Origin of the sequence: Streptomyces iranensis, assembly GCF_017874715.1 — a bacterium.
GTDB classification, from domain to species: domain Bacteria; phylum Actinomycetota; class Actinomycetes; order Streptomycetales; family Streptomycetaceae; genus Streptomyces; species Streptomyces iranensis.
On the sequence record NZ_JAGGLR010000018.1, the window covers coordinates 1 to 57,151 of the forward strand.

General features: G+C 71.6%; 50 protein-coding genes and 1 pseudogene (1 of these 51 cut by a window edge). 18 read left to right on the plus strand and 33 right to left on the minus strand.

Annotation, left to right across the window (positions count from 1 at the left end; genetic code table 11):
* Positions 1-144: 144 nt before the first annotated feature.
* Together J2Z30_RS30240 and J2Z30_RS30245 are read right to left on the minus strand one after the other, a co-directional pair.
* On the minus strand, positions 145-801 hold the full coding sequence (locus J2Z30_RS30240; protein ID WP_044575513.1) for a hypothetical protein: 657 nt from the start codon (positions 799-801) through the stop codon (positions 145-147).
* Positions 802-1,013: 212 nt separating this feature from the next.
* The gene (locus J2Z30_RS30245; protein WP_078957376.1) at positions 1,014-2,420 is read right to left on the minus strand and encodes an MDR family MFS transporter; all 1,407 of its coding nucleotides are present in this window, start codon (positions 2,418-2,420) and stop codon (positions 1,014-1,016) included.
* Between the two features lie 200 nt (positions 2,421-2,620).
* On the opposite strand from J2Z30_RS30245, the gene J2Z30_RS30250 reads away from it, so the two are divergent.
* Positions 2,621-3,190 carry a TetR/AcrR family transcriptional regulator gene (locus J2Z30_RS30250; RefSeq protein WP_044575508.1) on the plus strand — a complete coding sequence of 190 codons (570 nt, stop codon included), beginning with the start codon at positions 2,621-2,623 and terminating at the stop codon, positions 3,188-3,190.
* Positions 3,191-3,217: 27 nt separating this feature from the next.
* Here J2Z30_RS30250 and J2Z30_RS30255 read toward each other — a convergent pair whose 3' ends face one another.
* Positions 3,218-3,565 (minus strand): nuclear transport factor 2 family protein, encoded by a 348-nt coding sequence (locus tag J2Z30_RS30255; RefSeq protein WP_044575506.1) that lies wholly within the window; start codon positions 3,563-3,565, stop codon positions 3,218-3,220.
* Positions 3,566-3,656: 91 nt separating this feature from the next.
* Entirely contained in the window at positions 3,657-4,358 is a 702-nt protein-coding gene (locus J2Z30_RS30260) for a haloacid dehalogenase type II (RefSeq protein ID WP_044575504.1), read from the minus strand.
* 178 nt (positions 4,359-4,536) lie between these two features.
* Here J2Z30_RS30260 and J2Z30_RS30265 point away from each other — a divergent pair, with 178 nt between their 5' ends.
* The 4 genes from J2Z30_RS30265 (at position 4,537) to J2Z30_RS30280 (ending at position 7,450) form a co-directional block, all read left to right on the plus strand.
* Positions 4,537-5,163 carry a CGNR zinc finger domain-containing protein gene (locus J2Z30_RS30265; RefSeq protein WP_209468905.1) on the plus strand — a complete coding sequence of 209 codons (627 nt, stop codon included), beginning with the start codon at positions 4,537-4,539 and terminating at the stop codon, positions 5,161-5,163.
* Positions 5,164-6,303: 1,140 nt separating this feature from the next.
* Complete coding sequence (locus J2Z30_RS30270) at positions 6,304-6,453, plus strand: hypothetical protein (RefSeq protein WP_209468906.1); 150 nt, start codon at positions 6,304-6,306, stop codon at positions 6,451-6,453.
* A 167-nt stretch (positions 6,454-6,620) separates the two neighbouring features.
* Complete coding sequence (locus J2Z30_RS30275; RefSeq protein ID WP_044575501.1) at positions 6,621-7,094, plus strand: carboxymuconolactone decarboxylase family protein; 474 nt, start codon at positions 6,621-6,623, stop codon at positions 7,092-7,094.
* Positions 7,095-7,255: 161 nt separating this feature from the next.
* Entirely contained in the window at positions 7,256-7,450 is a 195-nt protein-coding gene (locus J2Z30_RS30280; protein WP_044575496.1) for a type 1 glutamine amidotransferase family protein, read from the plus strand.
* Between the two features lie 61 nt (positions 7,451-7,511).
* Here the strand turns inward: J2Z30_RS30280 and J2Z30_RS30285 are convergent, their stop codons facing one another.
* Entirely contained in the window at positions 7,512-10,634 is a 3,123-nt protein-coding gene (locus J2Z30_RS30285; protein WP_052701591.1) for an NACHT domain-containing protein, read from the minus strand.
* 280 nt (positions 10,635-10,914) lie between these two features.
* Between J2Z30_RS30285 and J2Z30_RS30290 the strand changes: the two genes are divergently transcribed.
* The gene (locus J2Z30_RS30290) at positions 10,915-12,264 is read left to right on the plus strand and encodes a S8 family peptidase (protein WP_052701590.1); all 1,350 of its coding nucleotides are present in this window, start codon (positions 10,915-10,917) and stop codon (positions 12,262-12,264) included.
* A gap of 11 nt (positions 12,265-12,275) precedes the next feature.
* The gene (locus J2Z30_RS30295; RefSeq protein WP_044575492.1) at positions 12,276-12,521 is read left to right on the plus strand and encodes a hypothetical protein; all 246 of its coding nucleotides are present in this window, start codon (positions 12,276-12,278) and stop codon (positions 12,519-12,521) included.
* A gap of 18 nt (positions 12,522-12,539) precedes the next feature.
* On the opposite strand, the gene J2Z30_RS30300 is transcribed toward J2Z30_RS30295, so the two are convergent.
* Positions 12,540-13,088 (minus strand): GNAT family N-acetyltransferase, encoded by a 549-nt coding sequence (locus J2Z30_RS30300; protein WP_044575488.1) that lies wholly within the window; start codon positions 13,086-13,088, stop codon positions 12,540-12,542.
* A gap of 124 nt (positions 13,089-13,212) precedes the next feature.
* On the opposite strand from J2Z30_RS30300, the gene J2Z30_RS30305 reads away from it, so the two are divergent.
* Positions 13,213-13,857, plus strand: a complete 645-nt coding sequence (locus J2Z30_RS30305; RefSeq protein ID WP_209468907.1) for a GNAT family N-acetyltransferase — start codon at positions 13,213-13,215, stop codon at positions 13,855-13,857.
* A gap of 292 nt (positions 13,858-14,149) precedes the next feature.
* Entirely contained in the window at positions 14,150-14,344 is a 195-nt protein-coding gene (locus J2Z30_RS30310; RefSeq protein ID WP_044581945.1) for a YegP family protein, read from the plus strand.
* On the opposite strand, the gene J2Z30_RS30315 is transcribed toward J2Z30_RS30310, so the two are convergent.
* From J2Z30_RS30315 to leuA, 5 genes are all read right to left on the minus strand, one after another.
* Positions 14,313-15,020: a response regulator transcription factor gene (locus J2Z30_RS30315; RefSeq protein WP_020871404.1), complete on the minus strand. Its 708-nt coding sequence runs from the start codon at positions 15,018-15,020 to the stop codon at positions 14,313-14,315. The genes J2Z30_RS30310 and J2Z30_RS30315 overlap by 32 nt on opposite strands.
* Positions 15,017-16,513 (minus strand): sensor histidine kinase, encoded by a 1,497-nt coding sequence (locus J2Z30_RS30320; RefSeq protein WP_078956892.1) that lies wholly within the window; start codon positions 16,511-16,513, stop codon positions 15,017-15,019. The genes J2Z30_RS30315 and J2Z30_RS30320 overlap by 4 nt, the downstream gene beginning before the upstream one ends.
* Positions 16,514-16,716: 203 nt before the next feature.
* The gene (locus J2Z30_RS30325) at positions 16,717-18,924 is read right to left on the minus strand and encodes an MMPL family transporter (protein WP_107073361.1); all 2,208 of its coding nucleotides are present in this window, start codon (positions 18,922-18,924) and stop codon (positions 16,717-16,719) included.
* A gap of 129 nt (positions 18,925-19,053) precedes the next feature.
* A complete protein-coding gene (locus J2Z30_RS30330) occupies positions 19,054-19,764 on the minus strand; it encodes a TerB family tellurite resistance protein (protein ID WP_044575485.1) in 711 nt (236 codons plus the stop codon).
* A gap of 237 nt (positions 19,765-20,001) precedes the next feature.
* On the minus strand, positions 20,002-21,804 hold the full coding sequence (gene leuA, locus J2Z30_RS30335; protein WP_044575483.1) for a 2-isopropylmalate synthase: 1,803 nt from the start codon (positions 21,802-21,804) through the stop codon (positions 20,002-20,004).
* 336 nt (positions 21,805-22,140) lie between these two features.
* On the opposite strand from leuA, the gene J2Z30_RS30340 reads away from it, so the two are divergent.
* On the plus strand, positions 22,141-23,250 hold the full coding sequence (locus J2Z30_RS30340) for a M4 family metallopeptidase (RefSeq protein ID WP_044575480.1): 1,110 nt from the start codon (positions 22,141-22,143) through the stop codon (positions 23,248-23,250).
* Positions 23,251-23,277: 27 nt separating this feature from the next.
* Positions 23,278-23,544 (plus strand): protealysin inhibitor emfourin, encoded by a 267-nt coding sequence (locus J2Z30_RS30345; RefSeq protein ID WP_044575476.1) that lies wholly within the window; start codon positions 23,278-23,280, stop codon positions 23,542-23,544.
* A gap of 125 nt (positions 23,545-23,669) precedes the next feature.
* Here the strand turns inward: J2Z30_RS30345 and J2Z30_RS30350 are convergent.
* The 15 genes and pseudogenes from J2Z30_RS30350 to hrcA form a co-directional block, all read right to left on the minus strand.
* A pseudogene (locus tag J2Z30_RS30350) lies at positions 23,670-23,768 on the minus strand (GTPase Era); the annotation flags it as partial.
* Positions 23,769-23,866: 98 nt separating this feature from the next.
* Positions 23,867-24,823: a GTPase Era gene (gene era, locus J2Z30_RS30355; RefSeq protein ID WP_107073360.1), complete on the minus strand. Its 957-nt coding sequence runs from the start codon at positions 24,821-24,823 to the stop codon at positions 23,867-23,869.
* Between the two features lie 82 nt (positions 24,824-24,905).
* A complete protein-coding gene (locus tag J2Z30_RS30360) occupies positions 24,906-25,256 on the minus strand; it encodes a cytidine deaminase-like protein (protein ID WP_037946269.1) in 351 nt (116 codons plus the stop codon).
* Between the two features lie 148 nt (positions 25,257-25,404).
* Positions 25,405-28,386 (minus strand): beta strand repeat-containing protein, encoded by a 2,982-nt coding sequence (locus tag J2Z30_RS30365; protein ID WP_044575472.1) that lies wholly within the window; start codon positions 28,384-28,386, stop codon positions 25,405-25,407.
* Between the two features lie 409 nt (positions 28,387-28,795).
* The gene (locus tag J2Z30_RS30370) at positions 28,796-30,106 is read right to left on the minus strand and encodes a hemolysin family protein (RefSeq protein ID WP_044575470.1); all 1,311 of its coding nucleotides are present in this window, start codon (positions 30,104-30,106) and stop codon (positions 28,796-28,798) included.
* Positions 30,103-30,600, minus strand: a complete 498-nt coding sequence (ybeY, locus tag J2Z30_RS30375; protein ID WP_044575469.1) for an rRNA maturation RNase YbeY — start codon at positions 30,598-30,600, stop codon at positions 30,103-30,105. The genes J2Z30_RS30370 and ybeY overlap by 4 nt, the downstream gene beginning before the upstream one ends.
* A gap of 12 nt (positions 30,601-30,612) precedes the next feature.
* On the minus strand, positions 30,613-31,617 hold the full coding sequence (locus tag J2Z30_RS30380; RefSeq protein ID WP_052701589.1) for a PhoH family protein: 1,005 nt from the start codon (positions 31,615-31,617) through the stop codon (positions 30,613-30,615).
* Between the two features lie 229 nt (positions 31,618-31,846).
* Positions 31,847-32,962, minus strand: coding sequence for a carbohydrate kinase family protein (locus tag J2Z30_RS30385; protein ID WP_078956891.1), 1,116 nt, complete (start codon positions 32,960-32,962; stop codon positions 31,847-31,849).
* A gap of 143 nt (positions 32,963-33,105) precedes the next feature.
* Positions 33,106-34,026 (minus strand): ribonuclease Z, encoded by a 921-nt coding sequence (locus J2Z30_RS30390; RefSeq protein ID WP_044575465.1) that lies wholly within the window; start codon positions 34,024-34,026, stop codon positions 33,106-33,108.
* A gap of 3 nt (positions 34,027-34,029) precedes the next feature.
* Positions 34,030-34,389: a histidine triad nucleotide-binding protein gene (locus tag J2Z30_RS30395; RefSeq protein ID WP_020871390.1), complete on the minus strand. Its 360-nt coding sequence runs from the start codon at positions 34,387-34,389 to the stop codon at positions 34,030-34,032.
* A gap of 77 nt (positions 34,390-34,466) precedes the next feature.
* A complete protein-coding gene (locus tag J2Z30_RS30400) occupies positions 34,467-35,123 on the minus strand; it encodes a hypothetical protein (RefSeq protein WP_052701588.1) in 657 nt (218 codons plus the stop codon).
* Between the two features lie 210 nt (positions 35,124-35,333).
* Positions 35,334-36,077 (minus strand): 16S rRNA (uracil(1498)-N(3))-methyltransferase, encoded by a 744-nt coding sequence (locus J2Z30_RS30405; RefSeq protein ID WP_044575463.1) that lies wholly within the window; start codon positions 36,075-36,077, stop codon positions 35,334-35,336.
* The gene (locus J2Z30_RS30410; protein ID WP_044575461.1) at positions 36,074-37,165 is read right to left on the minus strand and encodes a nitronate monooxygenase; all 1,092 of its coding nucleotides are present in this window, start codon (positions 37,163-37,165) and stop codon (positions 36,074-36,076) included. Before J2Z30_RS30410 ends, J2Z30_RS30405 begins: the two co-directional genes overlap by 4 nt.
* A 241-nt stretch (positions 37,166-37,406) precedes the next feature.
* Positions 37,407-38,540: a molecular chaperone DnaJ gene (gene dnaJ, locus J2Z30_RS30415; RefSeq protein WP_044575459.1), complete on the minus strand. Its 1,134-nt coding sequence runs from the start codon at positions 38,538-38,540 to the stop codon at positions 37,407-37,409.
* Positions 38,541-39,557 carry a heat-inducible transcriptional repressor HrcA gene (gene hrcA / locus J2Z30_RS30420; protein WP_044575456.1) on the minus strand — a complete coding sequence of 339 codons (1,017 nt, stop codon included), beginning with the start codon at positions 39,555-39,557 and terminating at the stop codon, positions 38,541-38,543. It lies immediately after the preceding gene.
* Between the two features lie 164 nt (positions 39,558-39,721).
* Here hrcA and J2Z30_RS30425 point away from each other — a divergent pair, with 164 nt between their 5' ends.
* On the plus strand, positions 39,722-40,444 hold the full coding sequence (locus J2Z30_RS30425) for an MBL fold metallo-hydrolase (protein ID WP_044575454.1): 723 nt from the start codon (positions 39,722-39,724) through the stop codon (positions 40,442-40,444).
* A gap of 84 nt (positions 40,445-40,528) precedes the next feature.
* Entirely contained in the window at positions 40,529-41,350 is an 822-nt protein-coding gene (locus J2Z30_RS30430; RefSeq protein WP_044575449.1) for a DUF3097 domain-containing protein, read from the plus strand.
* Between the two features lie 152 nt (positions 41,351-41,502).
* Here the strand turns inward: J2Z30_RS30430 and hemW are convergent, their stop codons facing one another.
* The 4 genes from hemW to lepA all read right to left on the minus strand — a co-directional run bounded on the left by hemW (position 41,503) and on the right by lepA (position 49,316).
* On the minus strand, positions 41,503-42,735 hold the full coding sequence (hemW, locus tag J2Z30_RS30435; RefSeq protein ID WP_044575446.1) for a radical SAM family heme chaperone HemW: 1,233 nt from the start codon (positions 42,733-42,735) through the stop codon (positions 41,503-41,505).
* Positions 42,736-43,019: 284 nt separating this feature from the next.
* On the minus strand, positions 43,020-45,083 hold the full coding sequence (locus J2Z30_RS30440) for an ATP-binding SpoIIE family protein phosphatase (protein WP_044575442.1): 2,064 nt from the start codon (positions 45,081-45,083) through the stop codon (positions 43,020-43,022).
* Positions 45,084-45,319: 236 nt separating this feature from the next.
* Complete coding sequence (locus tag J2Z30_RS30445; protein ID WP_044581940.1) at positions 45,320-47,209, minus strand: AMP-dependent synthetase/ligase; 1,890 nt, start codon at positions 47,207-47,209, stop codon at positions 45,320-45,322.
* 229 nt (positions 47,210-47,438) lie between these two features.
* Positions 47,439-49,316 carry a translation elongation factor 4 gene (gene lepA / locus J2Z30_RS30450; RefSeq protein WP_078956889.1) on the minus strand — a complete coding sequence of 626 codons (1,878 nt, stop codon included), beginning with the start codon at positions 49,314-49,316 and terminating at the stop codon, positions 47,439-47,441.
* A 264-nt stretch (positions 49,317-49,580) separates the two neighbouring features.
* Between lepA and rpsT the strand changes: the two genes are divergently transcribed.
* Together rpsT and J2Z30_RS30460 are read left to right on the plus strand one after the other, a co-directional pair.
* The gene (gene rpsT, locus J2Z30_RS30455) at positions 49,581-49,847 is read left to right on the plus strand and encodes a 30S ribosomal protein S20 (protein WP_044575435.1); all 267 of its coding nucleotides are present in this window, start codon (positions 49,581-49,583) and stop codon (positions 49,845-49,847) included.
* A 508-nt stretch (positions 49,848-50,355) separates the two neighbouring features.
* A complete protein-coding gene (locus tag J2Z30_RS30460) occupies positions 50,356-51,117 on the plus strand; it encodes a hypothetical protein (RefSeq protein ID WP_052701587.1) in 762 nt (253 codons plus the stop codon).
* An 85-nt stretch (positions 51,118-51,202) separates the two neighbouring features.
* Here J2Z30_RS30460 and holA read toward each other — a convergent pair whose 3' ends face one another.
* Positions 51,203-52,192 (minus strand): DNA polymerase III subunit delta, encoded by a 990-nt coding sequence (gene holA / locus J2Z30_RS30465; RefSeq protein WP_044575426.1) that lies wholly within the window; start codon positions 52,190-52,192, stop codon positions 51,203-51,205.
* Between the two features lie 44 nt (positions 52,193-52,236).
* Here holA and J2Z30_RS30470 point away from each other — a divergent pair, with 44 nt between their 5' ends.
* The 3 genes from J2Z30_RS30470 (at position 52,237) to J2Z30_RS30480 (ending at position 54,027) form a co-directional block, all read left to right on the plus strand.
* Positions 52,237-52,533, plus strand: a complete 297-nt coding sequence (locus J2Z30_RS30470; protein ID WP_308280122.1) for a hypothetical protein — start codon at positions 52,237-52,239, stop codon at positions 52,531-52,533.
* 56 nt (positions 52,534-52,589) lie between these two features.
* On the plus strand, positions 52,590-53,132 hold the full coding sequence (locus tag J2Z30_RS30475; RefSeq protein ID WP_078956888.1) for an MOSC domain-containing protein: 543 nt from the start codon (positions 52,590-52,592) through the stop codon (positions 53,130-53,132).
* 112 nt (positions 53,133-53,244) lie between these two features.
* A complete protein-coding gene (locus tag J2Z30_RS30480) occupies positions 53,245-54,027 on the plus strand; it encodes a DUF899 domain-containing protein (RefSeq protein ID WP_044575417.1) in 783 nt (260 codons plus the stop codon).
* Between the two features lie 367 nt (positions 54,028-54,394).
* On the opposite strand, the gene J2Z30_RS30485 is transcribed toward J2Z30_RS30480, so the two are convergent.
* On the minus strand, positions 54,395-57,043 hold the full coding sequence (locus J2Z30_RS30485; RefSeq protein ID WP_044575414.1) for a ComEC/Rec2 family competence protein: 2,649 nt from the start codon (positions 57,041-57,043) through the stop codon (positions 54,395-54,397).
* A protein-coding gene (locus J2Z30_RS30490) for a ComEA family DNA-binding protein (protein WP_308280124.1) crosses the window boundary here: on the minus strand, positions 57,040-57,151 show its 3' portion. Its footprint extends 935 nt past the window's final position; 112 of the gene's 1,047 nt are visible here — the last part of the coding sequence; its start codon lies off the right edge, out of view — the gene reads right to left on this strand; the stop codon is at positions 57,040-57,042. The genes J2Z30_RS30485 and J2Z30_RS30490 overlap by 4 nt, the downstream gene beginning before the upstream one ends.

Below are 57,151 nucleotides of genomic sequence, written 5' to 3' on the forward strand. Positions count from 1 at the left end.
GCCCGGACCCCCCCCCCCCCGGGGGGGCCCCCCCCCCCCCCCCCGCGCCCCGCCCCCCCCCCCCCCCCGGGGGGGGGGGGGGCCCCCCCCCGGGGGGGGCCCCCCCCCCCCGCCGCGGCCGGGCGGGCGTTCACTCGTGGCCGTTCACTCGTGGGCGCTGATCGCACCGCGGGTGCTGAGCACGATGTACACGCCGTTGGCGTCAAGCCCGGCGTCGTGCCCGTTCGCCTCCATCGTGGCCATGACGTCACCGTTGCCGATGATCTGCGCACGGTAGTGGCTCTCGCCGACCTTCGTGACCTTGGCCGTGAAATCGCCCGCGATCTCGAAGGTACCCGGCGCCTGGTGCTCGCCGCCCATCCAGGACTGGACCTCGCCGCCCATCGTGAGCACGACGTACATGCCGTTGGCGTCGAGCCCGGCGTCCTCCCCGTTCGCCTCGAACGTGGCCAGGACGTCACCGTCGTTGACCATCTTGAGGCGGTAGTGCTGGTCGCCGAGCTCGTAGATCTCGGCGGTGCTGCCGTCCGCCAGGGTCTCGGTGCGGTCCGGGGATGCCGCCTCGTCCGCGGCGCCCGCCTTGTCCTCGGTACCCGCCCCGGTGTCGGCCTTGGCGTCGGAACTCTTCGTTCCGGTGGAGGAATCCGCGCTGCTGGACGCGGCGGAGGCCGCGGGCTTCGAGGCGTTGGCGTCCGAGTCGTTGCAGGCGGTCAGGCTGAAACCGGCGGCTGCGATCAGGACCGCGGCGGCGACACGCAGGGTGCGGCGACGAACGGTGTGGGCGATGGTGTTGGAGCTCATCTTGGGTCCCCCCAGGGGCAGTCGATGTCGTGGTCTTCTCGGTGCGTCACCAACTCTGGCCGGGCCCCCTACCGCAAGGCTGCCGCCCCGCTAACGGTCGGCTAACACGGTTGTGAGCAGGGGCAAGGACGAGGCACGGTCACGCGACCAGGCGGAGCCGGGTCATGGGCTGGTCCGGATGTCTGAGGCCCCACTCGCCCGCGACGCGCGTTTCAGGCCTTGGCGGCGGTTTCCGCCTCGGCGGCGTCGTCGGGGGCCGCCGGTTCGGGGAGGCTGGGCAGGAGCAGGCACAGCGGGACGGCGACGGCGGTGAGGGCCACCGACCACCAGAAGGCGGTGCCGAAGCCGTCGGCCAGGGCGTCCGGGGTGTGGGCGTCGCCGGTGCCGTGCTGGAGGATGACGGCGAGGACGGCGATGCCCAGGGCGCCGCCGAGCTGCTGGGCGACGCGGGTGATGATGCTGGCGTCGGGGATCTCCCCGTGTTCCAGCCCGACGTACGCGGCGCCCATGGGCGCGATCATGGCGGCGCCCAGAGCGATACCGCGGACGAACAGCGCGGCCATGAGCAGGACTTCGCTGGTGCCGGCGGTGACGAAGGCGAACGGCACGGTGGCCGCGGCGACGAAAGCGAATGCGGCGATGGCGACCCCGCGGGGGCCGAGGCGATCGGTGTACGCGCCTGCCAGGCCGCGGGCGAGGAGCGCGCCGACACCCTGCGGGATGAGCAGCAGTCCGGCGCCGAGGGCGTCCTCGCCGCGGACCTGCTGAAAGTACAGGGGCAGCAGCATCATCGACCCGTACAGGGAGATGCCGCCCAGGAGGAGCAGAGTGGAGGAGGAGGCCACCGCGCGGTGGCGGAACAGCCGCACATCGACCAGGGCGCCGGTGGTGCGGGTCAGCGCCCAGGCGGTGTAGCCCCCGACCAGGGCGAGTCCGCCGGTCAACGGGATGAGGACCTTGGCGTCGGCGAAGCCCGCGCTGCCCTCGACCCGGGAGAGGCCGTAGACAAGGGCGGCGAAGCCCGAGCAGAGCAGGAGCAGGCCGACGGTGTCCAGGCGGGCGCGGGGGCGGTCGGGCGCCGGTCGGTCGTCGGGCAGATTGCGCCGGGCGAGCCAGGCACCGACGACGCAGAAGGGAATGTTGACGAAGAACAGCCAGCGCCAGTCGGCCAGATGCAGGATGAGCCCGCCCAGGACCGGGCCGAGGATCGGGCCGAGTGCGGTGGGCACCGTGATGATGGCCATGACCTTGCCGATGTTGCGGCCCTGGGCGGCCTGCATGAGCAGCGTGGCCATGAGCGGCATCATGAGGCCGCCCGCGCCGCCCTGGACGACGCGGAAGGCGATGAGGCTGGTCGCGTTCCACGCCAGCGCGCTCAGGATCGAGCCGAGCAGGAACCCGCCCAGGGCCGCGATCCACAGATGTCGGCCGCCGAGCCGTGACTGGGCCCATCCGGCGAGTGGGATGGTGACGAACACCGCCAGCAGGTAGCCGGTGCTCACCCACTGGATGGTGGACAGCGGGGCGTCGAGCTCCCTCGCCAGGTCGTTGAGCGCGACGCTGACGATGGTGGTGTCGAAGACGACGGCTAGGGCGCCCACGATGAGGGTGATCGCCATGCGCCACACGGCGGGGTCCACGCGATGGGGATTCACGCGATCGGGATCCACGCGATGGGGGTCTGCCGCCGTTGATGCGGGGCTGGCCCGGTTGGGAGGAGTGCTCACGAACAACCGCCTTAAGATATAGCGATCTATCTTACGGTGGTCAGGGTAAGGCGCTAGAATAAGAAAGGCAAGTCTATCTAAGGGAGAGGCGCATGCCCGAGCGACGCCGCGGAGCGGCACTGGAGAAGGCGCTCCTCGACGCGGCCTGGGAAGAACTCATGGACACCGGCTACGCCAGGTTCACCATGGACGCCGTCGTCAAGCGCGCGGGCACCAGTCCGCCCGTTCTCTATCGCCGCTGGTCCAACCGCGACGAACTCGTCCGGGCGGCCATCGTCCACACCCTGAAGGAGTCCCGCCTCGACGTTCCCGACACGGGAAGCCTGCGGGAGGACATCCTCACCCTCATGCGGGAGATCAACTCCACCCGCGTCCAGTTCATCACCATCATGAGCATGCGCCTGGCCGACTACCACCAGGAGACCGGAAACAGCCCCGTCGATCTGCGCGACCCCCTCGCGACGGGACGCGCGGAAGCCCTCGACGCACTCTTCGGCCGCGCCGTCGACCGCGGTGAGATCAAACCGGAACTCCTCACCGAACGCGTCAAGTCGCTCCCCTTCGACCTGCTGCGCCACGAAATCCTCACGACCTTCGCGCCCGTGCCCGACGACACCCTCGAAGAGATCGTCGACGGGGTCTTCCTCCCCCTGGTGCGCTGACCACCGGCCCAGGCGGTTCGCCGTGGCTCAGCCCTCTTCGGCGACCAGGGTGTAGCGCACGGTCTGGGCCTGGATGAGGCCGTCACGGAAGACGAAGGTGTCGACCCCATCGTTCACGCGCACACGGGCGGTTGCGGCCGACCACTCGAGGAAGAGGACGTCATCCGCGAACTGGGGCTTCAACTCCCAGGCGGCGTTGGGGAGATCGCCGAGCAGTGCGCCGATGCCCCGCTTCACCCCTTCGCGGCCCCGCAGCACACCGGAGGGCGTGACGAAGACCGCGTCCTCCGCGTAGTTGGCGCTGATCCTGTCCAGGTCGCCCGAGCCGAGCGCTTGGCCGTGGTCGTGGAAGATCTGCTCGGGGGTCCGGGTCATCGCTCCAGCCATTCCGTTCGCGGGTGTGTTTCGCGGGTGTGCGAGGTGACTCGAGACAGTAGTTGCATACGCGGATGATTGCAAGCGCTGGCTATTGCGGAAGCAAGCTCCTATCGAGCTGATCGGCCAGATCGGCCAGGCCGTCGGCGTGCAGGTCAAAACGGTCCGAGGGGCTGGGCGGGTCACCGACGGGGCGGGCGACATAGGCGGTGCGCAGGCCGAGAGCCTGCGCACCGCGCAGGTCCCAGGCGTGGGCGGCGACCATCAGCAGCCGCTCCGGCGGCCGTCCGGAGACGGTGACGGCCAGCTCGTAGACCGCCGGATCCGGCTTGTAGGTGCGGGCGTCCTCGGCGGACAGGGCCTGGTGCCAGCGCAGACCGGCGTGGGCGTTGATCTCCAGCAGCGCCGTCCGGCTCGCGTTGGAGAGGCCGATCAGCGGGAACCGCCCGGCGAGCCGGGCCAGCCCCGCCACCGTGTCGGACCACGGCGGGAGCCGGCGGCCGGACAGGGCCAGCGCCGCCACGGCGGCCGGGTCGTCGACCCCGGCGGCGTCGGCGACGAGCCGGGCGGCTTCGTGGTCGAGGATCTCGGTGGTGGCGTAGGGCCGGGCGCCGTCGAGGATGCGGCGCTGCTCACGGTCGACATGCCGCTGCCACAGCGACAACAGCCGCTCGATCCCGGAATCGTCGAGCTCCGGGGCGAGTTCACGGATACCGGCGCGGATGCCGGTGGGTTCGTCGACGAGCGTGCCGAGTACATCGAAGACGACGGCGTCGATCTCCAGCTCTGACATGGGCAAGGTCTCCTGACGGAGCGAGGGGGCGCGGGGGCTGAGACTGAGACCGAGACCGAGACCGAGACTGAGACTGGGGCTGGGGCTGGGGCCGGGGCGAGGGCTGAGGCTGGCAGTTGGTGCGGCGCGTAAGGGTTAAAATTGCGTTTAGCCGACCGTAGCGAGGAGCGCGTCAACGATGCAAGTGGCATTGGACGATTACGTCTGGGCGGCGGGGATCGCGACCGAGCTGGTCAACACCACCGCCGAGGTCTGGCGCGGCGACGACCGCCTGCCCGACCTGGCCGCCCTCGTCGCGTTCACCGAGCTGCACGGCGACCGACCCGGAGGTGACGACGACGTTCCGGGCGCACCGGCCGAACTCGCCCGCCGCGGAGGCCCGGCCGACCTCCATGCGGTGCACGCGCTGCGGAGCACCGTGCGGGACCTGATCGATCACCCCGACCGCGACCGCCTCATCGCCGGTGCCACCCGGCTCACCTCGTCCGCCCGGGGCGCCACCCTGACACCGGATCCCGCGCACGAGGGCCGCATGCGGTGGGCCGTCCCGCTCCGGGACGGGGCGACCATCGCCGACGCCCTCTCACTGATCTGCGGCATGGGCATCCTCGGGGTCGTCCACACCCTCGGCGAGCGGCGGTTCCGCCCGTGCACCGCGCCCACCTGCCGGGGAGCGTTCATCGACACCACCCGGCCCGGCAGCCGCCGCTACTGCATGCCCGGACTGTGCGGCAACCGCGTCAACGTCGCCAACCACCGCGCCCGCCGAACCGCGAGGCGCGACCGGCCCGCCGACTCCGATTAGGCCGGCCGCCGAGCTCCCCGGCTCGGCCCCGGACCCCGGGGCGAAGCCTCTGGATCCGGCAAGGGCGGGTAGCGGAACTGTGCGACCGTCGGCAATTCGGCCGCCCTATTAGAAGGTGACGAAAACCGGCCACATGCTCATCATGCGGCACCTCGATGCCCTGGCGGGATCAGAGGTTCCGCTATCAGAACGCCCTGAGAGATAGGGTCCGGAGCCGAGTTTTTTCATCCTTCTGAACGGCCAGAACAGTGTTGCGAATAACACATATTCACCCCTTGCAGTGCATCCGAACCCCACAGAAAAACACTATCCTCGATCCAGTCGTTGACTGAGCGGAAGCCGGAACAGCGACGCTGCCCGCACATCCGTGGGGTCAACGACGAAGTAAGCGGGCGTGGTTCTCCACGTCTGGTGAGGGCCGCCGCCCCTGCTCCAACTGCCAGGAAGGGAGGGGCGGCGGTTTCCGGCCAACACCGTCATTGCTCACCACCCGCGCGCACCGTCCGCACATGATTTGCATTCGCGATCATCTCGTTGCATCCGCCCCGGATAGGCCGCTCGGGCAATCACTTAACCGAGCAGCAGGCAGCCGCCAATTCGAGTGGCAATTAACTGACACCGGATAGCCAAAACTCCTGCTGAGCGCCACCGCGCCCCATACCGGACATGACGCTTTCACGAAGACACGCCGAATATACGAGGCAAGCGGCTCCTGGGGGGTTTCATCGCCTTTTCAACGCCCCCCGGAGTGTGGCGTTGGCCATACCGAACGCGGGGCCAACTGGCGCGTTAAGTGCATTTACATGCGCTCCCTATCGCAAAGTTGCGAAATACCCGCCGGTAAGTATGGCTGCTATGCCCGGTGATGAGAGCTATGCGGATCAATGTCCCTGAAGCGCAGGGGAATTGTAGTGTCACCCTCCGACAGCTAGCGGCTGACGCTTTGTCAGTGGTTAGTGCGGGTTTAGTTGCGTCGAGCGACGTGGCTGCGTTAACTACACGACACCTGTCCGCGGGCAGGCGTACGTTCCGACGTGGTGTTCCCCCCTTCCTGGCAGTTGGAGCCGAACACCCCGTCAGTCCCTCACCAGGCGGACCCCGGCACATGACCGAGGGCCACGAAATCCAAGGAGAATCCGCATGGCCGAACGCAAGCGCCGGCGACACCTCGAGATCAGCCTCGACGAGCACGTGACCTTCTCCGTCCGCATCTCCCCCAAAGCGCTGCGGTGGGCCTGGGCCGTGTGCATCACGGTGGGCAGCACCGCTTGGTACACGCTGACGCACTAGCCCACGCAGGGCCCGCAGCGAGGCAGTGAGGCCGAGAAGCCGCCGCCCCCGGGGTCCGGGGACGGCGGCTGATCCCGGTGACCAGCGTCACATGCGCGCCTGTCACATCTCTCCGAGCCGTTCCGTCAGTGAGGTGTAACCACGGCAACCGCATAGGAGAGCCCATCATGGACGCTCGCTTGAACCTCTTCGGCAACCCGCTCCTCGGCACGTTCCTGAAGCACCTCAACTCCGCGGGCAAGGTGATCTCGGACTCGGCGCTGCCGGCCGCGACGCAGGAGCTGGTGAAGATCCGCGCCAGCCAGATCAACGGCTGCGGCTTCTGCACCGACATGCACACCAAGGACGCCGCGAAGGCCGGGGAGACCTCGACGCGCCTCAACCTCGTCGCGGTCTGGCGGGAGGCCACGGTGTTCACCGACGCCGAGCGCGCCGCCCTGGAACTGGCGGAGCAGGGCACCCGCATCGCCGACGCGGCCGGTGGCGTCACGGACGAGGCGTGGGCGAACGCCGCCAAGTACTACGACGAGGAGCAGCTCGCGGCTCTGGTGTCGATCATCGCCGTCATCAACACCTACAACCGGCTGAACGTCATCGTCCAGCAGCCCGCCGGCGACTACCAGCCCGGCCAGTTCGGGTGAGGCCCGGCGTCCTCCCACGGAGGCTGGGGTTGGCACGCGAAACGACGCAGGGGAACGGTCGGGAGACGGACGCCGCACGTCCGATGGAAGTCGGCATGGTGCTGTACGGGGGTCAGTCACACCACGCTCGGCTTCGTCGGTCCGCACCTGGCCTCGAGCGCGTGTGCGTCGACCGGAACAGGTTCACCGGCGGCGGTGTGACCGCGGGTATCGACTTCGGGCTCACCCCCGTGGCGCGCGTCATCGGCGAGGACGCCGCGAAACTCTCCCAGCCGGCCATGGAGTACAACCCGCGGCGCATCGCCCGCACCGTCTCGCAGGTACTGGAGCGGTGCGCGGCGCCGAGCGACGCGTGACGGTCGCTCACCTCGATATGCGCCTCGTCGCCACCGACCGGCGGGGCGGCCGACCACACCGTCACGCGCGGACCAGCACGATCGTCTCATTGGGCACGATCGAGCCCTCCGCGCGGCGTTCGAGCACGAGGAGGCCGACGGCGATGTTCCGGTAGGTGCCGGCCAGACTGGCGTCTTGCAGCACATGGCCGGCCACCTCCGACAGCGCCAGCGCTTCCAGACGGAGGAAGGCGGCCTCCGACGCCGTGATGGACCGCCGTGCCGCGGCGTGGTCGTCGGTCGCCGCCACGATCCTGGCCGCCATCTCCTCCATGGTTCCGGAGAAGACGGTGTGTTCGCGGCTCCGGGTCGACACGACGGCCGCCGCGTCACTGGCCAGCACCGCGAGCGCCTCCGGCATGAGTGGCCGTACGCGGGAGGCGGTGAAGTCGACGCCGCTCAGCACCCCGTGCACCAGCGACTGGAATCCGTCCGACCGCACGGTGCCGCGCCGGGAGCCCCGCTGCTGTCCGGCCAGCACGAGCAGGAAGGCGGCCAGCCGCATGGCCCAGTGCCCCTGGCGGGAGAGGCGATCGAGGATCCCGGGGTGGGTCACGTGGACGGAGGGTCCGAGGTCGTCGAGTTCCGGTACGAGGGCTGGGTAGAGGAGGTCCCCGGCACCGCGAGCGGCATCTTCAAGGGCGGGGAGCACGGCCTGGCGCGCCTCGAACGTGGCACCGGCCTGGAACATGGGCCGCAGGGCGTCACAGGCGAGGGCCACGGTCAACACCCGGAGGGGGTACTCGACGCGGTTCCAGACCGGGCTGGAACCGGAGGCCGCGACCGCCGCACGGCTGGTGCGGCGCGAGCCGTCCGGGGAGGGGATGACGCCGGCCTCGACGGCGAGGTCCCGCACCAGGGCGAGCGCCTGTTTCCCCAGGTCCAGGATCTCGTCGTCCTGCTCGCTCCGGCCGAGCCAGGAACCGGACCGGCTGAACCTCAACTCGGCGAAACCGCTGACCTCATACACGAGACCGGACAGGTCCGCCGGTCCGGGCCACCACGGGTTCCCCGCCCCCTCCGGCACCCACAGCGGCACCCCCACGGGGTCGCCGTCCGAGGGGGCGTACCAGATGGTGTGCTCGGGGGCCGGGGCGGCGAGGCGGAAACCGGGGTCGGCGACTTCCGCCTCGGTGGGCAGCCGATAGCCGACGTCCTCGGGCAGGAGGCCGTTCAGCCACCGTACGAAGGCCCCGGCCTGCTCCCTGGTCATCCCCACGGCGGCCGCCTCGGGCGGGCCTTCGACCAGGCCACGCCCCGTCGGCGGGAACTTCTCCGCGGCGAAGAGACCGAAGATCTCCCGCGTCACCGGCCGCGCGCAGACCAGCGTGTCCTCGCCGAGCCGTACCGTGTCGCGCAGCCACCGCATGACCGTGACGGCCGTCATCAGGCGGCGCCGGGACGAGCCGACGGGCTCCCGAAGGGCTTCCCCGCGCAGCGATTCCAGCCGGCGGGTCATCGACACGTCGAGCTCGGTCGCCTCCTCCTCGCAGTCGAAGGCCAGGGCGAGCGCCCTGACGGTCTCCGAGGCCAGGCATGCCCCCACCACCGGGGCCGGGTCCACCCGGGCGGCGTACAGCAGTGTGGTCTCGCGCCACCAGTCGTCGTCCACGTTGGCGGCCAGGACGTCGGCCCGCCCCCGGTGCTGGATGTGCAGGGCGGCCAGATGTTCCTGGAGGGTGAGATGGGCGAACGAGTACAGCCCGCGCTCCCGCTCGATCAGCAGTCCGCTGACCACGATCGCGTCCAGGAACTCCTGTGAGGACAGGATCGAGGAGACCCGGAACAGCAGCGGGCGCAGCACCTCCGAGGCGTATTCGCCACGGATGTCGCGCATCCGGTCGGCCATCATCACGAAGGCCAGCTCCCGCAGCAGCACCTCCTTCTTGGCCCCCGTCAGCTCGTCGCGCGAGGCCGCCACGCCGCCCTTGGCCTCCTGGCGGCGCCACAGCAGCACTTCGCAGATCTCGCCGTACAGCTCGGCCCGGCTGCCGGGCAGCGCACCCCGGTAGCGGTGCACGTTGGCGATCATCGTCAGCAGAAGCGGATTGGCCGCCAGGTCGTACAGCACGGGCCGGGCACGCAGCCGGGCCAGCAGGTCCTCGGCGCCCTCCTCGGCCCGGTCGGTGACGGCGGCGGCGTCCGTGCCCGTGCTCAGCCGCTCGATCGCGCGGTACCAGCCGTGGACGAAGCGCCGGATCTGCTCACCGGTGAAGCGGCGCACCTGGAGCACCCTGGCGCGGTTGACCGGGGCGCTCGCATAGCCGTGGGGGCGTGAGGTGAGGACGAAGTCGTTCCCCTCGTACTGCTCGATCTGCTCCTCGACCCACTTGGACACATGGCGCCGGTCCTCCTCGCGGGCCACCTCGTCCAGACCGTCCAGCAGCACCACGCACCGCCCCTCCTGGAGCCGGCGGTCGAACCAGCCCGGTGGCTCATCGCCCTTCAGCCGCCGCAGCGAGGCCCCGATGATCTCCGGCAGCGAGACGTCCGGCCGCGCGCCGATGGTCTCGGCGTGGTCCCGTAACAGCAGCAGCACCGGCAGATCGCGCCCGCCCCGCTCCCGTGCGAGGCCCAGCGCCAGATGTTTGAGCAGGGTGGTCTTACCCGTGCCGGGGGCACCGATGACCGCGAGCGCGGCGCCCTCCGGCTTGCCGAGGAAGTCCCGTACGGACTGCCGCACGCGCAACTCCCCGTCGGCGCCCCCGGGGAGCGCCCCCGCCAGGGACTCGCGCGACGCCTCGTGGGCCGGCCTCGGCACCAGGCTGACGTCGACGAAGACCTCCTCGAGGCCGGGGGTGTAATCCCCGCGCGTGGCCAGGCCCTTGAGGTCGATGAAGCGGTGGTGGCTCAGTACGTACGCCCGGTAGTCCCGCTCGAAGCGGGAGAGCCGCCACCGCAGCCGCCGGTCCACGGCGTCGGCGGCCCGCTCGACCCACCGGTCGGCGACCTTGCCGTACACCTTGGCGAGGAATCCCAGCCCCGCCAGCAGCGCCCCGTACCCGAGGAAGAGCAGCAGCGAGACGACGGGATGCGCGCTCACCGACGACCAGAACCGCGCCCCCAGCACCGCCGGTGGCACCAGACTCGCCACCGCGAGCCCGAACCGCGTCAGCACCTCGGCGTTGCCCTTGCCGCCCGCCACAGTTCTCCCCCGAACCCTCGGTCCCCCGCTCCCCGTGCCGTCCCTTATACCCGCTATACCCGCACGCGTTCGCCTCGCCCAACGGCCGCTCCGGATCAATCGATGTGCGGGGGCGCCCGTGCCCCGAGTTGCGGGCCCCCACGCGGGGGGTGACGGTGGGCATAAGGGGGACGTGGGGGCCCGGGGGACTGTGGGGGCGGGTGAAACATCCCGGGGAGCACACTGACCGCTGAAACATCCCTGGGAGCACACTGACCGCGCACAGGAGCGGAGAAAGGCCATGACGAACGGACCTGGGCCCGTGGGGCCCATGGGTAAGGGGCCGAACGGGGAGCGGCCGCGGCAGCGGGCCGGTATGCCGCCGGGGGCGCAGCAGACCGAGTACACCGGGCGGTATGTGGTCCTGCTCGATCAGCAGGAGCCCGACCGCGGTATGGAGGCGCTGCGCTCGTCCGTGGGGATCTCGTCCGTGGAGCGCGTCCGCGGGGCCGAGCCCGGGGCGGCGGAGCTGCTGGGGCGCACCGATGTGTCGGTGGTCTTCGACGAACTCGGTGTCGCCGTCGTCGATGTGCGGCCGGACCAGCGCCATGCGCTGGTCACCACGGCGGAGGCGGAGCCGACGATCATCGCGACGGAGCCGGAGCGCGTGGTGTACGCGTCGGTGATCACAGAGCCGCAGCGCACGCTGACCGGCTTCTTCCCGACGTACCGCAGCGACGATGACGAGGTGTCCCGGCACACCCGGGCCGAGCTCGCCACCTCGCTGGGACCGGCATGGGACGAGCAGAACACCACCTGGGGACTCCAGGGGATCCGCGCCAGCTGGTCACATCTGACGGGCAGCGGGGTGAAGGTCGCCGTGCTGGACACCGGGGTGGACACCGACCACCCGGATCTGACCGGATGCGTCGAGGCGACGGCCTCCTTCGTGTCCGGGGCGAGCGTCGAGGACGGCCATGGCCACGGCACCCACTGCGTCGGCACCGTGGCCGGTCCGGCCAAGCCGGGGCACGCGCCCCGGTACGGCGTGGCCGGTGAGGCCCGGGTGCTGGTCGGCAAGGTGCTCAGCGACCAGGGCGTGGGCTCCGACGGCGAGATCCTGGCGGGGATGGCCTGGGCGGTCGCCCAGGGCGCCCGGGTGGTCTCCATGTCGCTCGGGGCTCCGGTGGAGCCGGGCGAGCTGTTCCCGCAGACGTACGAGAACGTGGCGCGGCGCGCGCTGCGGCGCGGCACCGTGATCGTGGCCGCGGCGGGCAACGAGAGCCGGCGGCCCGGTTTCGTGGCGCCGGTGGGGCGGCCCGCCAACTGCCCGTCCATCCTGGCGGTGGCGGCGCTCGGCAAAGATCTGGGGACCGCGTTCTTCTCCTGCGGCGCCATCAACGGCGCGGGCGGGGAGGTCAATATCGCGGCGCCCGGGGTCGACATCTTCTCGGCCGCGCCCGACGGCACGTACCAGACGATGAGCGGCACGAGCATGGCGACGCCGCACGCCGCCGGTGTGGTCACACTGCTGGCCCAGGCGCATCCGGACGCCTCGGCGGCCGACCTGAGCACCCGTCTGCTGTCCGGCGCCCATCCGCTGGCGCAACCGGGCGCGGACATCGGCGCGGGTCTGCTCCAGGCCCCGTGAGCGGGGGCGCCATGGGGCAGACGGCACGGTCCGGGCCGGTCGGGGTCATCCTCTCGGTCGACCCGGACCGGTTCGCCCAGGTGGTGGAGGCCGCGCGCCGGGTCGGGCTGACGGTCACCGGTGAGCAGCCGATCCTGGGCTCGCTGTCCGGGACGATTCGGGAGGGCCGGATCCCGGTGCTGGAGGCGGTGGACGGCGTGGAGTCGGTGGACCGGGAGCAGATCGTCCGGCTGCCGCCGCCCGACGCGCCGGGGTGAGCCTCGGCTCCTGCCGCGTCAGACGCGGTCGAACGGCTCGGCGTACCTGAAGGGGCCCTTGACGGTCGGCTGATAGGCGGTCAGGGTCCGGACCTGGAAGTACTCGCCCCAGGCCGGATCCGGGGCCGTGATGCCGTACTCGGCCGCCGGGCGGAAGCCGAACCGGCCGTAGTAGGCGGGGCTGCCCAGCAGGGCGACCAGCGATTCGCCGAACGCGTCCGCGGCGCCGAGCACCGCGTGGACGAGCGCGAGGCCCACGCCACGGCCCTGATGGGCGGGGTGCACACTGAGCGGCCCGAGGCCGAGTGCGAGGGCGAGGTCGGAGCCGACATGGCCGCGGGTGCACACGACATGTCCGATCACCTCGCCGCGGTCGCCGGTGGCGACGAACGACAGCGCGGGCAGCCAGCCGTCGCTGATCCGGAGCTCGTCCAGCAGCGTGGCCTCGACGGGAGGTGGAGGGGGCGAGCTGTTCAAGGTGTCCGAGGTGTCCGACTTCGCGAACGCGGCCGAGGTGACGGTCCGTACGGCGTCGATGTCGGAGCGGGTCTCTCGTCGGATCAACATCGGGTCAGGATGCGTCCGAATGCCGCACTACGGCAAACGAATTGTGCGCCCACGCGCGGGGCGGGCCACGCGGTCGGCCGTAATTGGTTCGACTCGGCGGCCGCGGCTCCGGCAGCCTCCCGTCATGGACCCCCATTACTGGCCCCTGTACGGGCTTCGCCTGCGTACGCCGCGCCTGGAGCTGCGGCTTCCCGACGTCCCTCTGCTCGACGAGCTCGCCGCGGCCGCGGCGGGCGGGGTGCACGACCCGGACGAGATGCCCTTCGGCGTCCCGTGGACCGACGCGCCCCCGGAGGAGCGCGGACGCGGCACCTTCCAGCATGTGCTCCGCACGATCGCCGAATGGCGGCCGGAGCAGTGGACGCTGAGCCTCGTGGTGCTGCACGAGGGGGCGGCGATCGGGCGGCAGGACCTGTTCGCGACCGAGTTCGCCGTCACGCGGGAGGCCGAGACCGGCTCCTGGCTGGGCACCGCCCACCAGGGCAAGGGCCTGGGCACGGAGATGCGGGCGGCGGTGGCGCACCTGGCGTTCGAGGGGCTGGGCGCGCTGTCGCTGATCTCCGGCGCGATGGTGGAGAACGGCCGTTCGCTGGGGGTGTCGCGGCGGCTCGGCTACCGCCCCGACGGGCTGTCCGTGCTCGCCGTACGGGGCGAGGCCCGCACCCTCCAGCGGCTGCGGCTGGACCGCGCGGCCTGGGAGGAGCACCGCGCCACCCCGGTCGAGATCGCCGGACTGGAGCCGTGCCGCGAGCTGTTCGGCGCTCCCTGACGCCCTTGGGCTGTGACGTCCTGGGCCGCGGGAGTGCGAGCTCGGGCCGCGGGAGTGCGAGCCCGCATCGCCCGCTCTACGGTGGTTTGAGGGGGCCGGGACGGTTACCAGGTGTCCGGCGGGCCACGCGGCGGAGCCGCATATCGATGCTTTCCCCTCCCCGCTACCAGGGGCTCCGCCCCTGGACCCCGGGGTCTGGGGCGAAGCCCCAGTTTCGGGAAGGGGCGGGGAGGGGAGCGGCCCGCCGCAGGCGGCGAGATCCGCCGGACACGCCCTAATGGAGGTGGCATCCATGGCAGGCAAGTTCGAGATCTACGAGGACAAGCGCGGCAAGCACCGCTTCCGGCTGAAGGCGGGCAACGGCGAGATCATCGCGGTCGGCGAGGCCTATGAGTCCAAGTCCGCCGCGCAGAAGGGCGTCGAATCCGTCAAGAAGAACGCCCCGACTGCCGAGATCAAGGAGATTCCGACCGACAAGTCGGGGTGACCAGGCCGGACTCATAGGCCGCGATGACGAGTTGGGCGCGGTCGCGGGCGCCCAGCTTGCCCATGATGCGGCTGACATGGGTCTTGGTCGTGAGCGGCGAGAGGCCGAGGGTCTGCGCGGCCTCGGCGTTGTTGAGGCCCCGGGCGACGAGGGCGAGCACCTGCCGTTCGCGCTCGGAGAGCGCGGCCAGTGCGGCGGGCGCGGGAACGCCGGGCGGCGGGGCCTCCGGCAGGCGCAGGACGCGGGCGATGAGCCGGGCGGTGGGGCCGGGCGAGAGCAGGGACTCCCCCGCCGCCACGGTCCGTATGGCGTCGAGGAGTTCGGCCGGCCTGGTGTCCTTCACCAGGAAGCCGGACGCGCCCGCGCGCAGCGCCTCGACGATGTGCTCATCGGTGTCGTACGTCGTCAGCACGAGCACCTTGACCCCGGCGAGATCCTCGTCGGCGGCGATCCGGCGGGTGGCCTCGATGCCGTCGAGATCGGGCATCCGGATGTCCATGACCACTAGGTCCGCGCGGGCGGTGCGGGCCAGTTCGACGGCCTCGCGGCCGGTGCCCGCCTGCCCGACGACGTCCATGTCGCGCGCCGAGGAGACCAGCATGGCGAAGGCGGAGCGGACCAGCGTCTGGTCGTCCGCGAGCAGCACCCTGATCGGCGGATCCGGTGGCGTGGTCATGCGGTGGCCTCCCTGGGCGGTACGGCGGTCTGTCCGGTACTGGCGGCGGTGCCGGAGCCTGGACCGGTGCCGGTGCCGGTGCCGGAGCCGGAGCCTATGGCGGTACCGGTAGCGGTGCCGGTGCCCGTACGGCCGCCGGGCTGGCCGCCCCTCCCCCACGGCAGCGCGGCCCTGATCGCGAACCCGGGGCCGTCCTCGCGCGGTCCTGCGGACAGGGTGCCCGCGACGCTGCGGGCCCGCTCGCGCATGCCCACGATGCCGTAGCCCGTTTCGACGGACGCGGTAAGGGGCGGTTCCTCGCCCCCCGGGCCGTCGTCCACGGCGGCGACGCTCAGCTCCCCCTCGCCCCGTACGAGCGTGATCCGCACCCTCGTGCCGGGCGCGTGGCGAACGGCGTTGGTCAGGGCCTCCTGCACGATCCGGTACGCGGCGGCGCCCACGGCGGGCGACAGCTCGGACGCCTCCACGTCGACCGTAAGGTCCACGCGGACGCCCGCCGCCTCCGCCGCCGCGGCGAGGTCGGCGAGTCCGGCGAGCCCCGGCAGCGGCCCGATGTCCTCCTCGTCCGCGCGGTCGGCGTCGCCGCCCGCGCCGCCGCGGAGCACCTGGAGGGTGGCCCGGAGCTCGGCGCGGGCGTCCCGGCAGGTGTCGGCGATCGAGTCGAGCGCCGTGGCCATCGCCTCGCGGTCCAGCCGCTCGGGGTCGGCGATCAGGACATGCGCCGCGACGGAGGTCTGGACCCCGATGAGGGTGATGCTGTGCGCGAGCAGATCGTGCAGATCGCGGGCGATGCGCAGCCGCTCCTCGGCGACCCGCCGGGCCGCCTCGTCCTCGCGGGTCCGCTCGGCGCGTTCGGCCCGCTCCAGGATCGCGGCGATGTACTTGCGGTGGATGCGGACCGCCTCGCCGATCACCACGACCGACAGCACCCAGCCGGAGGTGCGCAGCATGTCGAGACCTGCGTGCGGCTTCCCGCTCAGGGCCATCACCGACACCATGATCGAGATCACGACGGTGACGGTGAGGAAGGACCGCAGCGGCGGGCCCATGACGGCGAGCGTGTAGACGGCGAGGAGCCCGGCCGGGACGACCGCGATGTGGACGTTGTCCATGGCGTGGTACGGCCCGACCATGAACACCACCGCCACGGTGACCACCATCGGGCTGTGCCGCCGCCCGATGAGCACCGTTGCGCCGGCGGCGAGCAGCGCCCAGCCGAACGCGTCCGGGCGGTGGCCGTTCCGGTCGGGGTTGAGCAGCGCCAGGAACACCTGGAGGACCAGCACCGCACCGGCGATCCGGGCGTCCACCCGCCGCCGCGCGCGGGCCTCCTCCGGGGCCTCGGCGGGGCGGGGGCCGTTGTGCAGGGCGCGCGACGCGGAGGCGATCGCGCGGTGGACGGCGGAGCGCGCGGCGGGGTGCCGGGCGTTGGCGGCACGCTCCGGCGGGGTGGTCGCGGAGTGGGTCGTAGGAGGTACGGGCACGGGCTCCATCCTCGGGGATCCGCCTCGGGCCGAGCCATAGGGCTGTATGCGTCCCATAGGACGGTACCGATCCCACAGGGCGGTACGGATCCCATAGGGCGGTACGGATCCGCAGAGCGGCCATAGAGCGGCCAGGGGGCGGCCTGGGGCGGTACGAAGGGTGTCCCGGACCGGCCGTCCCCTGTGCGGCCGGTCCGGGCTGAGGGACGGCGTCAGCCGCCGCGTACGGCCGGTTCCGGACGGGACCCGGCGGCGGGTCCGTCCTGGGCGTCCGGGGCCGGCGAGGCGGGCGTACGGCGGAAGAGGGCGCCCGGCCACCACACCCACCGCTTCAGCAGCAGGCTCGCCGACGTCACCAGGTACGTCCGCACGAGGAAGGTGTCGAGCAGCACGCCGACCGCCACCACGAACCCCATCTCGACCAGCATCACCATCGGCAGCGTGGCCAACACCGCGAAGGTCGCCGCCAGCACCAGACCGGCCGAGGCGATCACCCCGCCCGTCGTGCGCAGCGCGGTCACCGCCGCGTCCGGGACGTCCGCCCCGCGCAGCGACTCCTCCCGCATCCGGTGCATCAGGAAGATGCCGTAGTCCACGCCGAGGGCGACCAGGAAGACGAAGGAGAGCAGGGGCAGCCCGGGGTCGACCCCGGCGAAGCCGAAGACCGGGTCGAAGAAGAGCCCGCCGAGCCCCATCGCCGCGCCCCACACCGCCACCACTGCGGCTACGAGGATCAGCGGCGCGACGAAGCTGCGCAGCAGGGCGGCGAGGATCAGCAGTACGGCGATCAGCACCAGCGGGATGACCAGCATCCGGTCGCGGGCGTTGGTGTCCTTCAGATCGAGTTGCTGGGCGCTGGGTCCGCCGACCAGCGCGTCGGCGCCCTCGACCCGCACCAGACCGGAGCGCAGGGCGTGCAGCGCGGCCGTCTCCTCCGCCGACTGCGGGGCGCCCCGGGGGAAGACGTCGATCTCCGTCCAGCCGCCGCCGCTGCGCCCGGTGTCCGCCCGTACGACCCCCTCCGTGCCGCGCGCCCGCCGCAGCACCTCGTCCGCGCCCGCGGTGCGTGCCATCACGCTGATGGGCTGGCTGCTGCTGTCCGGATAGGCATCGGCGAGGGTCCGGGTGGCGGCCACCGACTCGGGCTTGTCGGTGAAGGTGTCCTCCTGCTTGAGGTTGCCGGGCAGATTGAGCACCCCGAGGGCGAGCACGCCCAGCAGCGCGGCACCGCCGAGGAGCACGGCACCGGGCCGGCGGCGGGCCGAGTCGCCCATCGCCTCGAAGAACCCGCGCCGGGTCGCCCGGGGTTCACTGCCGTAGACGGGGATCAGCGGCCAGAACACCCGGCGCCCCAGCAGCACCAGCACCGCGGGCAGCAGCGTCATCATCGCGGCCAGCGCGCAGATGACCCCGACCGCGCCGACCGGGCCCAGCCCGCTGCTGCTGTTGAGGTCGGCGGCGAGCAGACACAGCAGCCCGGCCGCCACGGTGCCGCTGGAGGCGAGCACGGCCGGACCGCAGCCGCGCAGGGCTTCGCGCATCGCGTCGTGCGGGGCGCGGTGGCGGCGCAACTCCTCGCGGTAGCGGGACACGATCAGCAGGGCGTAGTCGGTGCCCGCGCCGAAGACCAGCACCGTCATGATCGAGGAGCTCATGCTGGTGACGATGAGGTCGAACCCCTGGACGAGGCCGTAGACGATCGCCATCGCGGCCGTGGCGGCGACGCCGACCACCCCCAGCGGCACCAGCCACAGCAGCGGGCTGCGATAGGTGACGATCAGCAGCAGGGCGACCACCCCGGCGGTGGCGAACATCAGCGTGCCGTCGGTGGAGGCGAAGACCTCCTGCGAGTCGGCGCTGAGCGCCCCGGGACCGCCGACCTGGACGGTGAGGCCCTCGGGGTGGGAGGAGAGCTCGGCGCGGACGTCCTTGACGGCGTCGGCCCGCTCCTTCTCGTCCGTAAGGCCGGTGAGCGCCATGGGGTACATCACGGCCGTGCCGTCCTTGGACGGCACGGCGCGCGGCGCCGTACCGCCGACGAGGTCATGACGCCCCGCCACCTCGGCGACCCGCCCGCCGGCCGCCTTACGGTCGGCGTCGGTCAGCCCGCCGTCGCGGTGGAAGACGAGGACGAGGTCGATGGTGTCGCCACCGGGCAGCCGCTCCTGGAGCCGGGCCACCTGGGTGGAGTCGGCGCCCGCCGGGAGGTAGTCGACGGCCGTGTCCCGTTTGGCGCCCTCGAGCTTGCCCGCGAAGGGGACGGCGACGAGGAGCAGCAGCACCCAGCCCGCGATGACCGCCCAGGGCAGTGAGCGCCGCCGCTTGCCGCCGACCGCGGCGGATGGCGCCCCGGCCGCGCCGGGCGGCGACGCGTCCGGTTGAGGGGGATCGCTCGGGATCCCTGACGATGTCGTCTGCATGCCCCCAGGCTTCCGGCGCCAAGGCGCCGATACCTCGCGCCGACGACGGAAATGGCGGCTACTACGCCGGGGGCGAGGAGGGGGCGATTACTCCCGGGGGAGTACGGAGAGCGGACCGGAACCCTCCGCTCAGAACGCCGCCCGAGTGGCGGCCAGCAGGCGGGCCGTGTCGTCCGGACAGATCATCAGCGCCCGGCCGACCGTCTCCAGGACCGCGCGCTCGGCCGGGCGGTACGGGCCGTCGGCCACGGCGATCCGGGCGCCCTGGAGGAGGATGGCCTCCCGGCCGGTGGGGGCCAGATGCGGGGCCAGCGGCTCCAGGGCCTCGTGCAGCTCGATGGCCAGCGCCGTACCGCACGGGTCCAGGCCGTCCCGCTCGCCGCACGCGCCCGGCAGCCGCCCGGTGTCGGCGGCGAGGGCCTCGATGAGCGCGAGCAGCTGCTCCTCGCTGCAGTCGGCGAACCCGGCGGCGCGCACCGCGCCGACCGCGACCTGCCGGACCGCCGTCGCCTCGGTGCCGCCCGCGGCGAGGACCGCGAGGGCCACGGTGTGCACCGCGTCGCGGAGCATCGCGGAGAAGCGGGTCGTGGTGGGGTGGTCGAGCACCTCAGTGCCGTAGCGGCTGCCGCAGGCCGCGCATTCCACGATGGGCGCGACCGGTCCGCGCGGCAGCACCGGCAGGCCGAGCACCACGATGCGGCGACGGCCGGTACGGCGGCGGTAGTTGCGGTCACCTCCGCACTCGGGGCAGAAGAACTCACCATCGCCGACGGTCCGCCACAGAGTGCGCACGCCTACCACACACAGGTCCCGGTCACGGCGGGCTCGCCGGTGCACCACGTCACACCTCCATAACGCTTCGGCCACGTTGCCGCGTTGACGTGATGCTAGCCACATCCATGATGTGACGTCAGTACCCCGAACGGAGACAACAGGCCAAACCCGTGGCCCCGCCCACCTCGCGGGGTGAACGGGGCCCATGTGGGTGACCAGGTCAACGGGGTGATGAGCCCGTCCGGTCAGACCGGTGAAAGATCACCTACCCACCTGAAGGAAGTCCGAAGGATTCCGTAAGGATCACCGGCGAGCCCGGTTCACCGCGGAGACGACGGCCTTCAGGGAGGCGCGCACGATGTTGGCGTCGACCCCGACACCCCACAGCACCTGCCCGTCGATCGCGCACTCGATGTACGCGGCGGCCTGGGACGCGGCGCCCTCGCTCAGGGTGTGCTCGGAGTAGTCCAGCAGCCGTACGTCCACGTCAATCGCGGCCAGGGCGTCGAAGAAGGCCGCCAGCGGGCCGTTGCCGGTGCCGGTCAGCACCGTCTCGGCGCCGTCCACGACCGCCTCGACGGTGAGCGCGTCGGTGCCCTCGGTGGTGGTCGAGGTCTGCGCGCTGCGCAGCGAGATCCGGCCCCACCGGTTGTCCTCGGTCGGCAGGTACTCGTCCTGGAAGGCCGCCCAGATCTGGCCCGGGGTGACCTCGCCGCCCTCGGCGTCGGTCTTGGCCTGAATCGTCTTGGAGAACTCGATCTGCATCCTGCGCGGCAGGTCCAGGTTGTGGTCGTTCTTCAGGACATAGGCGATGCCGCCCTTGCCGGACTGGGAGTTCACCCGGATCACGGCCTCGTAGGAGCGGCCGACGTCCTTGGGGTCGATGGGCAGGTACGGGACGGCCCACTCGACCTCGTCCACCGTCTTGCCCTGCTCGGCCGCGCCGGCCTCCAGCGCCTCGAACCCCTTCTTGATGGCGTCCTGGTGGGAGCCGGAGAAGGCGGTGTAGACCAGATCGCCCGCGTAGGGGTGGCGCGGGTGGATCTCCATCTGGTTGCAGTACTCGGCGGTGCGGCGGATCTCGTCGATCTGCGAGAAGTCGATCTGCGGGTCGACGCCCTGGGAGAACAGGTTCATGCCCAGCGTCACCAGGTCGACATTGCCGGTGCGCTCGCCCTGGCCGAACAGACAGCCCTCGATGCGGTCCGCCCCGGCCATGATCGCCAGCTCGGCGGCGGCGACGGCGGTGCCGCGATCGTTGTGCGGATGCACCGACAGGCAGATGTGCTCGCGCCGGGACAGATGGCGCGACATCCACTCGAAGCGGTCCGCGTGGGTGGACGGGGTCGAGCGCTCGACGGTGGCCGGCAGATTCAGGATGATCTCGCGGCCCTCCTCGGGCTGCCAGACGTCCATGACGCCCTCGCAGACCTCCAGGGCGAAGTCCAGCTCGGTGTCGGTGAAGATCTCCGGGCTGTACTGGTAGCCGAAGACCGTGTCATCGCCGAGGATCTTGTCGGCGTACTCCACCACCAGCCGGGTGCCGTCCACCGCGATCTGCTTGACCTGCTCCCGGGTGCCGCGGAAGACGACACGGCGGAAGGTGGGGGCGGTGGCGTTGTACATGTGCACGGTGGCCTTGTGCGCCCCGCGCAGCGACTCCACGGTGCGCTCGATCAGCTCCTCGCGCGCCTGGGTGAGGACGGAGATCGTCACGTCCTCCGGGATCGCGCCCTCCTCGATGATCGACCGTACGAAGTCGAAGTCGGTCTGGCCGGAGGAGGGGAAGCCGACCTCGATCTCCTTGTAGCCCATGCGCACCAGCAGGTCGAACATCTCGCGCTTGCGGGCCGGGGACATCGGGTCGATCAGCGCCTGGTTGCCGTCCCGCAGATCGGTGGACAGCCAGCGCGGGGCGACGGTGATGCGGTTGTCCGGCCAGGTGCGGTCCGGGATGTCGACGGCCTCGTACGGGCCGTACTTGTGGATCGGCATCCCCGAGGGGCGCTGGGTGACGCTCGCGGCGGTGATGGGGGTGGGACGGCCGACGCCGTCACCGGAGGCCGCGGAGGTCTCGGAATGGCCGGGCGTATCGGAGTGAGTCATGGTGCGCGGGGCTCCTTGGATAGTCCGCTGTCCGCTGGACGAATCCGCTGTCGCGGAAGTCCTGGGGCGGCCGACGGGGCGTGAATCAGAGCAACGCCGAACTCCGCGGGGAGGGGGTCGGCCGTTCGACTACAGGCCCTCGCCGCGGCAGCTAAGAAGAAGCAGCCCGAAACGCATGATGGAGAGCAGCCTAACCGAGACGCGCGGGCACAGCGGACCCGTATCACTATGCGGACCGAAGCATGCGCTTCGAAGGAATACACATCTTCCACTCGATTTCAGCAATCATGACCGCAAGGCGTGACACGGGCATCACGCGATGCGACATTGCCAGCCATGGACGCCAATGCCAATGCCCGCCTTGCCCGCGGTCACCGCCACACCGCCTTCTGCCCGATCGTGCCGCCGCACGTCCTGGACAAGCTGTCCCATGCCGAGGACGCGTCGCTGGCCGATCCCGCCCGCCGCACGCTCGAGCACGACGCCCTGCAGCGCACCCGCCGCCGGATCACCACCGTGCGCGGCATCATCCCCGCCGCGCGGGCGGCCGCGCCCTCCGACAAGCCCCAGCGCACCATCTACGACGCCCAGCACAGGACCTCGCTGCCGGGCAGGAAGACGCGCGGCGAGGGCGACCAGGCGAGCGGGGACGACTCGGTGAACCGCGCGTACGACGGGCTCGGCGCGACCTTCGAGCTCTTCTTCAAGGCGTACGGCCGACGCTCGATCGACGACTCGGGGCTGCCGCTGAACGCGAGCGTCCACTACAGCGAGGGCTACAACAACGCCTTCTGGGACGGCGAGCAGATGGTCTTCGGCGACGGCGACGGCGAGGTCTTCAAGGACTTCACCATCCCGGTCGACGTGATGGCGCACGAGCTCACCCACGGCGTCACGCAGTACACCGCCAACCTCGAGTACTTCGGCCAGTCCGGGGCGCTCAACGAGTCGATGTCCGACGTCTTCGGCTCCCTGGTCAAACAGCATGTGCTCGGCCACGGCGCCGAGGAGGCCGACTGGCTGATCGGCGCGGGGCTGCTGACGGACCGGGTCACCGGGGTGGCCCTGCGCTCCATGAAGGCCCCGGGCACGGCGTACGACGACGACGTCCTGGGCAAGGACCCGCAGCCGGGCACGATGGACGACTACGTCCACACCTCACGTGACAACGGCGGCGTCCACATCAACTCCGGCATCCCCAACCACGCCTTCTACCTCGCCGCCACCGCCCTGGGCGGCAACGCCTGGGAGCGCGCCGGGCAGATCTGGTACGACGTGCTGACCGGCGGCGATCTGGCCTCCGACGCGGAGTTCGCCGACTTCGCCCAGCTCACGGTGGCCGCGGCGCACGCCCGGTACGGCGAGGGCGAGGAGCAGGCGGCGGTGCGGGAGGCATGGGCCGGGGTGGGCATCACCGATCTGCGGGCCCACGTGGGCGCGCGCTAGGGCACGCCATCGGGTAGTGATGGAGCCATGCGCATCACCGTCACCCGCACCGGCGGATTCGCCGGAATCGAGCGCCGGGCCGAGCTGGACACCACCGGCCGGCCCGACGCCACCCATCTGGACGCCCTGGCCCACCAGGCCGTCGAGACCGGCCACACCACGGCGCCCCGCGGCGTCCCCGACGGCTTCCAGTACGAGATCACCGTCGACGGCCGCACCACCCACGCCGCAGACCCCCAGCTGAGCGACGCCCAGCGGGAACTGATCCGGGCGGTGCTGAAGGAAGGCGCGTAAGGCCCGCGCGGCTGGGGCGCACGCGGGCTTCGGCGCACGCGGGCTTCGGCGCACGCGGGCTTCGGCGCACGCGGGCTTCGGCGCACGCGGGCCTCGGCGGATGCGCCGGGGCCCGCGCGCCAGGGTCAGAACCCGAGCTTCCGCAACTGCTTCGGATCACGCTGCCAATCCTTCGCCACCTTCACATGGAGGTCGAGAAAGACGGGCGTACCCAGCAGCGCCTCGAACCCCCTCCCCATGCCGCCCTCGCACTGCTCGGCCCCAGGGGCCTCCCAGGCTTCGCACGGCTGCGCCGGCCTCCGACCGGCGGCGGGACCCGGGCTCAGAACCCCAGCTTCCGCAACTGCTTGGGGTCGCGCTGCCAGTCCTTCGCCACCTTCACATGGAGGTCGAGAAAGACGGGCGTACCCAGCAGCGCCTCGATGTGCTTGCGGGACTTGGTGCCCACGTCCTTCAGCCGGCGGCCCTTGGGGCCGATGATGATGCCCTTCTGGCTGGGCCGCTCGATGTAGAGGTTGGCGTGGATGTCCAGGAGCGGCCGGTCCGCGGGGCGGCCCTCGCGGGGCAGCATCTCCTCCACCACCACCGCGATGGAGTGCGGCAGTTCGTCCCGTACGCCCTCCAGCGCGGCCTCCCGGATCAGCTCGGCCACCATGACCTGCTCGGGCTCATCCGTAAGGTCGCCCTCGGCGTAGAGCGTCGGGCCCTCGGGCAGCAGCGGGACCAGCAGATCCGCCAGCAGATCCACCTGCTGGTCGCCCTCCGCCGACACCGGGACGATCTCGGCCCACTCGATGCCCAGCTCCTTGCCGAGCCGGTCGACGGCGATCAGTTGCTGGGCCAGCTGCTCGGGCTCGACCAGGTCGGTCTTGGTGACGATCGCGACCTTGGGAGTCTTCTTGATCCCCGCGAGCTCGGTGGCGATGTAGCGGTCGCCGGGGCCCAGCTTCTGGTCGGCGGGCAGGCAGAAGCCGATGACGTCGACCTCGGCCCAGGTGGTGCGCACCACATCGTTGAGCCGCTCGCCGAGCAGGGTGCGCGGCTTGTGCAGACCGGGGGTGTCGACGAGCACCAGCTGGGCGTCGGGGCGGTGCACGATGCCGCGGACGGTGTGGCGGGTGGTCTGCGGGCGGTTCGAGGTGATCGCGACCTTCGTCCCCACCAGCGCGTTGGTCAGGGTCGACTTGCCCGCGTTGGGGCGGCCGACGAAGCAGGCGAAGCCCGAGCGGTGCGGGGTCTCCCGCTGCTCGGTCGGGGACGGGGAGGTACCGGCAGTCATGGCCCCCATTCTCCCCGATGCCCCGACCCGCTCGGACCAGCCGTCCCGGCCTCGTACGACCGCCGGGGGCGGGTGGGCCGGGTCAGGCGTCCAGCGTGGCCCGGAGGGCGCCGTCGGGGCCCGCCAGCAGCACCGGGGTCCCGGCCCCACCGAGGTCCCGGACGGCCGCGCGGTCCTCCTCCGAGGCGCTCTCCGCGTCGGTCACCACGGCCGCGGCCTCCAGGGACGTGGCACCGCTCGCCACGGCCATGGCGACGGCGGTCTGGAGGGCGCTCAGCTTCAGCGAGTCGAGGGCCACGGTCCCGGCGACATACGTACGCCCCGTCTCATCGCGGACGGCGGCGCCCTCCGGCACGGAGTTGCGGGCCCGCACGGAGCGGGCCAGCGTGATGATCTTGCGGTCTTCGGGGTCCAACTGCGCTGCTTCGCTCATGCCGATGAGCATATGCGGGGCGTTGACCGGCGGTGACGCCGGTGGGCACACGGCGGCCCGCGCCGGGCCGCGGTGCGGCGGCCCGGCGCGGGCGATACGCGGTTGTGCGGTTGTGCGGTTGTGCGGTTGTGCGGTTGTGCTCAGCCCCTTACGGGAGGAGCGGCGTCGGCTGGAAGGTCAGCGAGGCCGAACCCGACGACGGGCTCAGGCCCGGTGCGCCCGCGAAGGAGGCGGTGTACGTCGAGGCGGTGATCACCGTCGGCGGGACGGCGACGTTGCTGAGCGTCGCCGTGCCGCCGGCGTTGGTGACCGCGCTGCCCAGCGCGATCGGGCCCAGTACGGAGTTGGCGACGAAGGTGAGGGTCTGGCCGGGGATCGGGTTGTTCGACGCGTCCCTCAGCGTCGCGCTCAGGGTCGGGATGACGAACGTGCCGTTGATCCGCAGCCGGATGGTGGCCGAGTTGGCGGTCACGTTGGTCCCGGCCGGCGCCACGACCACGTTCTGGGTGATGGTCGGTGAGGTGGAACCGGCGAAGCAGGTGTCGCCGCCGTAGGTGGCGGTGACAGTGTGCGCCCCGGTGGTGAGGGTGTTGGTGCTGACGGTGGCCTGTCCCGCGCCGTTGAGCGTGCCGGTGAGGGTGGGTCCGCCGCTGATCACGAAGGTGACGGTCCCGGTCGGGGTGCCCGTCGCCGGCGGCACCGCGGTCACGGTGGCGGTGAAGGTCACGTTCTGGCCGGGGGTGGACGGGTTCGGCGAGGAGGTGAGCGTGGTCGTGGTGGCCGCCTGGCCGACGGTGACGGAGCCGGAGGCCGAGGAGCCCGCCACGCCCGTATTGCCCGCGTACGTGGCCGTCACCGCGTGCGTACCCACCGGAATGGCGCTGGTCGTCACACACGCCTGACCGCTGGCGTTCAGCGTTCCGGTCAGGGTCGGACCGCCCGCGATCGTGAACGTCACCGTCCCGGTCGGCGTGCACGTGCCGGGCGATGTCGTGGTCACCTGGGCGCACAGGGTCACCGGCTGGCCGCACACCGGGGAAGCGGGCGTGATCGTCAGCGCGGTCGTGGACGCGGCCTGGCCGACGGTGACGGAGCCGGAGGCCGAGGAGCCCGCCACGCCCGTATTGCCCGCGTACGTGGCCGTCACCGCGTGCGTACCCACCGGAATGGCACTGGTCGTCACACACGCCTGACCGGTCGCGTCGAGCGTCCCGGTCAGGGTCGGGCCACCCGCGATCGTGAACGTCACCGTCCCGGTCGGGGTGCAGGTGCTGGGCGCCGCGACCGTCACCTGGGCGCACAGGGTCACCGGCTGGCCGCACACCGGGGAAGCGGGCAGGAAGCTCAGGGTCGTGGTGGAGACGCCCTGGTTGACCGTGACAGACCCGGCGGCGTTCGACCCGGCGACGCCGGTGTCACCGGAGTAGGTGGCCGTCACCGCGTGGGTGCCGACCGGAATGGCGCTGGTCGTCACGCAGGCCTGGCCGGTCGCGTCGAGCGTTCCGGTCAGGGTCGGACCGCCCGCGATCGTGAAGGTGACCGTACCGGTCGGCGTACAGGTCCCCGGCGCTGTCGTGGTCACCTGCGCGCACAGGGTCACCGACTGGCCGCACGACGGTGAGGGGGGTGTGATGGTCAGCGTGGTCGTCGAGGACGCCTGATTCACCGTCAGGGGGAGGGTCGCCGTCGAGCCCATGACGCCCCCGTCACCCGGGTAGGTGATGGTCACGCTGTGCGTGCCGACCGGAATGGCGCTGGTCGTCACACACGCCTGACCCATCGCGTCCAGCATGCCCGTCAGGGTCGGACCACCGGAGACGGCGAACGTCACGTTCCCGGTGGGGACACATGTGCTCGGCGGCGCGACGCTCACGTCCGCGCAGATGGTCACCGGCTCACCGCAGACGGACGGGCTGGGCGAGATGTTCGCCGAGATACCCGAGACGCCCTGGCCCACGGTGATCGACGCCGTGCCGGTGGAGCTCGTGATGTCCGTGCTGCCCCCGTAGGTGGCGGTCACGGTGTACGACCCCGCGGTCAGGGCGCTGGTGGTCACGCACGCCTGGCCGCTCGCGTCCAGCGTGCCCGTCAGGGTCGGGCCGCCGGTGATCACGAAGGTCACCGTGCCGGTGGGCGTACAGGTGCTCGGCGGCACCACCGCCACCTGGGCGCAGATGGTGATCGCCTCACCGCAGACCGGCGCGGCCGGGGACACCGAGACCGTCGTCGTCGAGGCTCCCTGACCGACCGTGACCGAACCGGAATCGATCGAGTCCGCGACGTCCCCGGTGCCGACGTAGGTGGCCGTCACGGCATGGGTCCCCACCGGGATGGCGCTGGTGGTCACGCACGCCTGGCCGGTCGCGTCCAGCATGGCCGTGAGCGTCGGACCGCCGGCGACGGTGAACGTCACCGTGCCCGTCGGGGTGCAGGTGCCGGGCGCGACGACCGCCACCTGGGCGCACAGGGTCACCGTCTCACCGCAGACCGGCGAGGCGGGGGAGATGGTGAGGGTCGTGGTCGAGGCCGCCGGGTTGATGGTGAGCGGCGTCAAGGGCGAGTTGGACGGGGCGAAGTTGGTGTCGCCGTTGTAGAACGCGGCGACCTGGTGCGTGCCCACGCTCAGGGCGGGAACGGTGACGGAGGCGTTCCCGGACGCGTCGAGGGTCCCGGTCACCGTGGGCCCGTCCGCGCTGATGATGAAGGTGACCGTACCGGTGGGGGTGCCGCTGCCGGGGGGCGCCGCCGCCACACTGGCCGTCAGGGTCACGGTCTCGCCGCAAACGGGCGCGGGCGGGACGAAGGTGACGGTGGTGGTGGTCGGCGCCTGGTTGACCTGCTGGATGGTCGTGCCGAACGAATTGTCCAGAGGATCGCTGGAGTTGACGAAGTTCGCCGTGACCAGATGGGAGCCGACGGCGAGGGTGGAGTCGGTCACGCTCGCCGTGCCGGAGTCGGCCGCGGTCTGGGTCAGCGTCACGGGGCCGAGGGTCGGGCCTCCGGCGATGACGAAGGTCACGTCGCCCCACGGAGGGGTCCCGGCGGTGATGCCGGTGACGGTGGCGGTGTAGGTGACGGATTCGCCGAAGACGGAGGGATTCGGCGTGGAGGTCACCGTGGTGGTGGACATGGAAGCGGCCGCCCTTTCCTGAGCTCAGGGGGATGAGCCGCCCGGCTCCGCGCGACGCATGCCACGCGGAGCCATGGCCTCTGAGCGGGGGTGCCCATACGGCCGACCTGTCTACGTCAAAGCAGACAGGCCGACTGTCCCCCGACAGAGGTATGGGCGACCCACCAGTCGGTATCTGCAAGTAAGCGGGCGCCTACGCCAGATGGGCCAGGGAGCGGACGGCTATTCCACCCAGATGGCGCAGCGCGGGCCGCGCGTTGGCGATGCGCCGGCGCGACGGCCCGCTGTCTTGCGGGCGGGTGCCGCGCCCCGGCGCATGCGGCGGGAGCGGGGGGGCGGACCGGCCCGGAGCACAGTGTGACCCCGCCCACGGGGTGTGGACGGGGCCGCATCACGGCGTGCGCGGGGCCTACTCCGGCTCGGCCGCGGCGGTTTCACGGACCGGCTCGACCAGCACCGTGACGATGCGGTTGCGGCGGCCCGCCGGGGACTCGGCGGTCAGCCGCAACGCCTTGAGCGCGGGGTCCATACCGCCCTCGGGGACGTCCACCTCGGCCTTGGCGCCCGCGATCGGCACCCGGCCCAGCGCCTTGGCGAGCAGCCCGCCCACGGTCTCGACGTCCTCGTCCTCCAGATCCGTGCCGTACAGCTCCCCAAGGTCGCCCAGGGCGAGCCGGGCGGTCACCCGGTGGGTGCCGTCGCCGAGATCCTCGACGGGCGGCAGCTCGCGGTCGTACTCGTCGGTGATCTCGCCGACGATCTCCTCGAGGATGTCCTCGATGGTGACGATCCCCGCCGTACCGCCGTACTCGTCGATCACCACGGCCACGTGGTTGCGATCCTGCTGCATCTCGCGCAGCAGATCACCCGCGTTCTTGGTGTCCGGGACGAAGGCGGCGGGCCGCATCGCGGTGGAGACCAGCTCGGTCTCGGCCTCGCGGTTGATGTGCGTCTTGCGGACCAGGTCCTTGAGGTAGACGATCCCGACGATGTCGTCCTCGTTCTCCCCGGTGACCGGGATCCGGGAGAAGCCGGAGCGCAGGGCGAGGGTGAGGGCCTGCCGGATGGTCTTGAAGCGCTCGATGACCACGAGGTCGGTGCGCGGCACCATCACCTCGCGCACCAGGGTGTCGCCGAGCTCGAAGACGGAGTGGACCATGCGCCGCTCCTCGTCCTCGATCAGCGACTCCTGCTCGGCGAGGTCCACCAGGGCGCGCAGCTCGGCCTCGGAGGCGAACGGGCCCTTGCGGAAGCCCTTGCCGGGCGTGAGCGCGTTGCCGAGGAGGATCAGCAGCGGCGGGATGGGGCCCATGACCCGGGCCAGCGGGATCAGCACATAGGCGGCGACGGTCGCGGTGTTGAGCGGATGCTGGGCGCCGATGGTGCGCGGGGAGACCCCGACGGCCACGTACGACACCAGGACCATCACGCCGATCGCGACGGTCAGCGCCTTCCAGGTCTCGGGGAACTCGCGCAGGCTCGCGAACGTGACGACCGCGCCCGCCGCGACCTCGCAGGCGACCCGGACCAGCAGGGCCACATTGAGATAGCGGGTGGGGTCCTCGGCGACGAGCATCAGCTTGGCGCTGCCCCGGCGCCCGGAGCGCACGGCCTCCTCGGCGCGGAACCGGGTGGTGCGGGCGAGACCGGCCTCCGCGCAGGCCGCCAGCCAGGCCACCACGACCAGCAGGACGGCCGCGGTGACGAGCTGCGCGCTCATCGGTCGGTGGGGGCCGGGGAGGGGCCGGTGACGCCCTGCTCCGCGCGCCAGCCGTCGACGATGGCGGCCTGGAGGCCGAACATCTCGACGCGCTCGTCCGCCTCCTCGTGGTCATAGCCGAGGAGGTGGAGGACGCCGTGGACGGTGAGCAGCTGGAGCTCCTCGTCCATGGAGTGCCCGGTCGGCGCCTCCTCCCCCTGCTTCTTGGCCACTTCGGGGCAGAGCACGATGTCCCCGAGGAGGCCCTGCGGAGGATCCTCGTCGTCCTTGGCCGGCGGGCGCAGCTCGTCCATCGGGAAGGACATGACATCGGTCGGACCCGGCAGATCCATCCACTGAATGTGCAGCTGCTCCATGGCGTCGGCATCGACGACGATCACCGAGAGCTCGGAGAGCGGGTGGATACGCATCCGGGCGAGCGCGTAGCGGGCGATGTCCAGCACCGCCCGCTCGTCGATATCGGTACCGGATTCGTTGTTGACGTCGATCGCCATGGGGGTTCGCGGTTACTTTCCGTTGCGGCTGTCGTACTGGTCGTATGCGTCGACGATCCGGCCGACCAGCTTGTGACGGACCACGTCGGTGCTGGTGAGCATGGAGAAGTGAACATCCTCGACGCCGTCCAGGATCTCCCGCACCTGGCGCAGACCGCTCTTGGTCCCGCCGGGGAGGTCGATCTGGGTGATGTCGCCCGTGATCACTATCTGGGAGTCGAAGCCGAGCCGGGTGAGGAACATCTTCATCTGCTCGGGGTTCGTGTTCTGGGCCTCGTCGAGGATGATGAACGCGTCGTTGAGCGTACGGCCACGCATGTACGCCAGCGGCGCGACCTCGATCGTGCCCGCGGCCATCAGGCGCGGGATGGAGTCGGGGTCGAGCATGTCGTGCAGCGCGTCGTAGAGCGGCCGCAGATACGGGTCGATCTTCTCGTAGAGGGTGCCGGGCAGGAAGCCGAGCCGCTCCCCCGCCTCGACCGCCGGCCGGGTGAGGATGATCCGGTTGACCTGCTTGGACTGCAGTGCCTGGACCGCCTTGGCCATGGCGAGATAGGTCTTGCCGGTGCCCGCGGGGCCGATACCGAAGACGACCGTGTGCTTGTCGATGGCGTCGACATAGCGCTTCTGGTTGAGCGTCTTGGGACGGATGGTGCGGCCGCGGTTGGAGAGGATGTTCTGGGTGAGCACCTCGGCGGGCGTCTCCTGCACCCCGCTCTCGCCGTTCTCAGCCGCGCGCAGCATGGAGATCGAGCGCTCCACCGCATCCTCCGTCATCGGTTGACCGGTGCGGAGCACCAGCATCATCTCATCGAACAGACGCTGGACCAGGGCTACTTCCTTCGGATCCCCGGTGGCGCTGACTTCATTGCCCCGTACGTGAATATCGGTCGCCGGGAACGCGTTCTCGATCACACGGAGCAGCGCGTCACCGGATCCCAGGACCATCACCATGGGGTGCTTGTTCGGGACCGTGAACTGCGCATGCGCCTGCGGTGCTGTGGTTGGTTGCGTCATGGGCCGGCTCTCTGGCCTGCTTCTACCTCCCGATACAAGGGTTCTCGCCGCTCGACAACCTTGGGTTCCAAGGGTACGACGGAGCACCGACAACACCCGAGCCCTTTTACTCCTATCCGCTCATCGCCCCGCTCATCCGGGGCCTCCCGCGCCCCTTGATGATCCAGGGCCCGGGGCTCCAGCGCCAGGCCCGGACCGCGCCCGTGCCACCCCCGGCCCACGCCCCGCGCTACGCCTGGCGGAAACCGATCGTCGGGACGGCCCGGCGCAGCGGCCAGGGGCGGGCGGCGGCCGGGAGCAGCCGGTCGAGAAAGGCGTAGCGGCGCAGCGCGCGGGCGGGCTGGTCGTCGTAGGCGCGGGCGTGCTGCCACCAGGCGGCGATCTCGACCCAGCCGGGCGCCGACAGCGAGCCGCCGAACTCCTGCACCGACAGCGCGGCGGTCAGCCCCGCGAAGGCCAGCCGGTCGGCGAGCGGCCACCCGGCGAGCGTGCCGGTGACGAAACCGGCGACGAACACGTCCCCGGCCCCGGTCGGGTCCAGTGCCTCCACGGAGATCGCGGGCACCTCGGCGGTCTCGCCGGTGCGGCCGTCGACCGCGTACGCCCCCTCGGAGCCGAGCGTGACGACGGCCAGCGGGACCAGGTCGGACAGGGCTCGGGCGGCGGCGCGCGGGCAGTCGGTGCGGGTGTAGCGCATCGCCTCCTCGGCGTTGGGCAGGAAGGCCTCGCAGTGCTCCAGCTCGGCGAGGTCGGCCGGGTCCCAGCGGCCGGTGTCGTCCCAGCCGACGTCCGCGAAGATCCTGCTGCCGCGGCGGGCGGCCTCGGCGACCCACTCCTGGCCGCGGCCGGGCACCAAGGAGGCCACGGCGGCGCGGGCCGGGGGCGGGCTGCTGGGCGCGGGCTCCTCGGGCGGCGGGGCCTCATGCCCGTGGGAGACCATGGTCCGCTCCCCCTCGTAGGCCATGGAGACGGTCACCGGGGAGTGCCAGCCGGGGATCGTGCGGGACAGCGAGAGATCGATGCCCTCGCCGTGGTCCAGGGCGTCCCGGCAGTAATCCCCGTAGTGGTCGTCGCCGAAGGCGGCGGCGAGCGAGGTGCGCAGACCGAGCCGGGCCAGGGCGGTGGCCATGTTGGCGACGCCGCCGGGGCTCGAGCCCATGCCGCGGGCCCAGGACTCGGTGCCGCGGACCGGGGCGCTGTCAAGACCGGTGAAGATGATGTCCAGGAAGACCGTGCCGGTGAGGTAGACGTCGCAGTCCGCGTCGCCGGGGCGGCGCACGTCCGCGAGCGGGTCGAGCAGGTGGTAGCCCGCCGCCGTGAGCTTGCCGCCGTCGTGTGTCGTCACCGCGCTCTCCCAGGTCTTGCCGGTCCGCCTCCGCCGTCGGATGCAGGTGCGGCCAGTGTGCACGATGGCACCGACAACGGGCCGGGGTCGGCCCACCGTCACCCTCGGCGGTCATCGGTCCCGGCGGCCCCGCCAGGGCGCCCTCAGCGCCGTTTGGGCAGCGCCACCGTCATCAGGTCCTGGGCGACCGTGAGCTCCCCGTCGAACCCCGCGTCCCGCGCCTGGCGCTCGAATTCGGAAGGGTCGCCGTAGCGCTGCGAGAAGTGCGTCAGCACCAGGTGCCGCACCCCGGCCCCGGCGGCGAGCCGGGCGGCCTGCCCGGCGGTCAGATGCCCGTACTCGACGGCCAGGGCCTCCTCCTCGTCCAGGAAGGTCGACTCGATGACCAGCAGATCGCACCCCTGTGCCAGGGCATCGGCGCCGTCGCACAGCCGGGTGTCCATGATGAACGCGAAGCGCTGCCCCCGGCGCACCTCGCTGACCTCCTCGAGCGCCACCGTGCGCCCCTCGGTCTCCAGCACCCGATCCCGCTGGAGCCTGCCGATCTCCGGGCCGCGGACGCCGAGCGCGGCGAGCCGCTCGGGCAGCATCCTGCGGCCGTCCGGTTCGATCAGCCGGTAGCCGTAGGACTCGACGGGGTGCGAGAGCCGGACGGCCTCCAGCGTGTACGCGGGGGTGCGGGCCAGCACCGCGCCGTCACCGGCGACCGGCTCCTCGGTCAGCGCCACCGTCTCGCGGTAGGCGGTCGCGTAGCGCAGCCGGTCGAAGAACCGCTGTCCGCTCGCCGGGTAGTGGGCGGTCACCCGGTGCGGCACCCGGTCGAGGTTGATCCGCTGGATCACCCCGGCCAGGCCCAGGGAGTGGTCCCCGTGGAAGTGCGTGACACAGATCCGGTCGATGTCATGGGCGGCGACCCCGGCCCTCACCATCTGGCGCTGGGTGCCCTCGCCGGGGTCGAACAGCAGGCCATCGCCGTCCCAGCGCAGCAGATAGCCGTTGTGGTTGCGATGCCGGGTCGGCACCTGGCTGGCAGTGCCGAGGACGATCAGTTCCCGCGCGGACAAGGGTTATCCGGGGGGCCAGTTGAGCCCGCGGCCGCCCAGGACGTGGGCATGCGCGTGGAAGACGGTCTGACCGGCGCCGGAGCCGGTGTTGAACACCACGCGGTAGCCCGTTTCGTCGAGCTTCTCATCCGCGGCGACCGCGCCCGCCTCGCGCAGCACATCCGCGGTGACCTGCGGGTCGGCCGCCGCGAGGGAGGCGGCGTCCGGGTGGTGCGCCTTGGGGATCACCAGGACGTGCGTGGGCGCCTGGGGGTTTATGTCGCGGAAGGCGACGGTGGTGTCCGTCTCGCGGACGACGGTGGCCGGCACCTCCCCCGACACAATCTTGCAGAACAGGCAATCGGCCTGCGGTTCTCCCGCCACCGGTGGCTCCTCACGGATCGTCGGCACGTACGGTCCGGATGGTACCGGGAGGGCCTGCCGACGGAAGCGATCGCGGGCTATTCGCTCCGACCGCCGCCCCCGGTGCCGCCCTTACCGTCCCCACCGGCGTCGTCATCGGCACCGACCTGGCCGGGGCCGCCCTCGGTGGACGGGTGCTCCCAGGGGTGACTGCGGGTCGGCTCGGGAGCCTCCGTGGTCCGGTGCTCCCAAGGGTGGCTGCGGGTCGGCTCGGGGGCCTCGGTCGTCCGGTGCTCCCAGGGAGGGCTGCGGGTCGGCTCCGGGGCCTCCGTGGTCCGGTGCTCCCAGGGGGGACTGCGGGTCGGCCGGGGGCTCTCGGTGTCCCGGCCACCGCCCTGGCACTCCCCGATCACATGCGCCTCGAAGACCTTCCGGCCGTCCACCTGCCCGGTCAAGTCGCCCCGGACACAGTGGTCCTCACGGACGTAGGTGACCCGGCCCCTGATCCTGACGTCCTTGTCGTTGTCGGTCCTGCCGTGGCAGTCCACCCGTGCGTCGGTCTCCCCGGACCGCTCGCTCCGCGAGGGCGAGGCCGAAGCGGCACCCGCCGTACGGCCGTGCCTGAACTCGGCGTTGCAGCTCATCCAGCGGACGCCGACACCGCCCCGCTCCAGCGCCTCGGTGGCGACCTGGTCCGTGGTGATCGCGACCGTCACGGAGCTGATGCCGCCGCCGGTCGGCTCACATGCCGTCACCGCGACCGCCGCCGCGCCGACCGCCGCGACGGCGAAGAGCGTCCGTCCCCGCCTTGTCCGCCGTGCCCGTCTTGCCCGCCTTGCCCGTCGTGCCTGCCTTGTCTGGCTCAATACCCCCATAGGGGGTAGGTTCCCATCGGCAGGCGCGAACCGGAAGGCCGTCCTCGGCCAGGTGCGGGCGTGCCCGGCGAGGGCCCTCGGAGGGGCCTCTCACCCCCAGCGACCCGTGCGCCCGAGCAACAGCGCGGCGGCCGCCGTTCCCGCCGTGGAGGTGCGCAGCACGCTCGGGCCCAGCCGGTACGGCCGCGCGCCCGCCTCGGCGAAGGCCGCCAACTCCTCGGGGGACACTCCCCCTTCGGGCCCGACGACCAGCACGATCTCGCCACTGGCGGGCAGTTGAGCCGTCGCGAGCGGTTCCCCGCCCTCCTCGTGGAGCACAGCGGCGAATTGGGCTTCGGCGAGAAGCCGGGCAACCTGCCGGGTCGTCATCGCGTCCGTGACCTCGGGGAAGGTCAGTCGACGGGACTGCTTGCCCGCCTCGCGCGCGGTCGACCGCCACTTGCCGAGCGCCTTGAGGCCGCGCTCGCCCTTCCACTGGGTGATGCAGCGGGCGGCCGACCACGGGACGACGGCGTCCACGCCGGTCTCCGTCATGGTCTCCACCGCCAGCTCGCCCCGGTCGCCCTTGGGCAGCGCCTGGACGACGGTGATCCTCGGGTCCGGGGCGGTCTCCCGGCGCACCTCGTCCACCACGACCTCGAGCCGGTCCTTGCCCTCGACGGCCGCCACGGTGCCCTGGACGCCCGTACCGTGCCCGTCCGTCAGCACCACCGGCTCACCGATGCGCAGCCGCCTTACGGACACCGCGTGGCGCCCCTCCGGGCCCTCCAGCCGGACCCGGGCCCCCGCGACCGCCCCCGCCAGGGAGTCGGCCACGAACACCGGGGCGGTCACGACACCGCACCCCACTGGGGCTGAAAGCCCAACGCGGCCCGTGCCGCGTCGAGTTCCACCGCGAGCGTCTCCACCAGCCGCGTGGCGGGCAGGTCACGCGCCAGCCGGTGCCCCTGCCCGGCCCACAGCGCCATCCCCTGGGGGTCGCCCGCCTTCGCGGCCGCCTTACGGAGGCCGGAGGTCATGTGGTGCAGCTGGGGGTAGACGGCGGGCGCGTACGGGCCGTGCTCGCGCATGAAGCGGTTGACCAGGCCCCGGGCCGGGCGCCCGGAGAAGGCGCGGGTCAGCTCGGTGCGGCCGAACAGCGGATCCGTCATCGCCTGCTTGTGCAGGGCGTTCGCCCCGGACTCGGGGCACACCAGGAACGCGGTCCCCAGCTGGGCCGCGACCGCGCCCGCGGCCAGCGCGGCGGCGATCTGCGAACCCCGCATGATCCCGCCCGCCGCGATGATCGGGATCTGGACGTACTCACGGACCAGCGTGATCAGCGACAGCAGCCCCAGCCCGACGCCCATCCCGTCCGCGGCCGGGTCATTGCTGTACGTGCCCTGGTGGCCGCCGGCCTCCACGCCCTGCACACAGACGGCGTCGGCGCCCGCCCACTGGGCGGTCTGCGCCTCGACGGGCGAGGTCACGGTCACGACGGTACGGGTGCCGACCCTGGCGAGGGCGTCGAGGACGGCGCGGGTCGGGCAGCCGAAGGTGAACGAGACGACCGGGACCGGGTTGTCGAGGAGCACGGCGAGCTTGGCGTCGTACGCGTCGTCCGAGCCCGACTCCGGGTCGCCCAGCGAGGTCTCGTACCAGGCGGCCTCGCCCGCGAGCCGCTCGCCGTAGGCCGCCACGGCGGCCGGGTCGGGATTGGGCGGCTGCGGCATGAACAGATTCATGCCGAAGGGCCGGTTGGTCAGCCCCCGCAGCTGTTTGATCTCCTCATACATCGCCTCCGGCGTCTTGTAGCCGGCGGCGAGGAAACCGAGGCCACCGGCCTCGGAGACAGTGGCGGCGAGCTGCGGGCAGGAGGCTCCACCCGCCATCGGCGCCTGCACGATCGGGTACCGGTAAAGATCGGTCAGCGCGGAGGACATGGCCACATCGTGTCATGCCCTCCGCACCGGCTCACCACCGGATCAAGGGCGCCGCGAGCCGGGGCGAAGCCGCACATCGACACAGCCCCGCGCCCCTTCGGGGCCCGCCCGAACCGTAGCGGACTTCCTCCGGTCTGCTCAGCGCCCGTTGAACGCATCCTTCAGCCGCGAGAACAGCCCCTGCTGCCCCGGCTTGCCGCACTCCCCCGGGGGCCAACCCCCGTACCCCCGGCCGAAGCGCCTACCGCCCGTTGAACGCATCCTTCAGCCGCGAGAACAGCCCTTGCTGCCCCGGCTTGAACTCGCCGATCGGGCGCTCCTCGCCGCGCAGCTTGGACAGCCGCCGCAGCAGCTCCTCCTGCTCCGGGTCCAGCTTGGTCGGAGTGGTCACCTCGACGTGCACGATCAGGTCGCCCCGGCCGCCGCCCCGCAGATGGGTGACGCCGCGCTGGTGCAGCGGGATCGACTGGCCGGACTGGGTGCCGGGCCGGATGTCGACCTCCTCCAGGCCGTCCAGCGTCTCCAGCGGCACCTTGGTGCCCAGCGCCCCCGCCGTCATCGGGATGGTCACCGTGCAGTGCATATCGTCGCCGCGCCGCTGGAAGACCGGATGCGGGAGCTCATGGATCTCCACGTAGAGGTCGCCCGCCGGGCCGCCGCCCGGTCCGACCTCGCCCTCACCGGCCAGCTGGATCCTGGTGCCGTTGTCCACACCGGCGGGGATCTTCACCGTAAGGGTGCGCCGCGAGCGGATCCGGCCGTCGCCCGCGCACTCCGGGCACGGGGTCGGCACCACGGTGCCGAAGCCCTGGCACTGGGGGCACGGCCGCGAGGTCATGACCTGGCCCAGGAAGGACCGCGTCACCTGGGAGACCTCACCGCGACCACGGCACATGTCACAGGTCTGCGCCGAGGTGCCCGGCGCCGCGCCCTCGCCGCTGCACGTCGTGCAGACGACCGCGGTGTCGACCTGGATGTCCTTGGTGGTCCCGAACGCGGCCTCGCTGAGCTCCACGTCCAGCCGGATCATCGCGTCCTGACCACGCCGGGTCCTGGAGCGAGGACCGCGCTGCGAGGCGGTGCCGAAGAACGCGTCCATGATGTCGGAGAAGTTGCCGAAACCCGCGCCGAAGCCACCGGCGCCACCGCCGCCCGGCCCGGCGTTCGGGTCCCCGCCCAGGTCGTAGACCTGCTTCTTCTGCGGGTCCGACAAGACCTCATAAGCGGCGTTGATCTCCTTGAACCGCTCCTGGGTCTTCGGATCCGGGTTCACGTCCGGATGCAGCTCGCGGGCGAGCCGCCGGAATGCCTTCTTGATCTGGTCCTGCGAGGCATCACGGGGCACGCCCAGGACTGCGTAGTAGTCCGTCGCCACTTACGACTCCGCCAGGATCTGTCCGACGTAACGTGCCACTGCGCGTACCGCTCCCATCGTTCCGGGGTAGTCCATGCGGGTCGGTCCGACCACGCCGAGTTTGGCGACCGCCTCGTCGCCGGAACCGTAGCCGACCGCGACGACCGAGGTGGCAGTGAGCCCCTCGTGAACATTCTCATGCCCGATCCGCACGGTCATACCCGAGTCCTTGGCCTCGCCCAGCAGCTTGAGGAGGACGACCTGCTCCTCGAGTGCTTCCAGAACGGGCCGGATCGTCAGGGGGAAATCATGCACGAAACGCGTGAGGTTCGCGGTGCCGCCGATCATCAGCCGCTCCTCGGTCTCCTCCACGAGCGTCTCGAGCAAGGTCGCCAGTACGGTCGAGACGGTCCCCCGGTCCTCCTGTTCGAAGGACTCCGGAAGATCCTGCACCAACTGCGGCACATCCGCGAAACGCCGCCCCACGACCCGGCTGTTGAGCCGGGCGCGCAGATCGGCGAGCGAATCCTCGGTGACCGGGGTGGGGCAGTCGACCATGCGCTGCTCCACCCGGCCGGTGTCGGTGATCAGCACCAGCATCACCCGGGCCGGGGCCAGCGGGAGCAGCTCCACATGGCGCACCGTCGAACGGGTCAGTGACGGATACTGCACCACCGCCACCTGCCGGGTCAGCTGCGCCAGCAACCGGACCGTGCGCCCCACCACGTCGTCGAGGTCGACCGCACCGTCCAGGAAGTTCTGAATGGCCCGCCGCTCCGGGCTGGACATCGGCTTGACTCCGGCCAGCTTGTCCACGAAGAGGCGGTAGCCCTTGTCCGTCGGGATCCGCCCGGCGCTCGTATGCGGCTGGGCGATGAAGCCCTCGTCCTCAAGAGCGGCCATGTCGTTACGCACGGTGGCCGGGGAGACCCCCAGCCGGTGCCGCTCGGTGAGCGCCTTGGAGCCGACCGGCTCCTCCGTCCCCACATAGTCCTGGACAATGGCACGCAGCACCTCGAGTCTGCGTTCGCTGAGCACCCCGCGCACCTCCAGTCCAGCGGTCTCATCAGGTCGTCCGCCTGGCACTCACCGGGCACGAGTGCCAGAGCCCCTCCGCCAGTGTACGGCGGGGTGCGGTGGCATGGGCAAGAGCCGCCGCTGGCAGCAACTCTCCCCCATCCCCGTTGAGCTAGCGTCGCGGTATGGAGACGTGTTGGGAAGAGGCAGGCTGGGAGCGACTCGCGCCCGGTGTGGCCCGCCGTCGGATGCCGGAGTGGGACGAGACGGTCGGCGTGGTCGTCGGACGGGCCGACATCCTCGTCGTGGACACCGGCGCGACCCTGCGCGCCGGGGCCGAGCTGCGCTCCGGGATCACCCGGCTGACCGGCCGCCGCCCCACCCGGATCGCGCTCACCCATCCGCACTTCGACCACGTCCTGGGCGCGGCCGCCTTCGCGGGCTGCGAGGTCTACGGGGCCACGGGACTGGACGAGCTGCTGCGCCGTGAGCGGGAGACGCTGCGCGAGGACGCGATCCGCCACGGGGTGGACCGGGACGCCGCCACCGAGGCCGTGGACCATCTGGCCTCCCCGCACCACCTGGTCTGCGGGGAGCTCACCCTCGACCTCGGCGGCCGTACGGTGCTGCTCGCCAATGTGGGGCCCGGCCACACCGCCCATGATCTGGCCGTCCTGGTGCCCGGCCGGCCCGAGGTGGTCTTCTGCGGCGATCTGGTGGAGGAGTCCGGCACGCCCCAGGCCGGGCCCGACGCGATCCCCGGCCACTGGCCCGCCGCCCTCGACCGGCTGCTCGCCCTCGGCGGCGCGGACGCGAGGTACGTCCCGGGGCACGGCTCCGTGGTGGACGCCGCGTTCGTACGGGCCCAACGCGACGAACTGGCCGCCCGCTTCGGCGTGTCCGGCTAACCGTCGCTCTAGTCGTTCGCCTAGTCGCTCGCGCGGTTGTGCGCCTGCGGGAGCGGGTGGCCGTCGCACGCTATCGTCATCCGGATGCGACAGTACGACCCGGACCTGACCCCGCCGTGGAAGCGGCAGCGGCCCGCCCCCGAGGTCCCCGCCGAAGCGGACCTCGTCGTGGAGGAGGTCACCACCGGATTCTGTGGTGCCGTGATCCGCTGCGAGAAGACCGCCCAGGGTCCGACGGTCACTCTGGAGGACCGCTTCGGTAAACATCGCGTCTTCCCCATGGAGCCGCGCGGTTTTCTGCTCGAGGGGCGTGTCGTCACCCTCGTACGCCCGCGTGCGGCGGCCCCAAGCGCGCCCCAGCGCACGGCCTCGGGGTCGATCGCCGTCCCGGGAGCCCGTGCGAGGGTCGCCCGCGCGGGGCGCATCTACGTCGAGGGGCGCCATGACGCGGAGCTGGTCGAGCGGGTCTGGGGCGACGATCTGCGCATCGAGGGCGTCGTCGTGGAGTACCTGGAGGGCGTCGACGATCTGCCCGCCATCGTCGACGACTTCGCCCCCGGCCCCGACGCCCGGCTCGGCGTCCTCGTCGACCATCTGGTGACGGGCTCCAAGGAGTCCCGTATCGCCGCACAGGTCACCGGCGAGCATGTGCTGGTCCTCGGCCACCCCTACATCGACATCTGGGAGGCCGTGAAGCCGTCCTCCCTCTCCATCCCGGCCTGGCCGACGGTGCCGCACGGCCAGGACTGGAAGAAGGGCGTCTGCCGCGCCCTGGGCTGGCCGGAGAACACCGGGGCCGCCTGGCAGCGGATCCTGTCGTCGGTCCACTCCTACAAGGACCTCCAGCCGGAGCTCCTGGGGAAGGTGGAGGAGCTGATCGACTTCGTGACGGCCCCACAGGGCTGACGGTCTCCGTAAGGGCTCATGGCTCCCATAGGGGCCGACGGCCTCCGTAGGGACCAACGGCTTCCGTACGGCCCAACGGCTTCCGTACGGCCCAACGGCTTCCGTTTCAGTCCGCCCGAGGGCTTCCGTATCGGCCCTCCGACGCCCCCGCCTCAGTCGACCAGGTCCCGCACCACCGCGTCCGCCAGCAGCCGCCCCCGGAGCGTCAGCACGGCCTGCCCGCGCCCGTACGGCTCCGGCTCCAGCAGACCGTCCTCCAGGGCCCGCGCCGCGGCCGCCGCCCCGGCCGGGCGCAGCAGCTCCAGCGGGCAGCCCTCGGCCAGCCGCAGCTCCAGCAGGATCCGCTCCACCCGGCGCTCCTCGGCGGACAGCAGCTCCCGGCCCGCGCCGGGCGACCGGCCCTCGCCCAGGGCCTGTGCGTACGCCCCGGGGTGCTTCACGTTCCACCACCGCACACCGCCCACATGGCTGTGTGCGCCGGGGCCCGCGCCCCACCAGTCGGCGCCGCGCCAGTACAGCTCGTTGTGGCGGCAGCGCCCGGCGGGCGAGGTGGCCCAGTTGGAGACCTCGTACCAGGCGAACCCGGCGGCCGACAGGGTCTCCTCGGCGATCAGATAGCGGTCCGCGTGCACATCGTCGTCGGTCATCGGCACCTCGCCGCGCCGGATCCGCCGCGCCAGCTGGGTGCCCTCCTCCACGATCAGCGCATACGCCGACACGTGGTCCGGGCCCGCCCCGAGGGCCGCCTCCAGGGAGGCCCGCCAGTCCGTGTCGCTCTCGCCGGGCGTCCCGTAGATCAGGTCCAGGTTCACATGGCCGAATCCCGCCGCCCGCGCCTCGGCCACACACGCCTCCGGGCGCCCCGGGGTGTGCGTACGGTCCAGCACCTTCAGGACGTGCTGCCGGGCACTCTGCATCCCGAAGGAGATCCGGTTGAACCCCGCCTCCCGCAGCTCCGCCAGATACCGCGGATCGACCGACTCCGGATTGGCCTCGGTCGTGACCTCGGCCCCCTCGGCCAGCCCGAACTCGTCCCGGATCGCCCCGAGCATCCGCCCGAGGTCCGCCGCCGCGAGCAGTGTCGGGGTCCCGCCGCCGACGAACACGGTCTCCACGGCCCGCGGGTCGTCCCCCAGCACCTTCCGCGCCAGCCGCACCTCCTCGACGACCTGCTCGGCGTAGTTGTCCCGGGAGGCGAGCACCCCGCCGGAACCGCGCAGCTCACTGGCGGTGTAGGTGTTGAAGTCGCAGTAGCCGCAGCGGGTGGCGCAGTACGGCACGTGCAGATAGAACCCCAGCGGCCGCCGCTCCGCCCCCGCCAAAGCGGTCGCGGGCAGTGCGCCGTCCTCGGGCATGGGCTCACCATCAGGCAATACGGAAGGCATGCCCCCATTGTCCGGCACGACCGGCGCCACCCGGGACCACGAGACGGCGCCCAGACGCCGGCAGGGGCTCCGTCCCTGGCCCCGGGGCCGACGAGCCGACCGTCGCCGCGATCAGCTCACCGGCCAGGGCGCCGGCCGTGCCGCCTGCGACGCGGCCGGGGTCTGGGGCGAAGCCCCAGTTGCGGGAAGGGGCGGGGAGGGGGAAGCACCGATATGCGGCTCCGCCGCGTGGCCCGCCGCGGGCGTCACGACCCACCGGGCGCCCCTGGAGCACCGGACGCGCCCTAGAGCACCTTCAGGACCAGCATCGCCAGGTCGTCGTCCGGCGGCTCCGCCGCGAACTCGTCCACCGCCCGGCGCACCCGCTCCGCGACCTGCCGCGCGCTCAGCCCTCCGCACAGCGCGAACGCCGCCGCCAAGCCGTCCTCGTCGTCGAACTGCCGGTCGCCCGATCGGTGCTCCGTCACCCCATCCGTCACACAGAGCAGCGTTTCCCCGGGCGTCAGATCGAACGATTCACTCTCGTACGACACATCGTCCACGACGCCCAGCAATATCTGCGGCGCCGCGACCGTCCGCACCTCGCCGTCGGGCCGCAGCACCAGCGGCAGCGGATGCCCCGCGCTGGCCAGCGTGCAGCGCACCCCCAGGCCGTCGCCCAGCGGCTCCAGCTCTCCGTACAGCAGCGACAGGAACCGCGCGACCCCGCCGCCCGCCGACAGCCCCGCGCCTCCGACCAGGCCGCCGTCCACCAGCTCCACGACCCCGGCGGGGCCTCCCACGGCCTCCACACCGGCCACCACGGCCTCCGCGGCGCCCTCGACGGCCTGCTCCACCGCCTCCTCGCCCAGCAGCTGGTTGAGCCGGTCCAGGACCTCTCCCACGCCGTACCCCTCGCGGGCGAGCAGCCGCAGCCAGGGCCGGACGAGGCCGGTCACCACGGCCGCCTCCGGGCCGTTCCCGCAGACGTCGCCCAGGACGAAGCACCAGCGGCCGTCACCGGCCGGGAAGACGTCGTAGAAGTCGCCCCCGGCCGAGATCTCGCCGGTCGGCTCGTACACCACCGCCGACTCGACTCCGGGGATCCGCGGGATCACGGACGGCAGCAGCCCGCGCTGGAGCACCCGGCTGATGGTCGCCTGGCGGGTGTAGCGGCGGGCGGAGGCGAGCGCCAGGGCGACGCGGCGGGCGAAGTCCTCGACCAGGCCGACCACTTCGGCCGGCATCCGCACCAGCCCGGCCCGCCCCAGCAGCAGCGTGCCGAGCGCGCGGCCGCCCGCAACCAGCCGGCACGCGAGGGCCGCGCCACCGGGCCCGTACGCGGCCGGGTCGGCGGGCCAGGGCCACTCCACGGCGCTGCCGCGGACAGCAGTGGGCACATGGGGCGGCTCCTTCTCCAGCACCTGCCGCAGGCCCTCGATGCGCCCCTCGCTGGCATGCCAGACCCGGGCCAGCCGCGGCGGACCGCTCGTGGAGTCGAGCCAGATCGCGCACCAGTCGGCGAGCCGGGGCACCAGCAGCTGTCCGGCCAGCGAGGTGACCATGTCCTCGTCGAACTGCCCGGCCAGCAGATCGGACGCCTCGGCGAGGAAGGAGAGCGCGCCGCGCTGGATCCACTCGGGGTCGCGGCGGACCGGGACGAGGCCCTGCGCGGGCGCCACGATCTCGACGGCCTCGACGGCCTCCTTACGGCCTTCACCGACGGTCCCCAGGCCCTCAGGAACGGATTCCAGGCCCCCAGAGACGACCCCGGTCCCGAAGCCGCCGTCCGGTCCGGCCGCGCCCCCGTTCGCCCCGTCCACGGGGTCCACGGCGGCCGCGGCGTCCATGAAGCCCGAGCCCATGGCGCCCGCGGCTGCCGGGCCCGTGGGCGCCACCGCCATCTGGAACCACACCGACTTGGTCGCCCGCCGGTAGGTCGTCCCCCAGGACTCGGCGATCTCGGCCACCAGCCGCAGTCCGTGGCCCCCGGCGTACTCCGGCGGCTCGTCCGCATCCGGCGGATCGCCGCGCACCACGCGGGTGGGATGGTGATCGGTCACCTCCACCACCAGGGACGGCGGCTCGCCCTCGCGGTCCGACACATCCAGCGCACAGCTCACCTCGACGGCGGTGCCGGCGTGCACCACCGCGTTGGTGACCAGTTCGCTCACCAGCAGTACGGCCTCGTTTGCCACCTGGTCGGTGACCCGGTCGGCGGCCGGTACCTCGAGCGCGGCCCAGTCGGCGAGGGCGGCACGGACGAACCGGCGCGCGGCCGAGGCCGCGAGCGGGCTGCAGGGCAGATTGACGCGTGCCGATGCGCTGGTACGGACGGGGCCGACCCCACCCCCGACCGGTAGAACCACCCCACCGCCCTCAACCGACCCACCAGAAGTGGCAGAAGATGACGTCCCCACTGTGCGGCTCCTGAAGAAGCTCCGTCATAACGCCGTATCCGTAACCGTATCCGGCACGGACAGAGTGACAGACGGACCGCCCTCATATGCACCGGGTTACGCAAGTGAACCGCGATAAGGGGAAAATTCATGTGTCCGGCGGGCCGGTCAACCTGAAATCCGGTGCGGGGTCGTATCCTTGCCCGTTAAACCTCCCGCGCGCCCGCGTACATGTCCTCGATCAGGTCCTTGTACTCACGCTCGACGACCGGGCGCTTGAGCTTCAGGCTGGGCGTCAACTCCCCGTGCTCCACGTCCAGATCGCGGGGCAGCAGCCGGAACTTCTTGATCGTCTGCCAGCGCTGCAGCCCGTCGTTGAGCCGCTGCACATGGCCGCCGATCAGCTCCCGCACCTCATCGGTGTCCACGACCTCCGCGTAGGTCTTGCCACCGAGGCCGTGGTCGCCCGCCCACTTCATGATCGTGGGCTCGTCGAGGGCGATCAGCGCGGTGCAGTAATTGCGGTCGGCGCCGTGCACCAGGATGTTGGAGACGAACGGGCACACCGCCTTGAACTGGCCCTCGACCTCCGCCGGGGCCACGTACTTACCGCCCGAGGTCTTGATCAGGTCCTTCTTGCGGTCGGTGATCCGCAGATAGCCGTCGGGGGACAGCTCGCCGATGTCCCCGGTGTGGAACCAGCCGTCGGACTCCAGCACCTGCGCGGTCAGCTCCGGCAGCCCGTGGTAGCCCTGCATGATGCCGGGGCCGCGCAGCAGCACCTCGCCGTCCTCGGCGAACCGCACCTCCAGGCCCGGGAACGCCTTGCCGACCGTACCGGTGCGGTAGTCCGCCGGGTTGAGGAAGCTGGCGGCGCTGGACTCGGTCAGACCGTAGCCCTCCAGGATGTTGATCCCGGCGCCCGCGAAGAAGTAGCCGATGTCGGGCGCGAGCGCGGCGGAGCCGGACACCGCGGCCCGCAGCCGGCCGCCGAACGCCTCGCGCAGCTTGCCGTAGACCAGCTTGTCGGCCACCGCGTGCTGGGCCCGGAGGCCGAAGGGCACGGAGGCGGTGCCGGTGCGGCGGAAGTTGTCCTGAGAGACCCTGGCGTAGTCGCGGGCGACCTCGGCCGCCCACTGGAAGATCTTGTACTGGGCCGCTCCGCCCTCGCGCGCCCGCTGGGCCACCCCGTTGTAGACCTTCTCGAAGATCCGCGGCACGGCGCACATATAGGTCGGCCGGACCACCGGCAGATTGTCGATGATCTTGTCGACCCGGCCGTCCACCGCCGTGGTGTGGCCGACGTAGATCTGTCCCGCCGTCAGCACCTTGCCGAAGACATGCGCGAGCGGCAGCCACAGGTACTGCACATCGTCGGCGAAGAGCAGTCCGTCCTGATTGCCGATCACAATGGCCATGTACGACCAGGAGTCATGCGCCAGGCGTACGCCCTTGGGGCGCCCGGTGGTACCGGAGGTGTAGATGAGCGTCGCCAGCTGATCGCTGCGCAGGGCGTCCATCCGCTCCCGTACCGCGTCCGGCTGCCGTTCCAGCAGGGCCGTGCCCCGCTTCTCCAGCTCGGTGAGCGAGAGCACCCAGCCCTCGGGGTCGTCCGCGGCGGGGACCGCGTCGTCGGCCTGGATCACCACCACATGGGCCAGCTCGGGGAGTTCCTCGCGCTGCGCCCGCACCTTGGCGAGCTGCGCCGCGTCCTCGGCGATCAGCACCCGGCTGCCGGAGTCGGAGAGGATGAAGGAGGTCTCGTCGGCGTTGGTGGTCGGGTAGACCGTGGTGGTGGCCGCGCCCGCGCACAGCACACCGAGGTCGGCCAGGATCCACTCCACGCGGGTCGAGGAGGCCAGCGCCACCCGCTCCTCGGGGCGGATGCCCAGATCGATCAGCCCGGCGGCGATGGCGAAGACCCGATCCGCGCTTTCCCGCCAGGTCAGCGGCCGCCACTCATCGGGGCCCGTGCCCGAGGCAGGAGGCACCGGATACCGGTACGCCTCCTTGTCCGGTGTCGCCTCGACGCGCTGGAGGAAGTGCGTCGCCAGGGACGGCGGCCGGTTCTCGAGCAAGTTCTGTGTGTCGGTCACGGCATCCTCCGGGGCCCGCATCATTGCTTGGTGACTCGCGAGTAACCTTCGAGTAGGTGATCAGGGTAGGGGCCGAATCCTTACGGCGTAAGGGGGCTGGGTCACGTTGTTCTCACGAGATGCCCAAGAGCGGCCCGGGAAGGCGGCAGGCCCGGCGCATCCATCACGCCAGGCCCGCTGACCACACTGTCCCCGGTGCTCCGGCCTTGCGGCCATTTCTCCCGGGGGGCTACTTCTTCGCCTTGGAGTCCTTGCCGTCGGAGTCGGAGGACAGCACCGCGATGAAGGCATCCTGGGGCACCTCCACACTGCCGACCATCTTCATCCGCTTCTTGCCTTCCTTCTGCTTCTCCAGCAGCTTCCGCTTACGGGAGATGTCACCGCCGTAGCACTTGGCGAGGACGTCCTTACGGATGGCACGGACCGTCTCACGGGCGATCACCCGGGAGCCGATGGCCGCCTGGATGGGCACCTCGAAGTTCTGCCGCGGGATGAGCTCGCGCAGCTTGGCGACCAGCCGGACGCCGTACGCGTACGCCTTGTCCTTGTGGGTGATCGCCGAGAACGCGTCCACCTTGTCGCCGTGCAGCAGGATGTCGACCTTGACCAGTTCGGAGGTCTGCTCCCCGGTGGGCTCGTAGTCGAGCGAGGCATAACCGCGGGTCTTGGACTTCAGCTGGTCGAAGAAGTCGAAGACGACCTCGGCGAGCGGCAGGGTGTAGCGGATCTCGACCCGGTCCTCGGAGAGGTAGTCCATGCCGAGCAGCACCCCGCGGCGGTTCTGGCACAGCTCCATGATCGCGCCGATGAACTCGCTCGGGGCGAGGATGGTGCCCCGGACGACCGGCTCATGCACCGTGTCGATCTTGCCCACCGGGAACTCGCTGGGGTTGGTCACCGTGTGCTCGGTGCCGTCCTCCATCTCCACCCGATAGACCACATTGGGTGCGGTGGCGATCAGGTCGAGATTGAATTCGCGCTCCAGGCGCTCACGGATGACCTCCAGGTGCAGCAGCCCGAGGAAGCCGACGCGGAAGCCGAAGCCGAGCGCGGCCGAGGTCTCCGGCTCGTAGACCAGCGCGGCATCGTTGAGCTGCAGCTTGTCCAGGGCCTCGCGCAGCTCGGGGTAGTCCGAGCCGTCCAGCGGATACAGCCCCGAGAACACCATCGGCTTGGGGTCCTTGTAGCCGCCCAGCGGCTCCTGCGCACCGCCGCTGACCTGGGTGATCGTGTCACCCACCTTGGACTGGCGGACATCCTTCACACCGGTGATCAGATAGCCCACCTCGCCCACGGACAGCCCGTCGGCGGGGGTCATCTCCGGCGAGTTGGTGCCGATCTCCAGCAGCTCATGGGCGGCGCCGGTGGACATCATCCTGATCCGCTCGCGCCTGCTGAGCGTGCCGTCGACGACCTTCACATAGGTCACGACGCCCCGGTAGGCGTCATAGACGGAGTCGAAGATCATCGCGCGGGCGGGAGCGTCGTAGACGCCCACCGGGGCGGGAACCAGCTTGACGACCCGGTCCAGCAGCTCGGCCACGCCCTCGCCGGTCTTGGCGGAGACCTTCAGCACGTCGGAGGGGTCGCAGCCGATGAGGTGGGCGAGCTCGGCGGCGAACTTCTCGGGCTGGGCGGCGGGCAGGTCGATCTTGTTGAGGACCGGAATGATCGTGAGGTCGTGCTCCATCGCCAGATAGAGGTTGGCGAGGGTCTGTGCCTCGATGCCCTGGGCCGCGTCGACCAGCAGGACGCACCCCTCGCACGCGGCGAGGGAACGCGAGACCTCATAGGTGAAGTCCACATGGCCGGGGGTGTCGATCATGTTGAGGATGTGGGTGGCGGGCTCGCCGCCCTCGTCCTTCGTCGGCGCCCAGGGCAGCCGGACCGCCTGGGACTTGATCGTGATGCCGCGCTCGCGCTCGATGTCCATGCGGTCGAGATACTGCGCGCGCATCTGCCGCTGCTCGACCACCCCGGTCAGCTGGAGCATGCGGTCGGCGAGCGTCGACTTGCCGTGGTCGATGTGCGCGATGATGCAGAAGTTACGGATCAGAGCCGGGTCGGTACGGCTCGGCTCCGGCACATTGGTAGGGGTCGCGGGCACGCAGGGTCCTGTGTGTAGGCGGGACTCGGTGTTATCGGTATGGGTCAGTCCCGTCCATGGTCCCATGAATGGCGACCTCTTCCGGGTTTGGGACGCCATGGACCCTGCTGGTAACCTGGCCGACTGTGTCTCGTGCCCCCTCTTTCACGGAGATCTCCAAGGACATCTTCGTGAGGGGCGCCGTGGACGTCTTCACGGACGTCTCGATGGGCTCGGACGCACCACGAAGCAAGTGAAACCCAACGAACCTGCGAAGGCTTTTACGTGGCGAACATCAAGTCCCAGATCAAGCGGAACAAGACGAACGAGAAGGCGCGCCTGCGCAACAAGGCGGTCAAGTCCGAACTGAAGACCGCCATCCGCCGCACCCGCGAGGCCGTGGCCGCCGGTGACGTCGAGAAGGCCGCCGAGGCCATCCGCATCGCCGGGCGCAAGCTCGACAAGGCCGTCAGCAAGGGCGTTCTGCACAAGAACAACGCCGCCAACAAGAAGTCGGCGCTCGCCCAGCAGGTCTCCAGCATCCAGGGCTGACGCCTTTCGGGGCTGACCTCGAAGGCTGACTGACGCCTTCCGGGGCTGGTCTCCAGCCGGTTCGGACACAGCGGTCCCTCTCACCCGCTCCGACCGGCAGTCGAGAGCCTCTTCAGCCCCTTCAGCGGTACCGCGCCGCACGCGGCCTGCGTTCGCCACGCGGGTGCGGCGCACTTGATCGATACGAAGGCCCCGCGCCTGTCCTTTCCCCAGGACAGCGCGGGGCTTTCGCGCTTAATTCGGGTATGTTCACGTCATGTCGACACCGGGGGAAACACCCAATCCGTACGGGCCGCCTCAGCCGCCCCAACCGCCTCAGCCGCCTCAGCAGAGCCCGGCGCAGAGCGCGCCGCAGGGACCGGGGCAGAGCCCGCGGCAGGGACCGGGGCAGAGCCCGCCGCAGGGACCGGGGCAGAGCGCGCCGCAGAGCCCGCCGCCGCCCGGTCCGTACGGGCAGGTGCCGCCCCAGACCCAGCCGCCCCAGCACAATCCGTACGCCCAGCCGACGATGCCTTCCGTCCCCCTGGGCGGCGGCTACGGCCCGATGGGCGCACCGGGCACGCCTCCCGGGGCGCCTCTCATGGGTCCCGGGGCCGGGGGCGGGGGCGGCGGCAAGGGCTGGCTGTGGGGGCTGGGCGGGGTCGTCGTCGCCTCGGCGGTCTGGGCCGGGGTGCTGTTCGCCACGGGAGGCTTCGACGGGAACGAGGCCGAGGCCGATCTCGCGGGCTACCGCTATACGACCAACCTGTGCGGCTCGACGGACTCCCAGGCCTTCGAGGACTCGGGGTATGAGCAGAAGGACGAGAGCGGCTCGTCGTCGAACCCGCAGCACAGCAGCTCCGAGAACCCCGCGCTGGACTCCATGACCTGCAACATCGACTTCGAGCCGAGCGGCGCGAGCAGCAGCGACTACTCCTCGGTGTGGCTCTACACAACGGCGTCACTGCACAAGAAGACCGACCCCGGCCCCGAGTTCGAGGCCCAGTACCGGGCGTACGAGGACCAGAAGACGTCCACCTACAGCTATGAGGTGAGCCCGGTCAGGGGGCTGGGCGAAGAGGCGTATGTGGTGCGGCAGGAGAGCAAGAGCAGCACCTCCAACACCGGCGCCTATGTGATCCTCGCCGTGCGGGACGGCTGGATGACCTATCAGTCGACCTGGTCGGAGTATGTGTCGACCTCGTCCAGCGCCTCGGCCAAGACGCCTGAGGAGGCTACCGAGATGCTCAGGAAGAGCGCGAAGGCGACGCTGGAGAAGATGAAGGAGTAAGGAGTAAGGGCGCCACACGCACACCGATCAGAGCGCGCAACGGGCCGGACGAAACGCGCCCCCTGCACCGGGACCCGGCTTTCGGTCAGCGGCGGCCCGCCCGCGCGGCGCGAGCGATCGTGACGACGGCCTTCTCCAGGGCGTACTCCGGATCGTCCCCGCCGCCCTTGACCCCCGCGTCGGCCTCGGCGACGGCGCGCAGCGCGATCGCCACGCCATCCGCCGACCAGCCGCGCATCTGCTGCCGCACCCGGTCGATCTTCCACGGCGGCATGCCCAGCTCACGGGCGAGATCGCCGGGGCGGGCGCCGCGCGGCGCGGAGGCCAGCTTGCCGATGGAGCGGACGCCCTGGGCCAGAGCGCTGGTGATCAGCACCGGCGGCACCCCGGTGGAGACGGCCCAGCGCAGGGCCTCCAGCGCCTCGGCCGCGCGGCCCTCGACGGCGCGATCGGCGACGGTGAAGCTGGACGCCTCGGCACGGCCCGTGTAGTAGCGGGCGACGACGGCCTCGTCGATCGTGCCCTCGACATCGGCCACGAGCTGGGAGACCGCGCTGGCCAGCTCGCGCAGATCGCTCCCGATGGCATCGACCAGGGCCTGGCATGCCTCGGGGGTGGCGGACCGCCCGGTGGCGCGGAACTCCGACCGTACGAACGCCAGCCGGTCGGCGGGCTTGGTCATCTTCGGACAGACGACCTCGCGCGCCCCGGCTTTACGGGCGGCGTCGAGCAGCCCCTTGCCCTTGGCCCCGCCCGCGTGCAGCAGCACCAGGGTGATCTCCTCGGCAGGGGTGCCGAGGTAGCCCTTCACATCCTTGATCGTGTCGGCCGACAGATCCTGTGCGTTGCGCACCACCACGACCTTGCGCTCCGCGAAGAGCGAGGGGCTGGTCAGCTCGGCAAGGGTGCCGGGCTGGAGCGCGTCGGGCATGAGGTCGCGCACATCGGTGTCGGGGTCGGCCGCGCGGGCGGCCGCCACCACCTGCTGCACGGCGCGGTCGAGCAGCAGCTCCTCCTGGCCCACGGCGAGGGTCACCGGGGCGAGTGGATCGTCGGTCGTCGTCTTCCTGGCCATCGCGGTCCAGCATCCCACGGACCACCGACAGCCCCGCCGCCCGGATGTCCGACAATGTTCCGGTGATCGATGAAGGACTGACCGGCGCCCGGCACGCCCGGCATGCCCGGCACATCCTGGTGCTCCCCGACCGCGACGCGGCGGAGGAGGTGGCCGAGGCCCTCCCCGAGCGCTTCGGCATCACCCAGGAGCCCCAGTTGGTGCGGGACGCCTTGGCGGGCGAGGACGACGCCGAGGACGCCCAGTGGCTGGTGGTGATCGAGGACCCGGACGGCGGGCTGGACGCGACGGCGCTGGACGCGCTCGCGGACGAGTACGACGGCTGGCTGGAGGCCGAATAGTGTCCGAGACTGGTGCCGTAACCAATCATGGTCGCGGAAGACAGGGGGCTCCGAGGATGAGCGGAACTGTGACGGCAGTCAGCAGCAACGGCGAGTACTCGTTCACCAAACCGAACCAGGACAGCATCACCCTGCTCACCGGCCTCGGCGTCGAGGGCGACGTCCACGCCGGCGTGACGGTCAAACACCGCTCCCGCGTCGCCCAGGACCCCACCCAGCCGAACCTGCGCCAGGTCCACCTCATCCACGAAGAACTCTTCGCGGAGGTCGGTGCGGAGGGCTTCAAGGTGCTGCCCGGTGACCTGGGCGAGAACATCACCACCCGCGGCATCGACCTGCTCGCCCTCCCCGTCGGCACCCTGCTGCGCATCGGCGACGAGGCAGTGCTGGAGGTCACCGGCCTCCGCAACCCCTGCCTGCAGATCGACAACTTCCAAAACGGCCTCCTGAAGCAGGTCGTCGGCCGCGACGAGGCCGGGAACGTCATCCGCAAGGCCGGAGTCATGAGCGTCGTGCGGGAGGGCGGCACGGTCCGCCCTGGCGACCTGATCCAAGCCGAGCTCCCCGCCGAACCCCACCGCCCCCTGGACCGCGTCTGAGGGCGGGGTTCTCCCTGTCGCGATGAGTTCCGGCCGGGCCGGGAGTCTCTTCTGGTGACCGTCGTAGAACGCCGTACGACGCTGCCCGGTACGAGACACCACGGAGGACACCATGACGGCCACACCGGACGACCCGACCACCGCGCTGCCCGGCCGCCCGCCCGTGGTCGACCTGGCCACCTGGCAGGCCGCCCGTGACGAGTTGCTGGTCCGCGAGAAGGCCCACACCCGCGAGGGCGACGCCATCGCCGCGGCCCGCCGCCGGCTGCCGATGGTGGAGTTCGACGGGACGGTCGAGGTCGTCGGACCCGACGGCCCGGTCCCGTTCCTGGACCTGTTCCAGGGCCGCGACGAGCTCGTGGTCTACAAGCACATGTGGTACGACGGCGCACCGCACCAGGGGCAGTGCGAGGGCTGCACCACCACGGCCTGGCACCTCAGGGAAGCGGACTACCTCAACGCGCGCGGCGTCTCGTTCGCCGTCCTGACCACAGGCCGCTGGGACGAGGTGGCCTCCTACGTCGAGTTCATGGGCTACACCCAGCCCTGGTACTCGGTGCGCGACGTGGACGGACCGGCCGGCGGTGACATGGGTTACCTCACCTGCTACCTGCGCGACGGCGACCGCGTGTTCCTCACCTACTCCACGACGGGCCGCGGCAATGAACGGGTCAACGGGTCTCTCGGCCTGCTCGACATGACGCCCTACGGCCGCGGCGAGGCGTGGGAGGACAACCCCGAGGGCCGTCCCGAGGGGCGCGGCCCGTGCTGGTCCTGGCGCTCGGACGCGGACGGGAACGCCACCTGGGGCCCGACCAGCCGCCCCGTGCCGCAGTGGACCCGCCCCGGCGCGACCCCCGTGGAGACCCTCGGCCGCCACGGCCACCACCACTGACGCGTGCCGCGGACATGAGTGAGGCGCCAGGGTCGAAGGGAAGACCTCTGGCGCCCTACTCGCGGCCGAAACCGCCTAGTCGTGACGTAGAGCCTCAACGATCGCTGCCCAGACGGCTCGCGCCACCAGGGACACCGCGAAGCGCTCCACGAGACCGCCGCGCCACCTTTTTTCCTTTGTGCCGGACGACCTGAAGAAGCCGACCACCATCACCACCTCCAAGGGGTTCAACCCACCGCCCTCTGCGGTAGGCCCGTCCCTCCCCCTTCGAGGTCAGGCCAACCTGGCGGCGGTGAGGAACCACGCCCAGTCGTGGTGACAGACTCAAAGGTACAACCCGCCCGCATTGATCGGTAGTTGGGGTGTTTCAGGCAGACCGTTGCGTGCCCCCGCCACGGCCTCCGAGGACCGCGCGCAGGCCCCGCTCGTGCGTGACCGCGATGGAGCCGTCGGTGTCGGTTCGCAGTACGGCGGCGCCCTGGGCCCGCAGGGAGGCGACGGTGCGGGGCGAGGGGTGGCCGTAGGGGTTGTCTGCGCCGCAGGAGATCAGGGCCAGGCGGGGGCTGAGGCGTCGGAGCAGCTGTGGGTCCTGGTAGGCCGAGCCATGGTGGGCGACCTTGAGAACGTCGATCTCGGGAAGGGCCGGATGCGTCGTCAGCAGGGCCTGCTGGGCGGGAGGTTCGAGGTCGCCCAGGAGGAGCAGGGTCAGGCCCGCCGTGCGGACGAAGAGGGTGACGCTTGCGTCGTTCGGGCCCTCGGTCGCGGTCGGGCCGGGTGGCGGCGGGGGCCAGAGGACCTGCCAGGACAGCGGGCCGAAGCGTCGTCGTTCCCCTGGCCGCGCCGGGATGACCGGGATATGCGCCGACCGGGCCTTGCGGCGTACGAACTCGGCCTGGCCTGGTGGTTCTTCCAGGACGGTGGTCTCGATCGCGCCGACCGTGCGGCCTCGTAACGCACCGCTCAGCCCGGCCACATGGTCGGCATGGAAGTGGGTCAGGATCAGGAGCGGGATCCGGACGACGCCCAGGGAGCGCAGGCAGCGGTCGACGGCTCGTGGCTCGGGGCCGGTGTCCACGACGACGGCCGTGCCGGGGCCCGCGGCCAGGACCAGGGCGTCACCTTGTCCGACATCGCACGCCACCATCCGCCAACCGGGCGGTGGCCAGCCGGTGATGACCCGGGCCAGGGGCGCCGGGCGTATGACGGCCAGCAGCACCAGCAGTGCGCATACGGTGCACAGTAGGCGGTGGCGCAGCAGTCGGCGGCCCACGAGGACCACGGCCAGGGTGACGGTGGCCAGCAGGAGCGCGCCGGTCCAGCCGTCCGGCCAGTCCGCCTCGGCTCCGGGCAGCGCCGCGCCGGTCCGGGCCACCTGGGCGATCCACTCGGCGGGCCAGCCCGCCGGCCAGGCGATCCACTGGGCGAGCGGTGGTGCGACGGCGGCCGCCGCGAGCGCGGCGAAGCCGAGAGCGGTGGCGGGGGCTACCGCCACCTCGGCGATGAGGTTGCAGGGGATCGCCACCAGGCTCACTCGCGCGGCCATCACCACGACGACCGGTGCGCAGACCGCCTGGGCCGCGGCGGCGGCCGCCAGCGCCTCGGCCACCCGGGGCGGTACGCCACGGCGCTGGAGGGCCGCGCTCCATCCCGGCGCGATGGTGAGCAGGGCGCCGGTGGCCAGTACGGAGAGCAGGAAGCCGTAGCTCCGGGCCAGCCAGGGGTCGTAGAGCACCAGCACGAGGACGGCGGCGGCCAGGGCCGGGAGCAGGGAGCGGCGGCGGCCGGTGCCGAGGGCGAGCAGGGTGATCAGCCCGCAGGCGGCGGCGCGCAGCACACTCGGTTCGGGTCTGCAGACGATGACGAAGGCGAGCGTGAGCCCGCCGCCGAGGAGGGCGGTGGTGCGCAGCCGGATGCCGAGCGCGCCCGCGAGACCGCGCCGCTCGGCCCGCCCGGCCAGCTGCGACGGACCCGTGAGCAGTGCGAGGACCAGTGTCAGATTGCTGCCGGAGACGGCCATGAGGTGCAGCATGTCCGTGGCCCGGAACGCCTCGTCCAGCTCGGGCGGCACCCGTGAGGTGTCCCCCACGACCAGCGCGGGGAGCAGCGCCCGCGCGTCCGGGGAGAGTCCGTCGGTCGCGGTGCGCAGCCCGGCGCGCAGCCGCCCGGCGAACCGCTGGACCACGCTGGGCGGGCCCGTGGCCCTCGGGGGCCCGCCGCTCACACGCACTGCGGCCGCGATACGGTCCCCGTCGCGCACCGGCGGGGCCAGACGGCCGTGGACGCGCAGACGTGTGGACGGCAGCAGCCCGAGCCAGGCCGTCCGCTCCCTGCCGGACCTGGGGTGGACCGTGAGCAGAACGGGCGTGCGGGTGGTGGTCATGGTGCCGCCAGGGCCAGTGACCTGGTGGGCCTCCGCTTCCAGGACCACGGACACGGGCGCGAGCGCCGCGCCCCGTACCCGTGGCCGAGTGAGCCGTGGGTCCCCCGTGACGGTCACCTCGGCTGTGGCCTCCGCGTACCCCCGGGCGAGTGCGGGGACGGGGCCACGGCGTACGTCCGCCCCGTGCAGCCCGGCGACCGCCCCCGCGGCGGCCCCGCACAACAACACCGCGGCGATCGCTCCTGCCATACGGCGCCCACGCCAGGCGGCGGCGCGTGGCGTTGAAGTGGCTTGCCGTCCCGGCAGGTTGGAACCTTTCGGGAGCGGTGCCGGTGAGGGCGTGTCCGGTCCGTGCCGGGGGCGGGGTGGGCCGTGGTGTCGGTCGCCCGGTGTCGGGGCTCGTCGGCGGGTCCGGAGAAGCAGGGCCGCCGCTACGAGGGTGGCCGCTGTGCAGACGAGGGCCACCGCCAGGGGTGATGCGTCCAGGGATAGTGCTGCGGCCGCCCAGGCGGCCAGGGCCGGTGGTACCAGGCGGAGGTCGGGCGGGCCCTCCTGGCGTGGGTGTGACGCACCGCGTGGGGACGCGGCTGCGGCATGGACCGGGGCGCGGGTGCGCGGGGGCTGCGCGGACGTCATGGCTGAACCAGCGGGCGCAGGTCGGCGAACCGGCGCTCGCCGATGCCGTTCACCTCGCGGAGTTCATCGATGGAGCGGAAACCTCCGTGCTGGGTGCGGTAGTCGATG

Bases quoted from the DNA above. Each gene is read 5' to 3' on its own strand.
- J2Z30_RS30240 (WP_044575513.1), bottom strand. From the start codon at position 801: ATGAGCTCCAACACCATCGCCCACACCGTTCGTCGCCGCACCCTGCGT.
- J2Z30_RS30245 (WP_078957376.1), bottom strand. From the start codon at position 2,420: ATGGCGATCACCCTCATCGTGGGCGCCCTAGCCGTCGTCTTCGACACC.
- J2Z30_RS30250 (WP_044575508.1), top strand. From the start codon at position 2,621: ATGCCCGAGCGACGCCGCGGAGCGGCACTGGAGAAGGCGCTCCTCGAC.
- J2Z30_RS30255 (WP_044575506.1), bottom strand. From the start codon at position 3,565: ATGACCCGGACCCCCGAGCAGATCTTCCACGACCACGGCCAAGCGCTC.
- J2Z30_RS30260 (WP_044575504.1), bottom strand. From the start codon at position 4,358: ATGTCAGAGCTGGAGATCGACGCCGTCGTCTTCGATGTACTCGGCACG.
- J2Z30_RS30265 (WP_209468905.1), top strand. From the start codon at position 4,537: ATGCAAGTGGCATTGGACGATTACGTCTGGGCGGCGGGGATCGCGACC.
- J2Z30_RS30270 (WP_209468906.1), top strand. From the start codon at position 6,304: ATGGCCGAACGCAAGCGCCGGCGACACCTCGAGATCAGCCTCGACGAG.
- J2Z30_RS30275 (WP_044575501.1), top strand. From the start codon at position 6,621: ATGGACGCTCGCTTGAACCTCTTCGGCAACCCGCTCCTCGGCACGTTC.
- J2Z30_RS30290 (WP_052701590.1), top strand. From the start codon at position 10,915: ATGACGAACGGACCTGGGCCCGTGGGGCCCATGGGTAAGGGGCCGAAC.
- J2Z30_RS30295 (WP_044575492.1), top strand. From the start codon at position 12,276: ATGGGGCAGACGGCACGGTCCGGGCCGGTCGGGGTCATCCTCTCGGTC.
- J2Z30_RS30300 (WP_044575488.1), bottom strand. From the start codon at position 13,088: ATGTTGATCCGACGAGAGACCCGCTCCGACATCGACGCCGTACGGACC.
- J2Z30_RS30305 (WP_209468907.1), top strand. From the start codon at position 13,213: ATGGACCCCCATTACTGGCCCCTGTACGGGCTTCGCCTGCGTACGCCG.
- J2Z30_RS30310 (WP_044581945.1), top strand. From the start codon at position 14,150: ATGGCAGGCAAGTTCGAGATCTACGAGGACAAGCGCGGCAAGCACCGC.
- J2Z30_RS30315 (WP_020871404.1), bottom strand. From the start codon at position 15,020: ATGACCACGCCACCGGATCCGCCGATCAGGGTGCTGCTCGCGGACGAC.
- J2Z30_RS30320 (WP_078956892.1), bottom strand. From the start codon at position 16,513: ATGGAGCCCGTGCCCGTACCTCCTACGACCCACTCCGCGACCACCCCG.
- J2Z30_RS30325 (WP_107073361.1), bottom strand. From the start codon at position 18,924: ATGCAGACGACATCGTCAGGGATCCCGAGCGATCCCCCTCAACCGGAC.
- leuA (WP_044575483.1), bottom strand. From the start codon at position 21,804: ATGACTCACTCCGATACGCCCGGCCATTCCGAGACCTCCGCGGCCTCC.
- J2Z30_RS30340 (WP_044575480.1), top strand. From the start codon at position 22,141: ATGGACGCCAATGCCAATGCCCGCCTTGCCCGCGGTCACCGCCACACC.
- J2Z30_RS30345 (WP_044575476.1), top strand. From the start codon at position 23,278: ATGCGCATCACCGTCACCCGCACCGGCGGATTCGCCGGAATCGAGCGC.
- era (WP_107073360.1), bottom strand. From the start codon at position 24,823: ATGACTGCCGGTACCTCCCCGTCCCCGACCGAGCAGCGGGAGACCCCG.
- J2Z30_RS30360 (WP_037946269.1), bottom strand. From the start codon at position 25,256: ATGAGCGAAGCAGCGCAGTTGGACCCCGAAGACCGCAAGATCATCACG.
- J2Z30_RS30365 (WP_044575472.1), bottom strand. From the start codon at position 28,386: ATGTCCACCACCACGGTGACCTCCACGCCGAATCCCTCCGTCTTCGGC.
- J2Z30_RS30370 (WP_044575470.1), bottom strand. From the start codon at position 30,106: ATGAGCGCGCAGCTCGTCACCGCGGCCGTCCTGCTGGTCGTGGTGGCC.
- ybeY (WP_044575469.1), bottom strand. From the start codon at position 30,600: ATGGCGATCGACGTCAACAACGAATCCGGTACCGATATCGACGAGCGG.
- J2Z30_RS30380 (WP_052701589.1), bottom strand. From the start codon at position 31,617: ATGACGCAACCAACCACAGCACCGCAGGCGCATGCGCAGTTCACGGTC.
- J2Z30_RS30410 (WP_044575461.1), bottom strand. From the start codon at position 37,165: ATGTCCTCCGCGCTGACCGATCTTTACCGGTACCCGATCGTGCAGGCG.
- J2Z30_RS30425 (WP_044575454.1), top strand. From the start codon at position 39,722: ATGGAGACGTGTTGGGAAGAGGCAGGCTGGGAGCGACTCGCGCCCGGT.
- J2Z30_RS30430 (WP_044575449.1), top strand. From the start codon at position 40,529: ATGCGACAGTACGACCCGGACCTGACCCCGCCGTGGAAGCGGCAGCGG.
- hemW (WP_044575446.1), bottom strand. From the start codon at position 42,735: ATGCCTTCCGTATTGCCTGATGGTGAGCCCATGCCCGAGGACGGCGCA.
- J2Z30_RS30460 (WP_052701587.1), top strand. From the start codon at position 50,356: ATGCCTTCCGTCCCCCTGGGCGGCGGCTACGGCCCGATGGGCGCACCG.
- holA (WP_044575426.1), bottom strand. From the start codon at position 52,192: ATGGCCAGGAAGACGACGACCGACGATCCACTCGCCCCGGTGACCCTC.
- J2Z30_RS30470 (WP_308280122.1), top strand. From the start codon at position 52,237: ATGTCCGACAATGTTCCGGTGATCGATGAAGGACTGACCGGCGCCCGG.
- J2Z30_RS30475 (WP_078956888.1), top strand. From the start codon at position 52,590: ATGAGCGGAACTGTGACGGCAGTCAGCAGCAACGGCGAGTACTCGTTC.
- J2Z30_RS30480 (WP_044575417.1), top strand. From the start codon at position 53,245: ATGACGGCCACACCGGACGACCCGACCACCGCGCTGCCCGGCCGCCCG.
- J2Z30_RS30485 (WP_044575414.1), bottom strand. From the start codon at position 57,043: ATGACGTCCGCGCAGCCCCCGCGCACCCGCGCCCCGGTCCATGCCGCA.